This is a genomic window from Bacteroidia bacterium, from assembly GCA_033391075.1.
Lineage (GTDB): Bacteria > Bacteroidota > Bacteroidia > J057 > J057 > JAWPMV01.
Map to the genome: position 1 here is coordinate 3,689,220 of JAWPMV010000001.1, position 57,671 is coordinate 3,746,890.

Genomic DNA, 57,671 nt, shown 5'->3' on the forward strand with positions numbered 1-57,671 from the left:
GTTTTTCCGGTTCACGGATATATGAAAGAGTAGGATTTACAGACTCACTCTACCACTTCAAATCGGGACTATATATTTATGGAGCCAATCATGGGCAATTCAATACCTCATGGGGCGACAATGATCGGGGTGGCGTTTCTTTCACCCGTTTACTCAACCTCAAACAATTGATGCCCGCAGCCGAGCAGGAGCAAATTGCCAAGGTGTATATCAGTGCTTTTCTGGATGCCTCCCTAAAAGGAAAAACAGAATACCTTCCCCTATTTACAGATGCCCGATTGGGAGCTGATTTCCTCCCCAAAAATGTTTACCTGAATCAGTTTGAGGATACGGAGATGCAGTTTCTGACTAAGTTTGATGAGGACCTGGATTTGAAAAGCAGTCCTTATCGTCCAAATAGCTTTTCTGCTTCAGCATTGACGGTCTGGAAGGAGGCCAATATTAAGATGAAATACGGAGTAAAAGATACTCGGGCTGTTTATTTGGGATGGCATAGAGATGAGGAACCTACAGACACTGCTTTCTTTGATATGGAGGTAGCAGGAGCTGAGATCAAATTGGATTCCAGTAGTCAATTGGTTTTCAGCATGTCTCATGTAAAAGGATCTACAAATCCTAAATCCAAAGGGAAGTGGATCAATAATGAGGAAGAAAATGAATCTGAAGAGGAAGAAGATGAGGATGAGGATGAGGATGAGGATGAGGATGAGGATGAGGATGAGGATGAGGATGAAGATAAGGAGGAGGAGGAAGGGTCTAAAAAGGCAGAAGGAATTGACCTGAGCATCCAACTTACAGATACACAAGGCAGACATATTTCATTTCCTTTAAGTGATTTCAGCCCCTTGAATAAATTACTTAAAGTCAAAGTAATGAAAGATGATTTTATCTTCGGGGATCCTCAATCTGAAAGTATCTTTCAAAGCTATGTTTTTCCCCTGGAATCCTATCTTGAGAAGAACCCGACATTTGAAATCGAATCACTACAAAGCATAAGATTTGTATTTAATAAGACGGAAAAAGGATTGCTGATCCTGGATAATATTGGTTTCCGAAGCCCCTGGTAAAAGAATTTGATGAGCGTTATAGCAAAAAAAGGTTTAGGGTAATTATTTAAACCTAAAGAAGAAGCTTTTGCAATTTCAGGGCAAGCACGCATCCTTGATATCGAAGATGTGAGTAGTCCCGCTTATATCCTTAGCGAGGATCAATACCTCCTAAATTTGCCCTGCAGATTTAAAAATATCTTTTCTCATTATTTCCTTTTTACACTTGCTTCAAACATCAATACGCTTATCCGGATTTCAGGAAGATTTTGTCAATTCTGCATTTATGTATTTCTCTTCCTAAATTGCGGATATTTTAGAAAAACTACATGAAAAAATTATTACTACTAATTGGAGGAATATTCCTATTGCTTATTGCTGTCCTCCTATTCAATACCCTGATGGTATCCAGTTCTCAACCTCAATATGATGAGGTTCAGCCCATGGAAATTTCTAATAATGCCATCCTGAATTTTCAAAAAGCTATTCAATTCCCGACGATATCCTATACAGATCGCAGTCGCATGGATACAGCGGCATTTGAAAATTTTCTCGAGTATATTAAAGGAGCCTATCCCCTGTTTCATGAAAACTTGGAGCGCGAGCTTTTTAACTATACCCCCCTTTACACCTGGAAAGGGAGTGATCCCAATGCTCCTGCTTTAGTTATGATGGGACATTATGATGTGGTTCCAGTTGATTCAAATACCATAGATCAATGGGAAGCCGGGCCTTTTTCTGGTGAAATCAAAGATGGTAGTGTCTATGGAAGAGGAACGATGGATGACAAGATCAATGTAATTGCAGCACTGGAAGCTGTAGAAACCCTATTGGAAAAAGGCTATCAACCTCGCAATACTATATACCTCTCTTTTGGGCATGATGAAGAAATCGGAGGAGATGAAGGGGCCAAAAAAGTAGCAGAACATCTCAAAGCAAAGGGAGTTCCGATCAGTTTTGCTATAGACGAAGGAGGTTTTATCGCCAGTGAAGAGATAACTCAAACCAAAGGTCCTATCGCTATGGTTAATACCGGGGAGAAGGGCTATGTATCTTATCGACTAACGATCCATACAGATGGAGGACATTCTTCTGCTCCTCCAGAGGATAACACCATTGGCTCCCTGGCAAAAGCTATCACTGCTCTTGAGGCAAATCAGTTTCCTTACAGAATGCTTCCCGTGATGGAAGCGCAATTGGAAAAAATGGCACCAGCTATGGACGGTTTTTTCATGCGCATGGTGATGGCCAATCCCTGGTTGTTTGGCAGTTTTATGGCTGAATTTGCAAATGCGCATACAACCACCGCTCCCACCATTATCGAAGGAGGGGTGAAAGACAATGTTATTCCGACCCAGGCTTCTGTTGTGGTAAATTTCAGGATCATGCCGGGCGAAACAGGGGAAATGATTGAAAAACATATCGCTGAGACGGTAAATGACGAAAGGATTAGCATTGAAAAATATGATATACTCAATGAAGCTTCACCTGTATCCGATCATGAATCAGATAGTTATAAGTTGTTGGAAAGAACCATCATTGAGATGTTTCCGGAAGTGACCGTAACTCCCGGCCTTTTAGGTGGGGGAACTGATAGTAAACATTTCATCGGGGTGGCTGATCAGGTATACCGCTTCTACCCTACCCGCATTAATCCAGAATGTATGAGCTGTTTCCATGGAAACAATGAACACATCAGTGCCAATAATTATAAAGAGACCATCCAATTCAACATGCAATTGATCAAAAATTTCTGTGAATTGTAAAGCATGGATGTACAGGCATATCTAAACAGGATCGGGTATCAAGGAAAGCTTGAGCCCGATCTTGCGCTTTTACGCGAGCTTCAAAGTCATCACATATACAAGATTCCATTTGAGAATCTGGATATCCACTATGGAAGGAAAATACGCCTGGATAAAGACCAGATTTTCCAAAAGCTCATGGTCGAACATAGAGGGGGATTTTGTTATGAATTAAATGGCTTGTTTTACTTTCTACTAGAAGAATTGGGATACCGCTTAGTCAGGATTTCAGCACGTGTATATGGATCGAATGGAGAATTGGGACCAGAATATGATCATTTAGCAATCCTTTGTCAGCTAGCAGAAGGTCTCTTTTTGGTAGATGTCGGCTTTGGTGAATTTTCCCTTTATCCTCTGGCCTTTCAAACAGCAGAAGAAATTGAGGATCCCAGAGGTAGATATCGATTTGAGGTTTATGACGAAACACATTTTCTTCTTTCCAAAAAAGTAGACGAAATCTGGAAAGCTGAATACCTCTTTAGCCCGGAAGATAGAACTTATCAGGAATTTGAGAAAATGTGTGAGTTTCATCAGATCTCTGAACATTCCCCCTTCACCCAAAAAAGAGTATGCAGCCTGGCTATTCCTGATGGCAGAATCAGTTTACTCAATGATAGGCTGAAAATTCGCAAGGGAGAACAAACGAAGGAAATAGACATTCATGACGAAAAAGAAGTCAAAGTCTATCTGGATGAGTATTTCGGAATTCGCAGCGATTTCTGGTCAGAAGAATTTTCAAATAATTCCAGACCAAATTAATCGGCAGTCGTACAATAAAACTTAGTTAAACCAAGAGACTCCCTATGGCAAAATTTACAGATACCCTAACTGAAGCCCACCAAAAGTTTATCCAAAACCAAAAACTCTTTTTCACAGGAACTGCTGCACTTGAGGCTGATTCCCGTATCAATATTTCTCCCAAGGGCCTGGACTCCTTCAAAGTAATCTCAGCAAGCGAGGTAGCCTATATGGACCTGATCGGAAGTGGAAATGAGACTTCTGCTCACACCCTGCAAAACTCCCGGATAACCATCATGTTTTGTTCATTTGACAAGCGTCCCAATATCCTGAGAATTTATGGCAAAGGGAGAGCCGTTATTCCTGGCACAAAGGATTGGTCGAAGTATGCTGCCCATTTTGATCTGGCTAAAAACACCCGACAAATCATCGTAATCGATGTTGAATCAGTCCAAACTTCCTGCGGGTATGGTGTACCCGTTTATGAGTATAAAGGAGGTCGTGATCAGTTTGACAAATGGACCGAACACAAAGGAGAAGAAGGTATGAAAACCTATATTCTGGAAAAGAATATGAAAAGCATAGACGGATTGGAAACGGACTGGGCCAAATATGCTGTTGAGAAAAAATTAAATAATTAATTGACAAATCGTTTCTGGTTCAGATGATTCCAGCAGACAGTGTATGAAATATTTTATATATTGAATGTTGACTTAATATACTGTCTGGGAAACGCACATGAACGCCGAAGAAAAAATTCTCGCAACATTTCTTGATTTTTGGAATACCTGGGCTGCAAGAGCCAAAAAACGTGAGACTATTGAAGAACTTATCCCTTTCTTTTGTCCGGAGGTAAGTGCCATTGGTACCGGATTCCATGAAGTCGGGAAAGATCACAGCATGGTTATCAAGAATTTTGAAGATGACCTCAATGACTGGCAACACCCCATAGATCTGGAATTCTTTTTTACCAGGGTAAAAGTCTTGTCAGACACATCCGGGCTGGTTGAAGCCGAGGCCAATGTGTATTTGCGAATGCAAAATTCCCCTGACCTTCATTTCCATTTGAGGTTTACGACTATCTTTATTCTTAGTGAAGGTCAATGGAAATTGACCCATAATCATGTTTCAATTCCAGCCCAGGAACAAGATGTCGGTGAAGCTTATCCAATTGATGCCTTAAGAGCAAAAAACAATCGCCTGAAACAGCTGGTAGAAGAACAGACAGCTGAGCTTAAAAAAGCCAAAGAAAGATCTGAAGAACTCTTATATAATATCCTTCCTTCGGTTGTGGCTCAGGAACTCATGGAAACGGGAAAAACCGTTCCTTCAAGATTTGAAGAGGTGAGTATACTTTTTACCGATTTTAAGGAATTCACGAATATAGTTGCTACTATCCCGGCTCGAAAACTGGTAGAAGAATTGAATGAGATTTTTCATGAATTCGATGACATCATGGAAGAAGTCGGGGTCGAGAAAATCCAGACCATTGGAGATGGATATTTAGCAGCCTGTGGTCTTCCTAAAGAAGATCCGGATCATGCCTTGAAGTGTGTCATTGCGGCCCAGAAGATTTTGCTGTATCTGGATAAAAGGAATAAAAACAGTGCCATCAAATGGAAGGTCAGGATCGGTATTCATTCGGGTCCTATAACCGCCGGAGTGGTAGGAAAGAATAAAATCACCTATGACCTCTTTGGTGACACAGTCAATACAGCCAGTCGAATTGAGACAGCCGGGGAAGAAGGTCGAATCAATATCTCTGCTTATACCTATTATCTCATCAAGGACAAATTGCCTTGTGAGTATAGAGGCAAAATTAAAGCTAAGGGTAAAGGAGAACTGGACATGTATTTTGTCAGTAAGTAAGAGTAGCTCAAAAAGAAAGCCCGGGATTGCTCCCGGACTCGAGGGTACTAATACTAAGTACAATAAGGGTATCTTTAATGGAATCAGTCTTCTTCCTGATTTCCATCCTTTTGTCATTAAATCTTGCCTAATTGCCCTACTCTTTCAGGGCTTTAAAATTCTGTCTATAGATAAATCTTGTCAACTTTCTTTAAGAACATATTAGATAACTTATATAAGTTATATTTTGTTTAACATTTATACAAATTTATTAAACAAAACATATAGAAATTGTCTCCCATCTGTCCTTTTTATCCTACATATCTACCTGTTTTTAATTCAAAATGTATGAATTGAAAACGGTATCCTTTGAAATTGATATTTCGGCTTAATAATAAATTTTTTATGTGCCTTAATAGATTTTTCAGATATTGTATAGGAAGCACGCATATCACATCTAAATAACCATGAAGATCAAAAAGATAGCATCCTATATCTTTTTTTGTTACAGTCCTGATTTAGCCCAAAGAATTATCCTTCGGGGATGATCTTAGATATTAACACCTAATAGTGTCTGAACAATTTTTGTATTTACAACTTTATCTCACGAATCATGAAAAAAACTTTTACCTATTTACTGTCTTTTCTAATCCTATTAAGCTTTCAAAAGCATGCATTGGCTCAAGGAGGCAATGCACTGGATTTTGATGGAGTCGATGATGTAGTATCTATTAGCTCAATCACAGGGAGCCTTCATACGATCGAATTTTACCTCAATGCCAACACTACTCTGGATGGAACAGGAGCCATTTCTCTATTGTTCAACTTCAATTTAAATACTCAATGGATTGCTTTAAATGGTGTCACAGGTGCTTTAACGGATGAAACTATAAGTATCAGTAGCGGGGGTGGAAATTACAGTGCTACGGATACTGATATCAGCAGTGGATGGCATCATATTGCCATTGTAAGTGATGGTGCAACATACAACCAAATCTACATTGATGGCTTAGCTGCAAATATGATTGCCACCGGAGCAACAGTATTTAGCAATACTACTATTGATCTGGGAAGAAGGATCATTTCTCCACCAAACAGTCCCTTTAGTGGCCAAATCGAAGAATTACGACTTTGGACCGTGAGCAGAACACCGGGGGAGATCATGTCAACCTTAAATATGGAACTTACTGGTGCTGAGGCGAACCTAGCGACCTATTTTAACTTCAACCTGGGAACAGCAGGTGGAGATAATGGAAGTAGTTGTCCAGCCGCTCCTTGTATTATTAGTATTAATGATGTAAGTGGAAGTGGGGTAACTGGTACACTCGCCGGCTTTAGTCTAACAGGAGCAAACTCTAATTGGGTAGCCTCCAATGCTCCTCTACCCGTCGAATTCTTATCCTTCAAAGCACTTAATACGCCTACAGGTATTTCCCTGGATTGGGAAACGACTCAGGAAATCAATAACTCAGGTTTTGAGGTACAATTTTCAACTGACCTGAACAATTGGGAAAAACTGGGCTTTGTTGAAGGTAAAGGAGCTGTTACAGAGATCAATAGCTACAATTTCCTCCACAGCAATCCAAAGAAAGGACAGAACTATTACCGACTAAAGCAAATTGATATCAATGGAGCCTTTGATTTCTCAGAACTCGTTTCTGTTTATTCCAGTGGATTAGGTGTACTCAACATCTATCCTAATCCAAGTCAATCATTGATAAATATTGATGGGATTGATGTCGAAAATGTAAAATACCGGATCATAGATAATACAGGAAGAACGATCCGCCAATCCGAATTGGACAAAAATCAGATTGATATTAGCTCCCTGGCAAATGGCATGTATTTCCTAAGTCTCGATATAGCAGGAAAAAATATTGTCCAGCGAATCCTTAAATTCTAGGATATACGAATTGACAAATAATTCGAAATTCGAATAAAGGAATCCCGTAATCTATTCGGGATTCCTTTTTTTGGTACAAAGATTCTTGCAGCGAATGCAATCAACTTTTCGTTCGATTAAAAGAAGCACAGCTTTTTCATTCACCTAAAAACAAACACAATGAAAACCTACAAGATTTTTGCTTTTAGTCTATTGATATATTGCTTGGCCTGTGAAGAAGTTGACTTTTCAAAGGTTTGCAATGTAAGTGATCCCTCGACCGAATTAGACTGGTTGAAAGACATGATTGAAAATCGAGGAGATATCTATCAAAATGAAATAAGCTATTTTAGTTTCATTTTTGAGAATACTGTATATATCCAGGATTTGTATTGCGGAAACTCATTCATCTTGTGGAATTCTACCTATTTTGATTGCAAGGGAAAGGAGAAAAGTTTCAGCACAGAAGATCTCCAAAAAATCAATATGCAAGAGAAAGAACTTGTTTGGAAAGGTACAGATTGCGATTAGGTTTACGGTTTCCTGATTAGTTGTAATTTTTTAAGCTGCTTTTTGGAAAGATATGCATTGTAGAGATTTTAGTAGCTGAAAGGGAAAGATAAAAGAGATTATCCTTAACTTGTATTCATCTACTACAAATAAGTTTCGAAATGCTAGAAAAAGCTTTTCGCCTGGTATTTTTTACAGGGATAGTCTATCTCTTGTCCTCCTGCAATATTGGATCAAGCCCTGAGCATCAATTTGCTCAAGAACTTCCGCAAAAGCTAGATTTCAATTTCCATATAAAGCCCATTCTATCGGACCGATGTTACAGCTGTCACGGCCCGGATGAAAAAGCGCGAGAAGCCGATCTAAGATTAGACCGGGAGGAAGATGCATTTAACGCATTAAAGAATGATCCATCTACTTATCCCATTGTTGCCGGGAACGCTCATAAAAGCGCAATTTTCCAAAGGATAAGCAGTTCAGATCCTGAACTGCAAATGCCACCCCCAAGCTCAAAGCTCCACTTATCAGCTTATGAAATTGCCTTGATTGAGAAATGGATAGAACAAGGCGCAGAATGGAAAGATCATTGGGCCTTTATTCCACCCTCAAAAGGATCGCTTCCCATTTCTCAGAAAAACACATGGGCCCAAAATGAAATTGATCATTTCATCCTGAAAAAGTTGGAAGATTCAGGTCTCCAGCCCTCTCCAACAAGCGATAAAGCAAGTCTTCTGAGACGGCTTTCTTTTGACCTAAGGGGTCTTCCACCCAGTTTGGATGAACTGGATCAGTTTCTGGCAGATGAAAAACCAGCAGCGTTTGAGAATTGGATAGATAGGTTTCTGGAAGATCCTGCTTATGGAGAACGCATGGCAGCAGATTGGATGGATGTTGCCCGCTATGCAGACACGCATGGATATTTGGATGATACCCATCGAGAGGTCTGGCAATGGAGAGAATGGGTCATTAAGTCCTTTAATGAAAACCTCCCCTACGATCAATTCATTATTTGGCAAACGGCCGGAGACTTATTACCCAATCCAACGAAAGAACAAATTCTAGCAACCTGTTTTCAACGTCTACATCGGCAAAATCAGGAAGGAGGTGTATTGCCGGAAGAGTATCGGGTTGAGTATGTCGCAGACAGGGTTCAAACAACTTCCAAAGCTTTCCTCGGACTCACCATGGAATGCGCTCGCTGCCATGACCACAAATATGATCCGATTAGCCAGAAAGAATATTATAGTATGGCTGCTTTTTTCAATAGTACGTTTGAAACAGGCAGAGCGCCCATCGGATATGAATCCGGCCCTACGATGCTCCTGACAGATGATGAAGTTGATGCTCAAATAAAGAGCCTTAAAGGGGCGATTTCGAATAGCAAATCTATACTCCGGCAAAAAGAGCAGTCCCTGATTAAAGCTTTTGATGAATGGATGAAAAAAGAAAGGTTCAAAGCTGCTGCATCTTCCCGAAAAAACACAGCTCTATTGGCTCATTTTTCTTTTGACAAATCCACAGGAAACACTTACCCTAATATCATAAATCCCAGGAATTCGGCCATCATGATCAAAGGCAAAGCAGAGGATTATGCGGAGGAAGGTTTTAGAGGAAAAGCCATTCAATTCGATGAAGAAAATGCGGTATTATTTGGGAAAGAATTAGGACAATTTGATCGAACAGATCCCTTTAGTTTCAATCTGGCCATTTTTCCAGCTGAAGCCTATGAGGATGCCAGCATCTTTGACAATTGCGATCATAAATGGCATGCCTACAGAGGATATGAGCTCAGGATTAAAGAGGGAAAGCTTTTGTTCCGAATCAGTCATAACTATCCTCAAAATGCCCTGGAAATAATCTCAGAGCAAGCCCTTCCTGTAAATCAGTGGAGCCAGATCGCCATCAGTTATGATGGAAGTAGCAAAGCCGAGGGTATGCAGCTTTACCTGAATGGTGAAAAGATGCCAAGCAAAATCAACCTGAATCATTTATATAAGTCCAGCCTCCATACAGATAAAAATGATATGGTAGTCATGCCTTATTTTGGCCTGAACATGGGATGGCGGATGAATGATCCTAGTTTGCTGGACGGTAAACTGGATGAATTCAGCATTTATTCTCGTGAACTAAGTCCTTTGGAAATTGCAGACCTCCACCAAAGACGGAACATCAAAGATATTCTGCTATCAAACAGCCTTGAAGGAGAGGAATTGGATCTATTAAAAGACTACTATCTACTGAGTGTCAGAGATAGTCTGGAAGAAGAAAAAAGACTCAAAAAGTTAGAGCGGGAAGAGAACAAATTATTGAGTGAGATTTCTGAAATCATGGTATTGGGAGATCAGCAATCTCCCAGACCTACATTTGTTTTGAATCGGGGAGCTTACGATGATCCTCTGGAAGAAGTCTTTATGACTACTCCTGAGAAGATTCTGCCTTTCCCAGAAAAAGCAGAAAGAAACCGACTAGGTCTGGCGAAATGGCTGGTTTCTCCGGACAATCCTCTTACCGCACGAGTGATGGTAAATAGATTATGGCAAATGTGTTTTGGAGAAGGCCTGGTCCGTACGCCAGATGATTTTGGGAGCCAGGGAGCTCTCCCCAGTCATCCGGATTTGCTGGACTTTCTGGCAGTGAATTTTATTGAATCCGGCTATGATATAAAAGCCATGCTCAAATTTATACTGAGCTCTGCTACCTACCAGCAAAGCTCTGTTATAGATGAAGAATTACTAGAGAAAGATCCCGACAATATCTTATTGGCCAGAGCGCCCAGATATCGACTTTCTGCTGAAATGCTCCGTGATCAGGCATTGGCTGCCAGTGAACTTCTGGTACGAAAACCAGGTGGTGAAAGCATCAAACCCTATCAGCCCAAAGGTTTGTGGGCGGAAGCAGCCTTTCAGGCCTGGGCAAATTATCAGCAGGATACTGGAGAAGATCTCTATAAGCGAAGCTTGTATATTTATTGGAAGCGAAACACCCCGCATCCCTTTATGACCACCTTCGATATTCCGGATCGGGCAAGTTGTACAGTAAAGCGCCTGCGAACCAGTAGTCCGCTTCAGTCTTTGATGCTGCTCAATTACCCACAATTTCCAGAAGCAGCCAGAGCATTGGCAGAATGGACCATGAAAAAGGGAGGAGAAAACCTTGAGGAAAGACTTATTTATATCTACAGAAAACTGAGTAGTCATTTTCCGGATGAAACAAGCATGCAATTGATGAAGGAATTTTATGAATCTGAATATAAAAGGTTCCAAGAAGCAGAAGGGTCTGCCCAGGACTTTCTTTCTGTGGGAGAATACGAGCTACAAGCACAATCAGATCTTCCTCAATTGGCAAGCCTGGCATCTCTGAGTCTCAGTCTCTTAAATACGACCCCTGTTTATATGAAACAATAAGGAATATGGATCAGGATTTTCATAAAGAAATACAAAAACGGGATAGACGAAGCTTCCTCTCCACATCCACCCTGGGACTGGGAGCTCTGAGTCTTTCATTATTAGGGGGAGCTGGAACTTTGCTGGGCCAGACTTCTCAGGCAGAGACAAAAATACCAACAACTATAGGAGAGCTTCCCCATCATATCGCAAAGGCCAAGCGTGTTATTTTTCTCTTCCAGGCAGGAGGTCCCTCTCAAATGGATCTTTTCGACCACAAGCCCATCCTCAGTCAACGACATGGGGAAGAAATGCCCAAATCTATCCGAGGCAAGCAACGGGTTTCTGGTATGACTGCCTCTCAGGGTAAATTCCCCATTACTGCTTCCCATTTTTCCTTTCAACAATACGGAGAAAGTCGAGCCTGGATCAGCGAACTACTCCCCTACACGGCTCAAGTCGCTGATGATCTCTGTTTTGTAAAAAGTATGCATACCAATGCCATCAATCACACCCCTGGAGTAAGCTTCTTTCAAACAGGTTCTGAGCAAAGCGGAAGGCCCAGTTTTGGTTCCTGGGTAAGTTATGGACTGGGAAGTGATAATGAAGATTTGCCAGCCTTTGTAGTTCTACTTTCACGTGCTCAGCGGGTTCAAATCACCCTCAACTCCAGCTTATGGAGCAATGGATTTTTACCTACCTTCCATCAAGGGGTACAATTTCGGTCCGGGAAAGATCCTGTTTTATACCTCAATAATCCAGCTGGCATTGATCGGAGAAGCAGGCGAAAAGCACTTGACCTGATCAAAAGTTTAAATGAAAGAGAACAGGCAAAAAGTGGAGATCCGGAAATAGCAAGTCAGATCGCACAATATGAAATGGCCTATCGTATGCAGACCTCTGTTCCGGGTGTCGTTGATATTTCCAATGAACCCCAGTATATCCTGGATATGTACGGCAAGGATGCCCAAATCCCGGGAACCTATGCAGCCAATTGTTTGCTTGCCCGGAGATTGGCAGAACAAGGGGTGAAATTTATCCAATTGTACCACATGGGATGGGACCATCACTCTGATTTGCCTTCCCGATTGCAAGATACTTGTAGAGAGACCGATCAGGCTTCAGCTGCCCTGGTAAAAGACCTTAAACAAAGAGGCTTATGGGAAGATACCCTAATAGTTTGGGGAGGTGAATTTGGAAGAACGGCTTTTTCGCAAGGGACGGTTACGCCCGACAATTATGGTCGGGATCATCACCCTCGCTGCTTTACAGTCTGGCTTTCAGGGGGAGGAATTAAGCCGGGAATTTCCTATGGAGAAACCGATGACTTCAGCTACAATATTGTCAAAGATCCGGTTCATGTACATGACCTGCAGGCGACTCTTTTGCATCAATTGGGACTGGACCATGAACGACTTACTTTCAAACATCAGGGTCGAAGATATAGGCTTACAGATGTACATGGACAAATCGTAAAAGGGATTCTCAGTTAGCAAAGGATTAGAAGAAATCCCATCTTTAAACATGATTCAGAGTTTCTTCAATTGGAGCGGAGGAAAGGACTCCTCTTTTACCCTCTATAAAGTTTTACAAGCAGACAAATTTGAGGTAAAGGCCCTGCTCACCAATATCAGTGAAGAGTATGAACGCATCTCTATGCATGGGGTACGCAAAGAACTTCTTGTGGCGCAAGCTCAGCAATTAAATATTCCCCTTCACACCCTTTCCCTTCCAAAAGGAATCGATATGGAGGCTTATGGCAAACTTGTCAATAACAAGATTGCTGAATTTAAACGGGCAGGTATAGATACAGCCATATTCGGAGACATCTTTCTGGAGGACTTACGAAAGTATAGAGAGGATCAATTGGCGAAAGTCGGGATAAAAGCCGTCTTCCCGATCTGGAAAAAAGATACCCGGGAATTGGTGCAAGAGTTTATAGAGCTAGGATTTAAAGCCTATGTAGTTTGCTGCAATGCCCGACTGATGGGCAAAGAATTTGTAGGTTGCCTCATTGATGAAGACTTTTTAGCCAATCTTCCCAAAGAAGTCGATCCCTGTGGAGAGAATGGCGAGTTTCACAGCTATGTTTTTGATGGACCCATTTTTCAGGAGGAAATAAAAGTGAAAGTAGGTGAAAAGATCCTGCGGAGCTATCAGAAAGAGGAGGAAGAAACCAATTGGGATAGTGAGTATTGGTATTGTGATTTGTTGGCGGAATAGAAGACAATAAACATCCTACTTATTTGCAGTAGTTTAATAAAGATGACAGCTCTTGTGAATCGGACAATTAAAGTATCTCTTTCTTTTCAGTACCTGACTATTCTCTTCAAATGGGCTAAATGGAGCAAGAAACCTTAGCTTTTTCATTGAAACCTTTTCCAGTACCATTTCATCTAGGAAAATCAGGTGAATTGCCCTTAATTTCGCTTGGGATTATTCACTTTATTTGTGTTACAATAGTAGTACAGAGAGCAATATCTTTCTTTCTTCCATTTCCTCTTCACACTTATGGCACGATCTGAAAATGGGAAATCCGGTCCAAGGAAAATTAGTTTCTTCTTGGACACAAGCTTTAGCTTAACTATATCGGGAATGTAAAGATGTTGAAAAGGGCAAAAATCTGTATTCGATGTATCTTGAAAGAAGTAGGAACTATCTTCCGTATTGTAGACATAGTGCAAAGAGGAAAGTGAAAAGGTCATGGTATCATTTGCATACTCAATTTCACCGAGACACCTCCCAAGAAAAAACTCTTCTTCCGTATTAAACCAACGCATACAATAGGTTGAATCAGAATGAACGGCCAGATTGATGGTAACATCTTCTGCATAGCCCATATAGAAGTCCGTGTAAATAAACTGGGAAAATCCCATCAGCGGCAGAATGTCTATTAAGCAAAGCAGCAATATTCTCATAGTGATAAGATACAAAAGCAATAAAAAAATCAGCTGGCAATCGAAATCACCAGCTGAAATTTATTCTACATGACAAAGGATTTACCTCGTCAAATACATATTTCGTTCATTGTATGCCTTCACAAAGAAAGGGTCTTTCAAATCTTTGATGAAGTAGATCTTCTCACCGGTAGATTTCATCTCTGGCCCTAGGGCTTTATCTACATTCGGGAATTTGTGGAAAGAGAAGACCGGTACTTTGATCGCATAGCCTTTCAGTTTCGGTTGGAAATTGAAATCCTTGACCTTATGGGTGCCGAGCATTACTTTGGTCGCATAATTCACATAGGGAATTTCATGAGCTTTTGCGATGAAAGGTACAGTTCGTGAAGCCCTTGGATTAGCCTCAATGATAAATACTTTTTCATCTTTGACCGCGAATTGAATATTGATCAATCCTTTGATCTTCATGGCAACGGCCAGTTTATTGCTGATGGCTTTGATTTCTGTCAGGACTTTCTCGCTGAGGTCGAAAGGAGGCAGGACTGCCATAGAGTCTCCCGAGTGAATCCCTGCAGGTTCAATATGCTCCATCATTCCGATGATATGCACTTCTTCTCCATCACAAATTGCATCCACTTCTCCTTCTAAGCCTCCATCCAGGAAGTGGTCCACGAGAACTTTATTGCCCGGACTGCGACTCAGGATGCTGATTACATGCTTGGTAAGTTCATCATCATTGATCACGATCCGCATATCCTGTCCTCCCAATACATAAGAAGGTCTCACCAGTACCGGATACCCGACTCTATTTGCAATTTCGATGGCATCTTCTGCACTTTCCGCTACCCCAAAATCAGGATAAGGAATCTCCAGATCTTTCAATAGCTGAGAAAAGCGTCCTCTGTCCTCGGCCATGTCCATCATATCGAAGCTGGTACCGATGATCTTGATACCAAACCTGTGGAGCTTCTCAGCCAGTTTAAGCGCCGTTTGCCCACCCAACTGCACAATGACTCCTTCAGGCTTCTCATGCTCTATAATCTCAAATACATGCTCCCAGAAGACTGGCTCGAAATAGAGTTTGTCTGCTATATTAAAGTCTGTAGATACAGTTTCCGGATTACAATTGATCATGATGGTTTCATAACCCATCTCTTTGGCTGCCAGAACCCCATGCACACAGCAGTAATCAAATTCGATTCCCTGTCCGATTCGGTTAGGGCCCGCACCAAAAACTACTACTTTCTTTTTATCGCTAACGATGGATTCATTCTCCTCATCAAAGGTTGAATAGTAATAAGGAGTCTCCGCTTTAAATTCAGCCGCACAGGTATCTACCAGCTTATATACACGGGTAACTTTCAGTTGCTTACGCTTTTTGTAAACATCTGATTCCATACAACCGAGCAAATGGGCAATCTGGCGATCTGCATATCCATTTTTCTTGGCTTCCAGCATCACCTCGCGAGGAATATTTTTGATGGTATATCTGGAAACCTCTTTCTCCAGAATCACCAGGTATTCAATTTGTTTGAGGAACCAGGGATCGATTCGGGTTGCATCCAATATGTCCTTTAGGGGTACGCCCAGATGCATGGCATCCTTGATATGGAAGATCCTATCTGCAGAAGGATGCTTAAGGCTGTACATGATGTGCTCCAAATTCCTCAATTCCTTCCCATCTGCACCCATACCATTTCTATTGTTCTCCAGAGATTGACAGGCCTTTTGCAAAGCTTCATTGAAGCTCCTGCCGATGGCCATCACCTCTCCGACCGCTTTCATCCCTAATCCTAACTGAGGATCAGCTCCCTGGAATTTAGAGAAATTCCAGCGAGGGATTTTTACAATTACGTAGTCAAGGGTTGGTTCGAAGAAAGCCGAAGTATTTTTCGTGATCTGGTTGGGCAGCTCATCCAATCTGTACCCTACTGCCAATTTCGCAGCGATACGGGCGATGGGATATCCTGTCGCTTTGGAGGCAAGGGCTGAAGAGCGAGATACCCGAGGGTTGATCTCAATGATGATGATCTGATCAGTAATCGGATCAACCGAAAACTGCACATTACATCCTCCTCCAAATTCTCCCAACTCATCCAATACCCGGAAAGCCATATTTCTCATTTCCTGATAAATGGTATCAGGAAGGGTCATAGCAGGTGCAACGGTAATTGAGTCCCCGGTATGAATCCCCATGGGATCAAAGTTCTCAATCGTACAGATTACCAGTTTATTTCCAGCATAGTCCCTCATCACCTCTAACTCATACTCCTTCCATCCGAAAATACTTTGCTCCACCAGTACTTCATGAATAGGACTAGCCTGCATAGCACGAGTAAGGAGGGTATCAAAGTCTTTTTCTTCATTCACAAAGGCACCTCCATATCCTCCCATGGTATAAGAAGGTCTTAGTACCAAAGGAAAGCCGATCCTTTGCGCAATTTCTTTTCCTTTCAGAAATGAATTGGCGGTCTCTGCTTTACAAACGGGAATTCCCATTCGATTCATGGTTTGCCGGAAAAGCTCCCGGTCTTCCGCTTTTTCAATAGCGGCCATGTCAGCGCCTAGAATTTTCACATTGTATTTCTTCCACAATCCAGCTTTTTCACATTTCTCCGCAAGGTTTAGTGCCGTTTGTCCTCCCATGGTGGGAATAACGGCATCTATATCCTGCTTCTGGAGGATGTGCTCGATGGATTCAACTTCAAGAGGTAAAAGGTAAACGTCATCAGCGGTTACGGGGTCCGTCATGATCGTTGCCGGATTACTATTGATCAAAGCAACTCTTAAGCCCTCTTCTTTGAGTGCGAGAGAGGCTTGAGATCCAGAATAATCAAATTCACAGGCTTGTCCGATGATGATGGGTCCGCTACCAATAATGAGCACGGATTTGATGGATGGGTCTAATGGCATTGGAACAAATTTCGCGCAAAGTTAGCAGGTTTCAGGCTAAGTCAAAACAATGGAATTTTAAATCTTAGTTTTCTTGAGATTCCGTTGAAATATTGAGCTTTAATTCTTCAGCAGAATTAACTTTTCGGCCCTTAATTTCAAAGAGTCTGCATTGATCGTACATTTCTGCCCGATAAACTTCATACTTCTCTTTTATTGCTTCGACAAAATCGTCATGGCAAGCCATGACATATTCGCCAGTTTTCAAATTACTAACGCTATCTATCAGTCTGATATTGAATTTCTTAGCACGATTATAATAGGCAGCATAAAAAGAGGCATGCGGGATGCCCATAGGAGCCGCCAAATAGTAATCCTTCACCTCCAGTTTTCTGTCGACCTGCTCCATAATATAGGCGAATTTTTCCTCTGGATATAGCAATTTATACACATGGAATTCACTATTGATCCAGTAGTATGGGAAGGCAAAAAGGAGGAAGATTAAAATGTAATTAAAAGATTGAGAGAAGTAAGGAGAGCGAGCCATTAGTTCTCTTCCGGCTGACCAAAGCATATATAAGGCAGAAGCCGTGATCATTGCAAGTAAGGGATATAGGGCTGCATCGTACCATTCCAGCTTGGTTACGGAGAAACTAATGATCAGAAAAAAACTTGCCAGGGATAAGCTCGCCAACAGGCTCAAATCTCTTAATCTGGGGAAATTTCGGTTGAAAGCTACAGAGAATCCCAGCGGAAGGAAGAAATAAAAGGGATAGAAATTCCTCCCCGTAATTCTATGGAGATAATAATCCCATTTGTGATCATGTGCCTGAGATACATGAACATTTACAAATTGCCGAAATACTCGAAAATGCATGGTGCTGTGATGTACACTTGCAAATGAATTCAGAAGCAGATGATAAATCAGAATTGAGAGTCCCAGTGCAGCAAAAGCTATATAGGTAGATGGCCTTTTCAGGATACTAAGCAATTGCCCTTTTACTAATGCATAAGCAATGAATCCAAAGACAAAGAAGAAAGCCATCACGCTTTTTGTCAGATAGGCAAGTAAAAAACTCAGGCTTAGCAGGAATAAATGTCGATTTCTCTCTTTCTGGCTTTTTGCTTCCATATAGTGGTAGAAAGCAAATAATCCCATGCACATGATCACTGCCAATGGCGCGTCATGATCACCGGTTTTGCCAATATGGATCATGTGGTACCCTCTGCTACAAAGGAGGACCATACCTGCCAGCACTCCCCAGGAAATATTACCAAACTTCTTCAGTGAAAAATATGGGAAATAGAATAATAAGGTAAGCGTTCCCAAGGCTATAGGTAGGCGCATAGCCAATTCTACCATATTCGCTCCAAATATTTTATAAAAAAATACCTGAAGGAGGGTGATAAATGGAGGCTTATGATTGGGATGCCCCATGCCCTGAAAGGCATCAAAGTTTTTGAGATACTCTCCATCCTCGGCTATGGAAAGCATTCGCATCCCAAATAAAGATTCATCCCAACTGATTAGGGGAAAGAAATCCAGATGGTGGAGAACCTGCATATAAGCCAGAATTGCATAGATCGTTAGGATCACTCGATCCCGCCATTTCCGGTCGGTATACAGGTCTTTGAGCTTCATTTGATTAAAGGGGCCGCTCTACTCCCACTCTATAGTCGCAGGAGGTTTTGAACTAATATCATATACGACACGATTTACTCCTTTTACCTCATTGATAATGCGATTGGAGACATAAGCCAAAAATTCATAAGGCAAATGCGACCAGTCAGCAGTCATTCCATCTCGACTTCCTACAGCACGCAGCGCAACTACTTGTTCGTACGTTCTTTCATCTCCCATTACTCCTACAGAGGAAACAGGTAAAAGAACCGCAAATGCCTGCCAGACTTTGTCATATAAATCCTGTGCTCTGAGTTCACTGATAAATATATGATCCACTTCCTGCAAAAGGGATACTTTTTCTGGAGAGATATCGCCCAAAATTCGGATAGCCAAACCGGGTCCGGGGAAAGGATGCCTTCCAACAAATTCTTCGCTCAAGCCCAAGTCTCTTCCTACCTTTCTAACCTCATCCTTGAATAAATATCGCAGGGGTTCAACCACCTTCATATTCATTTTCTCTGGCAGACCTCCCACATTGTGGTGAGACTTGATTGTCGCAGATGGGCCTTTCACCGAAACACTTTCAATCACATCCGGATAAATGGTACCCTGAGCGAGAAAGTGAACATCTTTGAGTTTCTCCGCTTCCTGTTGGAAGACTTCTATAAATACGCGACCAATGGTTTTGCGCTTCTTCTCAGGATCGCTGATGCCTTCAAGTTCTCCCAGGAACTGATCTTTTGCATCCACCCCGATTACATTGAGCCCTAATTGCTCATATTGCTTGAGTACATCTTCAAATTCATTCTTCCGCAAAATCCCATTATCAACAAATACGCAATAGAGATCATCTCCAATCGCTCTGTGAATGAGGCTGGCAGCAACCGTCGAATCTACTCCTCCGGAAAGCCCGCAAATCACCTTCTGCCCTTGTAATTGCCCTTTTAGCTCAGCAACTGTGGATTCGATAAAAGCTGCAGGTGTCCAATTTCCTTCCAGGCCACATATCTCCTGCAGGAAGTTCTGAACAATCCTAAAACCTTGTTGAGAATGGGTTACTTCCGGGTGAAATTGGATGCAATACACGGGCAATTCCTCATGTTGAAAAGCAGCAACTTCGACAGAATCTGTGCTGCCTGTTATAAAGTATCCATCCGGCAGTTGGGTAATGGTATCCCCATGACTCATCCAAACCTGGCTTTGCACATCGACCATATCCAGCAATTGAGAACTCCGGCTATGCTCAAAAATGGCCCGGCCGTATTCTCTTTTAGAGGAATTGCTTACAATTCCCCCCTGATTTCTGGCGATCAACTGAGCGCCGTAGCAAATTCCCAGTACCGGCAGTTTTCCAATGATGGTATCCAGATCGAAATCCGGAGCATCTTCATCATTTACGGAACTTGGACCCCCGGAAAGAATTACTCCTTTTATATCGGGATCATTGGGGAAAGGACGGTTATAAGGGACGATTTCGCAATAGACATTTGCCTCGCGAACTCTTCGAGCAATCAGTTGGGTAAATTGCGAACCGAAATCAATGATCAGGACTTTCTCATTCATGCCGCGAAATTAGGACATTTCCGTTCTTTTTCCGAATCGGTTTTCTTCTTTCTTCGTTGTTTTATTTTCTGTTTTAATTGGGGCTTTTTTCCACCTTTTTAGAAAAGGTGGAGCCAAAATCGCAGAGCCCAAAACCAGCCGCACTCGCCGCCCCGGCTCCCGATGGGCTCTGCAAGGCCTGCTCACTTGGGTAGAGGGCAGGATTGATTAGGGAATTGACGCTAACACCCTAACACGCAAAAACACAAACACCTTTTATTTGCCTTATTTGCTAGATTCCTTTACTTCCTGTAATTTATGGACGAGTTTTTGGTAGTAATACTAAAAGATTCAATCAGTAAATAATACTGATGGTCGATTTTCGTTAGTTTTTAATTATTCCGAAAGTACATGTGTCTATTTTTCATATTTAGATTAATCACATGAAAAAAATCATTTTGTCAAGCGTTGCCTTTTTCTTGTTCCTTGGCAGTATTCAGGCACAGATCTATTACCAACCCCCCCGTGGCGAGGGTGCTCGCCGAACCATAGAACCCGGTAAAGGACAATTGTTCAACAAGAAATTCTACACCAATGATGTGTATTATTTTGTTCAATTTGCCGTTTACAGTCCTTCAAAAGACTGGAGAAATATCAAAGGACCCTCAAATATTGGGATTGTGTGGCTAATCTTTCACTATGATACCTATATCAAAGGAAGAGATATGCCCGGTGCTTATTACATCGTAAAGCCTTTTGAAAGTTCCTCCAAAGCCAAAGCTTATGCTGACCGCTATAAAAAGATGGGCTATGATTGCTTTTTCAATCCGGAATTGACCGGATCGAAATTTGAACTCCGGGCATCCACCCTGGAATAAAACAGACAGTAACACAAAAATACAGATCAGGAAGGACTGAACTATTTCAGCATCTTCCTGATCTTTAGTTTTAGATAGGCTGTGGACCAGCGTTCCCGCCAGCTTCCTGCACAGTGATGTGCCCCATAGATCTCCGGATCCTTGAGGTAGAATTCCGGTAATCGGTATTTTTTAGGGACTTCCATATGAAATGCCTTTCTCGAAGGACTTAGGATTCCCTGAAATTCTCCAGCTTCAAAAATCCGAGTTAAAAGCATCGGACCTGTAGCGTCTACGATTTGGGTAAAATCTTTGACCTGGGGGGGATTTTCAGTCAAATCATCGATGACGGCTTTCCAAAAAGGATGGCCGGGAACTGAAGCAAATACGGCATTTCCTATTCCATCATATGCATCTCCCATTGCTTTTTGCCGATTATAGGGCAATACCAGCTCTGCTTCTGTAAAATCGAAGGGCCGGATCATTTCATAATCCAAATCCAGATAAAGCCCTCCCATTTTATACATAATGAGATAGCGAAAGACATCTGCCCGCATAATATTGCGAGAGAAGCCCTGATAAATGGGATAAAAATCTGGATATTCCTTTGCTACATAATCCGCCGAACTCTCATCTGTCCATAAGATATACTCCCAATCCGGGTGTAGCTGCTGTACTTTTTCTTGAAAGGCCTTCCACTCTTTCGGGACTTGCTGGTTTTTCCAGCTTTGGTGAATGAGTTTTGGAATCTTCATATCTATTGACCGGCAGCTGCCTGGTCAATGAACCAATACAGCTCTCCTTTCTCTGGATGAATATAGGAAGCTGGATAACTTTCAAAGCTCCCTTTTTGCTCCACTATTTCGGAATATTTTTCAGCTTTTGAAACCCCAGTTGCTAAAAAGGCAATTCTTTCTCCTTCATTGATCACTCCTCCACTTAGAGAAATCCGTTTCTGGCCTGAGTCGGGATGAGTGGCAACGACACAAACATTGGGGTCTTCCAGCAATTCCATTTGATGGGGGAAAATAGAGGCCGTATGGCCATCTGTTCCCAGTCCTAGCATAATCAAATCAAAAACCGGCCAGCCATTTCGAATCGGCAGGAATTCCTGAATCGTCTTTCCATACCGGATAGCTTCAGTCGCAGGATCATTTTCCCCTCTTACCCGGTGTATATTTCCTTCGGGAATATCAATATGATCCAGGAGATGCTTGCGGGTCATTCCAAAATTGCTATCGGCATCATCTGGCGGAACGCATCTTTCGTCTCCCCACCAAAAATGCATAATATCCCAGGGGAACTTATTTGCATAATCTCTGGCTAGCAGATCGAATAAAAGACGAGGAGTACTCCCGCCTGAAAGGGCTATGTGAAAGTGCTCTTGTTCACTTTCAGCCATCCATTCAGCCAGATGCCTGGCGAATTGCTCGGCAACTCGCTCAGGATCGGCATATATTTTTTGAAATATCTTCATTACAATTCACAAAATTCACCATCATTGGTGAGATTCGCACAGGGATATCTCCAGTGCATTCCCTCACCATCAATCATATTATCTGCCACTTCGGGCCCCCAGGTTCCGGCAGGATATCCAAATACCGGAATGCTATCATCCTTTTCCCATGCATTGAGGATGGGATCAATGAATTCCCAGGCAGCTTCGACAGCATCTCCACGCGCATAAAGAGTAGAATCTCCCAGCATAGCATCGAGCAGGAGTCTTTCATATGCACTGGGTACATATTGGCCTCCCAAATCTTTGTACTGGAAATCCATATTTACTTTTTCCACCTCAAATCCCATACCCGGAACTTTCAGGCCAAACTTGAGCAAAATCCCTTCATCCGGTTGGATACGGATGATGAGCTGATTATGGCCATCAAAGCCCTGCAGACCTTCGAAAAGTCTGTGAGGGGTTCGCTTGAAGTGAATGACGATTTCAGCAACTCGAGTCGGTAATCTTTTTCCTGAACGGATGTAAAAAGGTACGCCTCCCCAACGCCAATTGTCGATGTAAAATTTCATCCCGACAAAGGTGGGAGTACGGGATTCTTCCGGAACGCCCTTTTCTTCCCGATAGCCTTTTACTTTCTCACCTTTCACGGTCGAAGCTGTGTATTGTCCACGAATGACAAAGTCAGCTACTTCCTCTTCCTTTATGGGCCGAAGAGATTGAAAGACTTTCAGGATTTCATTTCTGATAGAATTAGATTCGATCACAGAAGGTGGTTCCATTGCGGTCATTCCTACAATTTGAAGCAGGTGATTTTGAATCATATCCCGCATCGCACCCGAACCATCGTAATATCCTCCTCTATCCCCTACTCCGATACTTTCAGCAGAGGTGATCTCGACATGATGGATATATTTATTGTTCCAAAGGGGCTCAAAAATCCCATTTGAAAAACGAGTTACCAGGAGGTTTTGAACCGTTTCTTTCCCCAAATAGTGATCGATACGGTAGATCTGATGCTCTTTGAATCTTCGGAGAAGCTTTCTATTGAGCTCTTTGGCAGTCTTCAGATTGTAACCAAATGGTTTTTCTACAATCAATCTTCTAAATCCATCTTTCTCTTTGTTCAGTTTATGGGCGGCCAGATTATTGGCGATTACCTCATATAAACTGGGAGGAGTGGACATGTAAAAGATATAGTTTCCTCCCGTATTGCAGGAGGCATTGATTTCATCCAGTCTGCTATTCAATATGCCATAATCATCAACCGACTTGGTATCTATAGGTTGATAATACAGCATTTGTATGAAAGCTTCCAATCTTGTCTCATCATCCGTAGGCTTTTTGGCAAACTCTACAATTCCTTTCCTTACTTTTTCTCTGAAAGCCTCATCGCTAAATTTTGTCCGACTTACCCCTAAAACCGCAAAGCAATCCGGTAGTAAATTTTGAACATAGAGATCATAAAGAGCAGGTATGAGTTTCCTGTTTGTCAAGTCTCCGGAAGCACCGAAAATGACAACTATTTGATTCTGATCTGCTTTCATATGACTAGTCAGCTTTTTTTACTGCATGTCCTCCAAACTGATTTCTCAAAGCTGCTAACATTTTCATCGCAAATGATTCGTCCTGACGAGACTCAAAGCGTGTAAAGAGCGAAGAGGTAATTACATGAGCAGGCACATCGAAGTCAATAGCTGTTTGTACAGTCCAACGGCCTTCTCCACTATCATTTACATATCCTTTGATTTCTTCAAGCTTAGGATCATCCTTGAGGGCCAATCCAGCCAACTCAAGTAGCCAGCTTCGGATTACAGATCCATACATCCACATATCCGCAATTTTTGGAAGGTCGAGGGCCTGAGGCGCTTTTTCCAGGATTTCAAATCCTTCTGCATACGCTTGCATCATACCGTACTCGATTCCATTATGAACCATCTTTACCATATGACCTGTACCGCTTTCTCCACAGTGCAGCCATCCCTTTTCAGGTGCCAAAGTTCTGACAATAGGTTCTATATAATCAGCCGCTTCTTTTTCACCTCCATACATCAGGGCATAGCCTTCTGTAAGTCCCCATACTCCACCACTTACTCCACAATCGATCATATGAATGCCTTTTTCTTTCAAAGTGGCAGCACGTCTAACCGAATCTCTCCAAAATGAGTTCCCTCCTTCTATGATGATATCTCCTTCATTGAGCAAAGGTGCCAGACCCTCCAAAGTCATATCGACTGGCTTACCCGATGGAACCATGATCCAAATCACTTTTCTTTCGGGGAGTTGGGACAGCATATTTTCAAATCCACTGGCAGCAGCGGCTCCTTTAGAAACAGCTACCTCAATTGCTTCCTGAGAAAGATCATAGGCTACTACTTCATGCTCATTCAGCAAAAGACGGTGGACCATGTTTCCACCCATTTTTCCGAGTCCGATGAATCCAATTTTCATAAGATTTTGTGTTGAGAATTTTCTATTAAATGCTTCGCTAATGTCTTCGGGGCGAAGGTAAGGCGAAATAAGGAGAAGTTCTCATTTAAAGATGTAGAATAGAAGACAAAGCACTCCTATTCTGACAGCTCTCTATTTCGGCTACTAAATAAGTCAAAATGTAGAAATCTCGCACTACTTTTTATCGAAAGTTGGAGGACCACTTTCCCGAAGGAAGAGTAAGGCATCAAATCTTTGAGTTAATATATACTGGCTGAATCCATTTTGCTGAAAACCCCAGAGGCCCCAATTGAACATCCAGGAGTTTTCTTCGTTTTGGGTGAGACCTTCCAAATTGAGGAGAAAATAATCCTCCGCAGCAGTATTGAGCTGGTAATAACAGGGTAATTTGGGAATGCTTTTTATATATACAAAGGCGAAAAAAAACACCCTCCTGTTTAGGAGGGCGTCCGATTATTTTATGCTTGTATTACTTACAAAAATTTAAAATTCACTGCCAGGCTAGAGAATACCGGAACTTTTTGTCCCTTGATCTCTCCCGGGTTCCAGGCTGGCATAGAGCGGATCACCCTAAGGGCTTCCTCATCGCAGCCAAAGCCTATCCCTTTCATCACTTCCGGACTGGTAATGGCTCCATCAGGCTGAATAACAAAGCGAACATATACCGTACCTTCTGTTTTGTTCTTAACAGCTTGCCTTGGATAGCGAATTTGTTTGGAAAGAAATTGATAGAGTGCAGCTTCCCCGCCCGGAAATGAAGGCATAATGTCAGCGGCTACTACCGGCTCATTCACCTCCAATCTACTAGCGGTGGTTTGCACTTCTCTTTTCACCTTATCCATTTCCGGATCAAAAGCATTGCTGCTTACGGTCTCCAACTCCATATTTTCAGAGGGGATATTTGTGATCTGGGTCCGGGTGGTAGAGGGTGCAGAAATGATCCCTGCGATATAACGAAATTCATCTATACTTCTCAGGGTATCGATCTGACCATTCGCAGAATTCTTAACAATGATTCCATTGGGCTCTTCCTTCAACATTTTTGCAACCCCCTGCAAACTTAGATCAGCACTGGCATAGATAGGCTTCAAAGGTAGAGGATTTTTTCTCATGTTTAGGAAGATACCAAATCCTGTCAAGGCTAGCACCAAAACGGTACCTGTATAGATAAACAGTTTTTTACGTTTGGCTGCCTTTTCCTTACGTTCTTTCTCAAGAATGTAGGTCAATAATTTGGTATTCCCTTTGTTACTCATGTTTTATTAAAGCTGAAACTTTTCTCTAAAATCCTGATAAAATGCGTCTCCAAGTAGGCCTGCAAAGACTTCATGTGTTCTCTCCAACATTTGTTCTGCGCTTGCATCTTCCGAAGTAAAGCCTACTACTTTGATTTCCATATTCTTCTGTAGATTCCACTTTCTTTTGGAGATAACCAGAATATTGTCCTCACTTAGTTCTGCATGTCCGGTAGGCAATTCGCGGATTTCCTTGAATACCTGAAGGATAAATTTCAGATCTGTACTGCTAAGCTCATCAATATCCATTTTGTTGTCTAGCCCAGATTTCTTCACATAGCTCTTCAAAGAGTTTCTTTCGATATAAGGACGGAAGTAAAACAATCCTTCCTTAGCCTCTGTGATTTCGCTCATGTCCTGATAATAGCTCAATTCCTTCTTATGAAGTTTTTTGAATCGGGCCACCTTATCAGCATCTTCCAAATCAGCGGCTGACAATACTCGCACAGACTTCAATTCCTGATCCCCTACCATCATTACTTTCTTAGTAGAAAATTCATCATCTGGTAAGGTCCCTTTTATGCTAAAGAGATCGCTGAGAGAAATAGAAGCATCCAGATTTTTCTTGACCGGTGCGATATTCTCAGACATCTCTTCTTTCTCATTTATCTGCTCTTCCAGCTGCTCCTCAATTTGCTCTTCAATTTGCTCCTCCAGCTTCTCTTCTATCTTTTCTTTCACCTGAACTGCCTCAGGTTGTGTATTTCCGATATTGGCATGATTACCATTGCTGGAAACAGGCTCCTGGGTAAGTTCTTCCGGAAGCTTATCCAGAATGTCCATATTTTCAACTTCCAAAGAGAACATATCTTCAGAAATAGGTTTATCAACAATGGATTTCTCTATTTCAGGAACAATTTCTTCTTTACTCAGCTCTGCAGAAATATCCGTATCCAATACGTCTACTTTGGCAGGAGTATCCTGAATTTTGGCTTCAACTGACAATTCATTTTCTACCGAAGAAAGTTCATCCATGTTCAGATCCAGCTCAGACTCTGCATCAATATCAGACATATTGCTGATTTCCTCAGAACTCAGTGAAGCACTTTCTTCTTCATCTTTCGCCAAAACTTCATCCAGAGAAGCTAACAACTCTTCATCCGAATAATCACTTAAGTCAGTATCAAGTTTCTCCTCAAGCTCAATCTTTACTTCCTCATCTTTTTTTTCCTCTATTTCTTCTTTTACCTCTTCTTCTGTCGTGTCCAGATCATAAATAGAAAGATCTTCTGCCGGCTCGGAAGTATATGAAGTCTCGCTTTTGCCAGGCGTTGTGTACAAGCCTACCCCTTCCCCTTCTTTCTGCAATTCAATTTTGCTCAGCACCTCAGTAATGTTCCAGCTGATAACCATTTCAGGAATCCCCAAATTGGCACCACGCTCTTTGAACATTTTTTCGTAATCAGCTTGCTTGGAAGGATCCACACATGTTTTTGCGATTTCCTGAAGAAGGGAATCACGATCCTCTTTGACTTTCAGCTCAGCAGCAATTTTTGCTCTTTTCTCCGCTTCCAGTCTTTTTCTCTCTTCCTCTGCCAGACGGATTCTCTCTGCCTCCATGACCTGTTCCGTCCTATTGGCCAGGCCATTTACTATCACAGAAAATTCGTCCTTGCTATTTTCTAAATCCAGACCAATGACCTTATTGCTAATCTTAAGATCTTTATTGATATAATTTTTAAAGGCCTGGGTACGCAGGAAGCTTCCTATCAGAAGGATGTTTCCCACTTTATTTTTTTCTAACTCTTTGTTGCTGAATTTCTCAGCCAACTTGTCTTTATTGACCAGTAAGAGTTCTTCAAATTTTTCTGGCTTCAGGCTTACTTCTGCTTCCAATTGAACCGAGTCTGTAGTTTTGCTTACTACGTAGGTGTGCGTTGGATTAGGTTCTTCCAACTGGCGAGCCAGTTGTGCCTGTCCTTTGAAATCAACTGTCAGTCCTGCGACGGAGCATTCTGCCATCAATTCCGTCAATACCCGGTCATTTCCTGCCAGGGTACCAAAATCTTTATAAGAATGGAATTCAAAATGTTCGTCATTGAAGAGTGCAGCTTTTCCTAATTCTTTCAGATTAGGCGCTGGTGCATGCTCATCAATATTTTGATAACAAAGGTGAGTGTAATCATCCATGGATTCCAGGACCATCACATTTTTCTCTGTGACTTTGTCGCTATCCGGAAGCCCATGCATGAAAGAGACAACGATATTGTCTCCATGGATATATTCCAAATCCAGGGATTGGGAATTATTGATAGTATCAATGATTTTTTTCTTGTCTTCCTCGCTTTTCATGTCAACGGGAAAGGCAATGGCAGTAGGTATGGCTCCTGCGAGCTTCTTGCCATCTTTTTTGGCCTGGTCTTTATATGCCTGGCCAATAGCATCTAAATGAGTGGCTAATACTTCATGCGGAGAGGAAGGCTCATAATTGAAATGGCCTCTTCCTTTGATGTCCAGCAGTTGTGCTTTATCAGTCTTAATCCCCGCAAGTAGTTTTCTCTTAGTAAATATAATACAAAGCATAGGTAATAATCGGTGTAATGGGTTCTTGAAATAATGATTAAATAAGAACGTACCGCTACCCCAAGTAAGACGGTAATAATGAGAGTCAGTGGTAAAGGAGTGAAACACCTCAGCCTTCGGTGTATTCAAAACCTTCGACTAAAATACTGCAAGAATGGTGCTAAATACGGCAGGAGAGTATGAATGGCTAAAAAATAGTTTCGTATGGTAATAATCCTAGCTTCAATCTTTGCTAGGCGTTTTTGGGAGCAGTTTTCGGTAAAGGTCTAAAAGTGCCTTTTATGCAATATTGAGGCTATTTTACTTAGCTTCAAGGATATATAGAAGTAAGGAAAACAGAAATCAGGCCAGCGAGGGCCTATGTAAGATTTTTTAAAATAATTTTATTATTCGACTGTAATATCTCAAAAATCGTAACAAGTGTCTACTATTGAGAACAGCAGTCATTATCAGCTGCATTGTCAGGAAGGAAATTGCAGGAGGTATAAATTCACTACGGTATTGATTTCCCGGTATCTAATTTCGCTTTTATGTTTTTCGACTTTCAATCCGCTTCCCTCCAGCATTTTGAGGAATTCTCTGGCGATATGTCGGTTGGGTTCTGTGAGGATTAACTTAGTGTCTGGTTGCATGAGAATCTTGAATGCATGCATCAATGGTTCAAAAGCTCTTTCTTCGTAGGCAACATCTGCTGCCAGGATAACATCCGCTCCCTGTTCAGGCTTGACTTCCCGCCAATCCAGCTGCAGCAATTGAGCATCTTCCTCGAAATTCTTATTCCAATTATATTCCGCTAATTCTAAAGCAGCCGGGAGGTAATCTGAGAGGGTGACCTTTCCTCCTAAAGCATGAGCAACCATACCCGAAAGTCCTAGCCCACAACCGATCTCTAATACAGTCTTGCCTTTTACGAGTTCGGGCTTTGCAGAAAGATAGCGTCCCATGGCAATGGCAGATGGCCAGAGTTCCGCCCAATAGGGAATGCGCTCGTCCAATACGTCTTCGTGTTCTTCGCCTTTTTCGATGAGTTCGTCGAGGAGGGCATCGGTGTCGGCGATGCGGGAGATGGTCATATCTAGCTCTCCCATAGAGATTTTTTCTTCTATCAAGTTATAGCGTTGATCTATGGGGTTTAAGTCCGGTTTCATATGGCTCGGGGGCTTTTTTCGCCCCGCAAATATAGGCATTGATCCCTTGATATTCAGAGCTTCTCTGTCTTACGAGGCAACCCTTCCCCCCAAATAAACATTATCTATATAACGATTACGATTTACTACTCTACCCCACATGCACGCTTCTCCATGGACATCCCTGATATAACACTGGATTTCTGGACCATTCTTTTTCTGGTAGCCGGAGCTCAGGCCTGTTTCTTTTCTATCCTGATTCTACTATTGAATCAGGAGAAGGGTAAAGGCAGAATCTATCTGTCCGTTTTCCTTTTTCTTTTTGGCTACATGCTCATCTTTAATTTTTGCTACTGGACCAATTATTTATATCGCTTCCCGGCTTTACTCCATACCATCTCCCCGCTCAATTATGTCTTTGGTCCCTTGCTCTTGCTTTATTTCGACAAGCAAAGAAAAGAGCCCAAACTGCAAAAATTCTGGTACCTGCATTTTATTCCTGTCGTCCTGGTATTTTTGCATTTGTCTCCTTTTTACCTGGCCGATGGTTCCAGTAAACTCCTGATGATTTCCGGAGAAATGCCTTTTCCTAAAGGTCTGCTGTTTCGATATGTTGGGTATCTATACACTCCCCTTGTATTTGGGAGTTATATGATTGCGTATTTTTTCTGGAAGATCATGCTCCTGCTAAAAATTTATTCAGAAGACGGTCTTTCTGAAAAGTCTCCTGAATTGATTCTGATCAGGAAACGCTGGTTTTTGGTATTGCTTTCCCTCTACGCAGCTTTTATGTCTAGCTACCTGATTTATTATGTCATTTCGGGCAAAGAATTCTTCACCATTGCCTATGACTATGCGATTACAGCTGTCATGACTGTGTCTATCTACTCCCTGGCTTATTTGGGTATAAAAAGAAACTTCATCCTTTCTGGAGAGCTGCATAGAAAGGTTTTCACCAAAGATAAATATGCCAACTCCTCTCTTAGCCTGGGAGCCGCGGAGTCGATCGTCATGAAAACAGAAAATTATATGAAGGATGAAAAGCTTTTCCTACAGAATGATTTGAAACTCATAGACCTGGCAAATCGCCTGACAATTTCGCCTCATCATTTGTCTCAGGTTATCAATGAACATCACGGAAAAAGCTTTAATCAATATGTCAATGAATACCGGATCCGGGAGGCTCAGGCCTTACTTTCTAAACCGGAAAATCGAGAGGAACACATAATCCAGATCGCCTATCAGGTGGGATTTAATAATAAAAGTACCTTCAATCAGGCCTTTAAAAAGGTATTGGGTTTGACACCCAGCCAGTATCGAAAAGAGGTCTTTGCGGAAAGCCTGAATAATCCGTAAAGATTTATAATTCTGAACCTCTGAGAGCAGCTTTGCAGGCATATTCGTCTTTTCGGATATAAAATCAACCTCAAAGCTAAGATCTATGAATTTCAGATTTATCTATGTAATCCTCTTTTCTCTGTTCTTTCTCATTGCCTGTGAAGGTGAAAATCCTGAACCCACTCTGGGCCAGATTGATCTGGTAGAAGGGATAAAGGTGATCGATTTTGAGAACAATGGAAATGCTGGCGACCTGGTACTTTTATTTAGCATCCAAAATCCTGGGGATGTAGATCAGGTGCAGATATTTCTAAGAAAAGGTCCGGACCTGTCCAATTTAGACAGACAAGATGTAGATAATCCTAGTCCGGACCGTCTTTTTACAATAGAGCTTTCTGGTCCCAACTATGAGCTTCGCCTACCGGCAGATTTTTTAGACATAGAAGGGAATGTGATAGAGAAAGATACAGAATACAGCTTAGGATTTCTAATCAGTCAGGGAGGAGAAAAGCTATTGAATAAAGAATTTGAAAATTTTAACCTGGTGGAAGAGCATGTCTTAAACGGTGAATTTGTAGGAACCTGGGACGATAATCTTTACACGGCCTTTGGCATAAGTACAAATATCAGCCTTCGATTAGCGGGTGGACGAGCCTCAGGCATTTTTTACTATAGCAATAATTTCACCTCCTGCTGCGAAGGTGAAAATGACGGAAATATCTCTTTCAATCTCAAGGAAGATGGAACAATAGAAGACTTTATTTACAGACAGGATTTAGCAAACTTCAGAGGAGGAGCCTGTCCTGGAACCTATAATGGGGAAGGATTTGTTGAGAATTATACCACTCTGGTAATCAATTTCAGCGGGGATGATTGCGAAGGACCACACACGGGAGGACGTATCCGACTTGAGAAGCAACTGTAGCAATTAGGCTTATCATGGTTAGTTTAAATTGATGAACGTGTGTAGGAACTCCGGATGAAAACTCCTCCTTTTTTATTGTATTCATCTGGATTCAGGTGAAAAATGAGAGGCAAGCCAAGGCTTGTCTCTTTTTTGTTTTCGGGTATCTCAGGAAGCCTTTCGCGCTTGCCCCCATTTCCCTTAATGTGCGATTATCGGAAATGAGCACACAGGCCTTTGGATGAAAAGGCAGGGCGGGTCGTTTCCTTTTTTAAACCTGCCATGCGACATTGAGTCAGGTCTTATCAATAAGGCGTAAGTTGTGCCCTTTTTTGTTACTGGTCCAATCTTGCAAAATCAAGGATTTCCCTTTGTGACACGATCTCTCTTTTACTTTGATTCAGGAGTGTTCCATCCGCATCATGTATGAGCCAAAGTTTTTCAATAGGATCAAAAGAGATAGATACTTCTTTCCCTGCGTAGGGTCTTCCCATATGGAATTCCTTGCTCATAAATCTGATTCTCCCATTATGTCTTATTTTTCGCCTCCATACCCGCTCTGAAAGATATTGCTCTACCCTTTGAAAATCGAAACATTCATAGCTAAACACTCGAGTGTTAGTTTTCAATTCCGGGAACAATGATATTCTGGATTTATATCCCCTAGCTGATACCATATATACCTCTCTTTGTATTCTTCCCGCTTCATCAAGCGCTTTTTGAAAATCCTCTATTCGTGTATGAGTTTTGGGATGAGACCATCGAGCCAAGGTAGCCTGTAAATTTTCAACTGCTCCATTCTCTTGCGGGCTTGCGGGATTGTTTTGTATTACTTCTATCCCAAGCCCTATCCACCATAATATTGCAAGCGTGGGCGTATCTCTGTGCCGCATATTTATAAAGGGACGCCCATTATCTATTTTGATCTTCCTTGGCATTCCCCATCTCTCAAAATTCTTATTCATTTGTCCTATCGCTACTTTGGGAGCAATCTGCCTCATCGTTTTTCGGGGGAAAAAGCTTAGTGTCCAATTGAGAGATACTTGCTTCATCTACCGTATTGATCCAACTAACCTGCTCTCCATTGCCCATCTCAATCCGCTCTTTACCATCTATTTGCCAGGTATCATGAGCCTCAGTTGTCCAACTTGCCTTCCCTTTCTTGGGCCTACCTTTAGGCTGATTTAGACCCAATGACTTCCACCAACGCTGAATCGTGCGTTCATGAGGAATTCGCTCAGCAGGGAATTTCTCTTGCAAAACACTGCGAATGAAGAGTGCCCCTTCTTTTCCTTTACGACTGGATGTGATTAAAGCCCGCATATCTTTTGTATAGGCATGTTTGCTCCCACAAAGATGATAGTTATCTGAGAGGCCTGCTTTGCCTCGTCGCTTATAACGGTAGTAGATCTTTTTTACTCCACTTACAGAGTATCCATATTTAGAAGCTATTGCATCATAGCTCATGCCAGATGAGCGATCTGAGATAATACCTTCTCGTACCTTATAGGGGATTTTTTTTGCCATGAGTCAAGGGTTTGAGAAAAGATACAACTTCTGCCCTATTCCTAAAACACAACAACATGTCGCATGGCAAAACCAAAAAGGGAAACGGGGCCTGCGCGGAAGGGTTCAGGAAATCTCACAAATCGCCTCGGCAGCGATATAGGATTCGGTCCATGCTGCCTGAAAATTAAAGCCACCGGTCACAGCATCGATATTCAAAACCTCTCCTGCCAAATATAATCCGGGGAGAATTTTGCTTTCCATGGTCTTGAAGTGGACTTCTTTGGTATCCACTCCTCCACAGGTTACAAATTCATCTTTGAAGGTACTTTTCCCATCGACCTGAAATTTGCAAGCGGTGAGCATGTCCAAAAGATCGTTTAAGTCTTGTTTGCTAAGGCTGGCGTAGTTTTTTCCTTTGAGGGAAAGAAGCTCCAGCATTCTGTGCCAGAGTCTTTTGGGCATGGATATAGGGGAAAGGCTGGAAAGCATCTTTTTGCCCTGGGTATTTCTCATGGCTTGAATCTCTTGTTCGAGGAAACTCCTCCCCTTTCCGCTCCAGTCTACCTCAATCTCGAATTTATAATTCATTTGATGGAGATCCCTGGCAGCCCAGGCCGACAATTTCAAAATACCCGGCCCACTCAATCCCCAATGGGTAATTAACAGAGGGCCGCTTTCCCTGAATTTGCTTTGTAGAATTTTGACTCCTGCTTCCGGCATAGAAAGACCTGGAAGGTCTTTGAGTAAAGGATGCTTGATGTTGAAGGTAAAAAGAGAAGGAACAGGGGGAATAATTGTATGGCCCTTTTTTGCCATGAGGTCCCAAATTGCCGGAGTACTTCCCGTCGCCAACATAAGCCTGGAAGCACGATAGATATCTCCCTTCGATCTTAGCACCCAATCTTCTCCTTCTTTTACGAAGTCCTCTACAATTGCACTTGTCTTTATCTGCACCCCATGATCCCGACAGGCTTTCTGAAAACAATCGATAATAGTCTCTGAATTATCACTAACTGGAAAAACCCGACCATCTTCTTCTATTTTGGTTTCCACCCCTTTATCCTCTAACCAGGCCATCATATCTCCACACAAAAATCGGTGGAAGGGCCCCCTAAGTTCTTTATTTCCCCTTGGATAAAAAGCGGTCATTTCCCGAGGATCAAAACAGGCATGGGTAACATTGCAACGACCGCCTCCACTGATCCGGACTTTACTCAAAACCTTATTTGATTTCTCCAGAATCAGAATGCGCATGCCGGGATTTCTTTCTCCACATTGAATGGCAGTAAAAAATCCCGCGGCTCCTCCTCCTATAATAATCAGGTCGTATTTCATCATTGCGGCAAAGATACGTTTATCCCTTTTTTATCCTATTCTATCAAGATTCCCTTCATGCGAATATCTACATAGTCATGGATCATTTGCTCCAGACTTAATTGAGAGTTGTCTTGCTGACTGATCCATTCCATCACAAAATATTGATCCAGACTGAGCAATAAATTGACAGGCATTTTTCTGAAGGCCCCTACTTCCATCCCTTGCACATACAAGCTCTCCAATTCTTTCAGCACTCCTTTGAGATACATATCGACTTCCTCCCAAATCTCGGGAAAATCTGCTTTGATTTGGCCGATGAGGCTAAAGGATATATGCTTAACCCCTCCCGCAATCCATTCTATCAGGGTGTAGAGATCTTTGACGATATGTTCTGCCTCTTTTTTCCGGGAAAGTTGGTAGCCACCAAGATTCAAGATTAACAAGCGAACCGCAGCAGACAGGATTTCCTCTTTACTCACAAAATATTCGTAAAGAGTGGATTTACTTTTCTTGCCAATTTTTGCAAGCTCATCCATACTCATTTCCTTGAGATTCTTTTCCTGAATCAAAGGCAATAAGTCTTTCAACCAAGCCTGCATTTTGGGACTTAACTTCTTTCGCTCTTTATCTGTTGATTTTCTACCCATACTTGCGTTCAATCAGAAATCGAACTATATTAGCTAAAATAGTTCGAAAAATTACAAACATCATGAAAGATCTTAAATATTTGGGAGCTTATGTAGAGCCCGCATTATGTTTAATTGGATTGTTCTATGGCGGCTGGTTAGCATTTGCAGGAGTAGCTTATGCATTTATAGCCGTTCCCCTGCTAGAGCCGGTTTTGCCTGCTTCGACGAAAAACTTCAGCAAAGAGGAGAAATCCTCACGCTTATCCAATCAATTTTTTGATGTTTTATTATTCCTCAACATACCTATTGTCTATGGCATCATTGCATTATTTGCGATAAATACCTCACAAGGAGTTTATAATAATTTCGAATTATACGGACTAGTTCTTTCTATCGGAACTCTCCTAAGTAGCAATGGAATCAATGTAGCCCATGAAATTGGACATAGAAAAGGGAAATGGAACCACATTGCCTCTCAAATCCTTTTGCTCCCCAACCATTATATGCATTTCTTCATCGAGCATAATCGCGGACATCATAAGCGGGTAGCGACTTTAGAAGATCCGGCTACCTCTCGCTATAATGAAAATGTATATGCTTTCTGGATCAGATCTACCCGGGATAGTTATTTGAGTGCATGGCAGCTGGAATCGGATCGTTTAAAACAAAGAAAGCTCCCCTTTTGGAGTATAAAGAATAAGATGCTGGTCTTTACAGCTATGCAACTGGCCTATCTTTCTGCTCTCTGGATCTTCTTTGGATTTACGACTTTTATAGTATTGTTTCTTGCAGGGATAATAGGGTTCCTTTTATTAGAAACAGTCAATTATATCGAGCATTATGGGCTTTTGCGGAAAAAGCTTCCCTCCGGAAAATACGAGCGAGTATTATCCAAACACAGTTGGAATTCCAATCACGAATTGGGCCGAATTATGCTATATGAGTTGACCCGTCATTCAGATCATCACTATATGGCCAGCAAAAAATACCAGGTACTGGACCATCATGAGGATTCTCCTCAACTTCCGATGGGATATCCGGGTTCTATGCTGATGTCTCTGGTTCCGCCTTTATGGTTTCGGGTAATGAATCCAAAGCTGGAAGAATTCAAGGAACAGACACAGGCTGCTGAACTGGCTATTCATTAAGGGCCTGAAAAACCAGGCGATAAAAATCAGGATGTGATTGCCAGGTTTGACCGGTAACTACCCTACCATCACGCACAGCTTCATCTTTGCCAATAAAGGTTCCTCCACAAGAGGTAACTTCAAATTTGACGTGCTCGTAGCAGGTAACCTTTTTGTCCTTGACCAGGCCAGCAGTCGTCAATACCTGAATTCCATGGCAGATAGCAAAAATGAATTTTTCCTGTTCATTGAATGCCTGAACCAGGGCTACGACTTGAGGGTCATTCCGTAGAAATTCAGGGGCTCGACCACCGATGATCAGGATGGCTGTATAATCTTCTGCTTTTGCGTCGGCAATACTGATATCACTTTCCACATAATACCCTTTACGCTCTACATAAGTATCCCAACCAGGCTCAAAGTCATGGATGACCAAATTGAGTAACTTCTTTTTAGGGGCAGCAATCGTAGCCGTATATCCGGCTTCTTCAAAACGATGTTTGGCATAGAGGGTTTCATAACTTTCTCCCCCATCACCTGTGAGTATTAGTAGATTTTTCATAGAAATAAATTGAGGTCTTACTTAACAAGTCACTACTACACATCCCCTTACCAGGCCAGATTCTATTTTCTCATGTGCCGTAGCAATTTCTTCTAAGGGATAAGTATCTGCTACCCGATGAATCAGTCTATCTGCACTCAAGAGTGCCGTGATATCTTCCATCGCTTCTTCTTTGGCATGATCTGGCATGGCATAGACAATTACAAAGCGAATGCTAATGTCATTGTACATGAGCTGATAGAAGGGAATAGATGGATTCTTATCCTCCATAGATGCATAAGTAGCAATAGTTCCACTTATTTTTATGGAATCCAGGATAAAGGGAAGATTCAGGCCAAATTCCCCTTCAACTACTCTGTCTACTTTTTCTCCTTCATTCACCAACATAATTTCCTCGGGAGTACCTGCAAAAGGGTGTGAGATCACCTGATCTGCTCCTGCATCAAAACATGCCTTGCTGCTGGTCTCACTCCCCGCTGTGGCAATCACGGTTGCGCCATCAGCCTTTGCCAGCTGAATCGCATAATTACCCACTCTTCCTGCACCGCCGGTAACCAGTACCGTTTTTCCCTTTACAGAACCATCGGCAAATACACATCGGTGAGCAGTCATAGCAGGAATTCCCAGGCAAGCTCCTGTTTCAAAATCAATATTATCAGGCATCCAAACTGCTGTACTCTCCGGGATACACACATATTCTGCAGCTGTTCCATGAGAGCGGCCATACTGCGCATTGTAGGTCCATACCCTTTCCCCTACCCTTGCCATAGATACTCCTTGTCCAACTGCCTCTATGATACCAGAACCATCACTATGAGGAATAACCGGACCATTATCCAGTAAACCAGGAGCTGAACCAGCCCGTTTTTTTACATCGGAAGGATTCACGCCAGAAGCTTTTATGCGAACAAGCACTTCTCCCGGCCCGGGTTCGGGCTTTTCCCACTCGCCAATATGTATTACTTCTGATGCAGGGCCAAAGGCTTCAAAGGAGGCAGCTTTCATAAATTCGGGGATTTTGATTTGAGCTGAAATTACAGATTTTTAGAAAGAATCCTAGAGCCTCCTCTAAAAGATTATTTCCTATTTCTAAAGCTTTATGACCAATTTCCCGGCAGCCAAATTATTCTCCATGGTATAGTGTGCATCTCTCAATTTCTCAAAAGGGAAAACTTCATGAATATTAGGCAAATATGTGCCTGATGCAACCTTATCAACGATCGTTTGCATTACAGGAGTAGCATACTCTGTATGCAAGGTCTCGCTACTATAGAGGGTGAGCTTGACCGTTGAGGGCATCCAGGGGAAAAATTTGTAATCCCAGACATTTCCCCGAAAACCCACCATTCCTACTGTTCCCTTGGGAGCGGTTGATTTCAGACAATCCATGATCGTACTTTCTATTCCCACCAATTCTACAACACCCGCTACTCCTTCAGGAAGTATTTTCTTGATTTCTTTTTCTACAGAACCCTGGTCTATAAGAATTTGATCAACTCCAGCAGCTTGCAGTACTTTTCTTTTAGCTTCTTTTCGAGTAGTTGCAAAAACAGTACATCCCATATCACGAGCTATGGAGGCTGCTGCTAGCCCCACAGATGAAGTTCCCCCACGAATCAGTAAAGAAGTATTGGCTTTCAAGTCTATGGCTTCATGAATCACTCCCCAGGCGGTAAGATAGCTTTCTGGCAAGGCACCTAATATCTCCCAATCCAGATTTGACTCAAAGGGAAACACATTGCTTCGAGGGATCAGGGTCTTTTCCGCATAGCCACCATCATATAGTCTTCCCATATTTCCCATGGCCGCTGCGACCTTTTGTCCGGGCTTCAGGTCGGTATTCCCTCCATCAAGTACTACTCCTACACACTCTATTCCCAAGACTCGAGGCACTGTAACAGCTTCTCCCGAATGTCCTTGTCGTGTATATAATTCACTGCGGTTTAGCCCAAATGCTTTTATATCTATTAGCACCCAGCCTTCTCTGGCTTCTGGGTCAGGAACTTCTTTCATCTGAAGCACCTCAATCGGTCCATATTCTTCGATTACAAAGGCTTTCATAGGGTAAATCTGTATTTGATAAATATATAGTTACAGGAAGAACAGCACATAAGCTGGAGAAATTAATTGACCATTTGTTCAGCTTCGGGCTTTTTGAGAACCTTCTTCCCAAACCAGCGTACATCTGTTTAGTTCATTATACACAATCGCAGCTTATAGGCCTATTCTACCAGATTAATATTTCTATACGTTCTTATGAAAAAAGGTAGCATACTCCTTGTATTAGCATTTGCGATTTCCCCATTACTCCAGGCTCAAATTCCTCTCAAAGGCGGACTCCTTTTTGATGACGAAAGTTATTATAAGGTTCCATACGCCAAGGATTACCTTTCAACTTTAACGCAAACCAAACTAGCATCCTCGGTCTCTCTCAAGGCCTATGCTCCTGATCCTAAAGATCAAGGTTCTTATAATAATTGCGTGGGCTGGGCAAGTGCCTATGCGGCTCGCAGTATTATGGAAGCTCGAAAACAGGGCTGGACCGATCGAGGAAAAATCAACAAAAATGCCTTTGCTCCCGGCTTCATTTACAAACTCATTGCTCCCAAGCAATCCTGTTATGAGCCGACATCTATAGAGCATGCCCTGCAAGTGATGCAAAAGACAGGCGCAGCCAAATTTTCGGCAGTAGAACAAATCTGCCCTAAATCCCTGAGTAGAGTGGCCTATGCATCTGCCTCTCGTTACAAAATTGCCGATTACCAACGCCTGTTTTACTACAAAGAACCGGCACAGCAAAAAGTAATGGCCATCAAAAAATCTCTGGCTGATGGCTTACCAGTAATTGTTGGTATGCGTTGTACCCCCAGTTTTGAAAATGCGGACGGATATGATGTATGGAAAGTCAGAGAATCGCGAAATACCCGCAATTATTATGGTCATGCGATGTGTATAGTCGCTTTCGATGATCATAAATACGGAGGTGCTTTTCAAATCATGAATAGTTGGGGGAAACGCTGGGGCAATAAAGGCTTTATTTGGGTGAGGTACTCAGACTTTAGCAATTTTGTCAAATATGCCTTTATCATGCATCCCAAAAAGGCTACGGGTTCCTCCTATATGACGAAGAGCAATTAGTCAGGAAAATAAATTTTCTTTCCTAAAAAATCAGGGTAAAGGCCAATTGATGGACTACCCAAACGCCTAAAATCAGCAGGTAGGCTTGATATTTCTTTCCCTTTTTTCTGTCAAGAAGTATCAAAGCTGCCAATATTGAATAGATAACTCCATATTGAAGGTGTTGGGTGAAAGTCGGAGATAATCCGAATACGCCAGGTCCTATCCTTCCTATCGTTGGGCCAAGAAATACCAGGGCACTACCAATCATATAACGCATATGCTTGGAGCGCGTTTTTTTATGGTAAATGGCCAGGGAATAAAAGATAAGTAGAGATATACAATCACTCAGTGGAAAAAATAAGCCTTCAGGCTGATCTGAATTTAGGATTCGGATCATCTGAGGCAGAAAAGACAGAATCAGTAAGGGAAAAACCACATAAGAAGCTTTTCCAATTTTCTTGTGTAAATCATTCCTTCGGTTTCTTATCAGGATGGGTTGGACAATCAGCATCAATATCCAGATAGTTGCTATAAAAGCGTGTAAATGGATATAGGTATTGATGTTCTCTCCAAAAGAGGGAAATAAAGCAAAATAGGATTTGTAAAAAGCCAGGAAGCTCAGGGGGAGCAATAAAATCATGATAAATCCCAAATTTCTATAGGATTTTTCCATAGGAGTATCTTAGGTGTACGATATATCTAATAGGAGGAAAACTTTCCTCTTTGATTCCTTTTCGCCTGGCTTCCCATTCAGCTTAAAGATTTCCTTCCCTCAGCTTTTCCTACACATATCAGAATCAGGCGGCCAGCTCTTTCCGTGATTTTTTAAATATCCAATATCCAAACAGGGCACAAGCTCCAATAAATAATCCCAGCATGGTAAAATGAAACCAGGAAGGTTCCGCCCCTTCAAAATCCCCTTTCGCCCGCGCAACATAGGTCAGGATCATCACCAGACTAACATAATAGAAATAAGGAAGTTGAAATTTAAGCTTCAATTTATGTAGATAAAAAGGAGCGAGTACAATCATTAAATATCCCAAGGCACCTCCGGCTATTTTCACAGCTTCAAGGGGAATATTATTCAGATAAACATTGCTAGCCAGGAAGCCCCAATGAATCACATGCAAAACCGCAAAAGTAGTGAGCCAGTTTCTAAGTCTTTTATTTTCTTTGACCGGCTGAGGATAATCACGGGCAAACTGATAGAAGGTAAAGAGAAATACAAAAGCCGAAAGACGTCCAGAAAATCGGGCTGAATACCTAACTGTTTCTTCTAAAGATGGAGCCATCGCGTAAGAAATGGCAAAAATGGCAATTTCTGCAGCCACGCCCATCCATAGTAAGCTTCTTAGAGAGTAGTTCATTGGGTTTTCTTTTTCCAGGTCCTGAGTTCAAGCACCAATTTTAGCCTTACCTATAGCTTGCTTAGAGGGCTTTTTTCTACAATCAGGATATTAACGTTTATGTAAAATACGCAATTGTTTGTGATCTGCATAAAAGCAGCTATTGATCTTTTAGCAGGAGCCGGTGCTTAGCGGACTTTCAAGGCTTAATATATTTTTTTACTTTGAAGAGATATTTCTACCCCTACTCATGATTTGGCTTTTGGGCGTTATACTGCCTTTCCTCTTTTTATTGATCATTTATTTGCTGGGCCCAAAACCTGAAGCCCCTCAGTATGATCTCGACCTACCTAAGCTGCCTTCCCATTTATTTGAAATATCAGAAGAGATAGCTGCACGTGAGGCTGATATTGACAATATCCGCCCAGACAATGAAGCCCGTATCATTTGGTCAGACGTTCAGGCAGAGAAAACCGAATATGCTATTGTTTATCTACATGGATTTTCAGCCAGTTTAGGGGATGGCGATCCGGTTCATAAGGCATTTGCCGAATATTTTTCCTGCAACCTGTACCTGCCCCGATTGCATGCACATGGATTAACTAGCGAAGAACCTCTGCTCGATTTTCAACAGGAAGAGTTTCTGAAGTCGGCGGTAGAAGCTTTTGCAGTGGGAAAAAGGATCGGTGAAAAAGTGATTTTGATGGGGACTTCTACCGGTGCAAGCATCGCCCTTTATTTGGCCGCTCATTTCCCTGATATTCATGGCTTGATCCTGCTCTCTCCCAATGTGGAACTTTTCGACAAAAAAACCTGGTTATTGAGTCGCCCCTGGGGATTGCAAATTGCTCGTATGGTTTTGCGGGATAAGTATAGAAGAAGTGAAACCAAAGAGGATAAGCAAAGTCCATATTGGGACAATTTTTACCGATTAGAAGCGGCCGTACAATTAAAAAGTATGATCGAGCACACCATGTCCGCCAAAATATTTAAAGGAGTAAAACAGCCCTGTTTCGTAGGATATTACTATAAAAATGAGGAAGAACAGGATAAAACTGTATCTGTTCCGCATATCCTGAGCATGTATGAATCTTTGGGAACTGATCCGGAATGGAAAAGGCTTCGAAATTTTCCGGAAGCCGGAGATCACTGTATAGCCTCCTCTATTTGGTCTGCCTCCTGGGAGGAGGTTCGGGATGAAAGTATAAGCTTTGCGGAAGAAATTCTGGGAATGGAAAGAGAGAAATAATTGCTTAAAAGTCAATTTATTTTTTCACTTTGAAAGTCGTATATTTAATCAATGAACACTGATAAATACATCCGAAGCATAGATGAACTCTTGCGCCAAATGGCCCAACTGGAGAAAAACCTCCAGGATGCTGAAGGTGAGTATAAATTCTTTATCCAGCGTTCCCTCAAAAACAAGAATAAACGCTTTGAACACCTCATTCCCTATAAGTTCAGGCTACAGCTCAAAAACATCTGTCGTGATGCTGGTGTTATCGGACAATTTGATTGAGTTGGATTAATTCTTCTTTTTAGCCTACATTTGGACTTCATTTAACAAAACACCCAAGGTGAAAGTACTCGGTATTGACGTTGGAGGTTCTGGTATTAAAGGTAATATCGTTGACCTCAAAACGGGAGAAATCCTGGCAGAAAGACATCGCATTGACACGCCTCAGCCCGCCACTCCCAAGGCAGTTGCCAAAACAGTAGGAAAACTCGTGAAACATTTTGATTGGAAGGGACCCATTGGTTGTGGATTTCCTGCTGCAAGCCAGAATGGAGTTGCCCGAACCGCAGCAAATATTGACAAAAGCTGGATAGGACAAAATATCGAGAAGCTTTTTGCCGAAGAAACCGGATGTCCGGTAAAGGTTGTCAATGATGCCGATGCAGCAGGATTGGCAGAAGCTATTTTCGGTGCAGGTAAAGGAAAAGCTGGGGTTACTATGCTCCTTACTGTAGGTACTGGAATTGGTAGTGCAATTATCCTCGATGGTGTTTTGGTTCCAAATACTGAATTGGGACATCTTCACTTCAAAGGAGATATAGCCGAAAAATATTGTTCAGATGCCGCTCGCAAACGCCTCGACCTGAGTTGGGATGATTGGGGCAAGCGTTTCAACAAATACCTGCATCATATCAATCGCCTCTTTTATCCTGATAGAATTATCATTGGAGGCGGTGCAAGCAAACGCTTTCATAAATTCGATGAACAGATCGATGCGCCGGTCAAGGTAATGCCAGCTACCCTCCTGAATAATGCAGGAATTATAGGGGCAGCACTAGCCGCCCGAGCTCTCAAAAAATCCTAGGTTAATTTTCCAAAGCAGCAAAAGGATCGCTTCCCCCACTTAGTTCAGCAGGGCTATCGGCTGTTTTAATCTGATCAAGAACCAGCGTAATTAAGCCTTCATGAGTGGTGGAAAGTTTGGCCAGTGAGTGTTCCTGCCATCCTTCCCAACTAACTTTCAATCCGCCAATTGGAGCGATAGAAACCCACATACTATAGGCAGTAGGGATTCCGCTATCATCTAGTTCCCACAGGTATTGATCTCCCGGAGTAGCTCCTCCTGTCGAGTACTTTACCAATAAGCTTTCCGATCCATCTTCTTCTTTTACCAGGTATCTGCTGGTACCCGGATCTTTCACCTTACAAGGCGCATTGAGCCAATAGGCATCATTTACCCACATTTTCCAGGCTGCATCTACGGCTTCAGCTGCCGCTTCTCCTGTCAACTCTTCTCCATCCTTATAGGCTTTTCCGGATTGTTCATTGATATCGACCAAAGCTCGCATGCCATCCCCCCACTCAACCTGGGCGAAATGGCGGTCTTTATCCCAAAGATGCTGATTCATTCCTGCAAAACTCCAGCTTACAGCTCCGATGCTATCCCAGGCTGCACAATTAACAGCTGTCATCATTTTTTCGGCCAGGGCTTCAGCTTCCGGTCCTTCTTCACCAGCAGGCACTTCTTTATCCATTGCCCAAATACCAATCACCGCAATGGCGAGCAAAGCCGCAATTGCGATTGCAATCCATTTAAAAATCTTCTTGATCATATGATAATTCTTGTAGTAGCTCTCTGGGCTTAATAAGTAATCACTCCTGAACCTATCAATTCTTCACCTTTATACCAGGCTGCAAATTGTCCAGGGGTAATTCCCCTTTGCAGTTCCTCAAATTCTATATACAAACCTTCTTCCTCTCGATAAAGTTTTGCCTTTTGTAAAGGTTGACGATATCGAATCCGAACATCCAGCTCCAGGCTTTCCCCTGCGCTTAGTTCAAGGTCTTCTCTTAACCAGTGTATATCTTCTTTTTGAATAAAAAGGGCCTGTTTGTTTAGTCCGGGATGCTCAGCTCCCATACCTGTGTAGATAATATTTTCTTCTACATCCGTAGCGATCACGAATAAAGGTTCGGCTTTCCCTCCTACATTCAATCCTCTTCTTTGACCAATGGTAAAATAATGAGCTCCCTGATGTTCTCCGACCTCTTGTCCATCAGAAGCTTGATAGACATAAGGAGTAGAAATTCTCTTCAAGTAGGCATGACGATTTTCCTCGGCCTGACTCAGTACTCTTTCTTTATACAAATCGGCATGGGCATCGATTTCTACAATTTTGCCTTTCCTGGGCTTGAGTTGTTGTTGGAGGAATTCCGGAAGTCGGACTTTTCCTATAAAGCAGAGGCCTTGAGAATCCTTTTTCCCGGCAGTAACCAAATCCAGAGATTCAGCAATTTCACGTACTTCTGGCTTGCTTAAATGTCCGATGGGAAATAAAGCATGACTCAATTGCTTCTGGGTAAGTTGGCAAAGAAAATAGGACTGGTCCTTGTTTCCATCTTTGCCTGCCAGCAATTGATATACGGTCTCTCCTTCCTTTTCGAAAGATTCCTTTCTGCAATAATGACCCGTAGCTACAAAGTCCGCTTTTAGTTGCAGGGCTCTTTCTAAAAAGATGTCAAACTTGATTTCGCGATTACAGAGCACATCTGGATTGGGTGTACGCCCGGCTTCATACTCTGCAAACATATAATCTACGATGCGTTCGCGATAGGGCTCACTCAAATCAATGGTCTGAAAAGGAATACCTAGTTTTTGAGCCACACTCAGGGCATCATTGCTATCCTCTATCCAGGGACATTCATCACTGATAATCACAGAGTCATCATGCCAATTTTTCATAAAAAGGCCGATAACTTCATGCCCATCCTGTTGTAACAGATGAGCTGCTACACTGGAATCCACTCCTCCTGATAGACCAATTACAATTCTCGCCATTTCGATTATATCTCTGGCAAAGATACGACTATCGGAGCAAAACGTTTTGATAAAATCTCCTCCGGCTTTTAGGATCTTCCAAAGAAATCAGATAATAACCGGGAGGGAGGCTTTGCCGGTAAATTCTGATCCCATTTCCATAATCTTCCTGAGATACTCCCAGGGCCTGTCCATTGATATTGTATAGACCAATTTCAAGTTCTCTCTGACTAAAGCGATCCCATTCAACCTGGATGTATTCAGTAGCAGGATTAGGAAATACTTTTAGGTGTAATTCTTCTGCTAGAGAAGGTTCAATAGCTGTGGTATTGCTATAATAATCACATACCCATCCATATAAAATAGAAGAGGAGAAACTAAACAAAGAATCCATATAAAGGGCTGGTGTATTACTAAAGCCAGTCAGAAAAGGTGTATGTCCAGCTCCCTCCCAGGTCAGAAAGGGATTTTCAATTCCTTCATTCTCCATCCTGATTTTCATGCTTGCACTTCCATCTACCGGTAAATTTGCGTTAAAGAGAACTACTGCCCCACTCTCATACGGAACGATAGCATCATTATTCCCATGCATACTCAGCATAGGAACCTCATCCGCATTGATCCAGACGGAATCTCCTATGGCTCCGCAATAATTGATGATGCCTGCTACTTCGGAGGAATATCCCAGATTTCCACTCAAGCCTTCTACCCCACCGACTCCTGTAGTATCCATTTCAGGCGGAAACTCACTCAGGTCTCTCAAATATCCCAAATGAATGCCCGTAATTCCACCAGCAGAAACGCCTCCTGCATAGATCAAATCCGTATTTACTCGGAAGGTATTGCCATTTTCAGCGATATCCTTCCTAAAGTAGCGAACACTGGCCCGCATATCGTGAGTAGCTTTAAGTACAGCTCCGTAGAAGTTGGCATTGGAAGGATTGGTTATAAGACTTGTCGTAACACGATAGTCTATGGAGGCTACCACATAGCCCATTTTTGCAAAAGTAGTCCCCAATTCCTGCATGTAGCCATCATCCCGGTTTCCAAATACAAAGGATCCCCCGAAGGCCAATACTAATAAAGGTCGCTCGGACATCGTATCTCCTTTGGGCTCATATACATCCATCAATAGGGCTCGACCATTCATACCGTACTCAATTCCGGTACTCACCTCAACAGAGTCAAATACTTCGATAAGAAAACGACTGGAATCACAGCTAAACTGAGCGCTGAGTGTTGAAGGGAAAATAAAAAATAGGGGGGAAAGAATAATTGAGAATAGAATTCTTTGCATAAGCGGCTATAAGTTGAGTACACTCCTGCTATCCTGAGAAGTGCATCTACAAATATACCCAATAAATTGGTAGAACTTTGTCCGTATCTATACCAAAATTGATCCCTATTGACAGCCTAGATCCTGCTGAGATTGGGTGTCATTATTTGGAAAACACAGGCCTGATAGCGTTTGTGCAGGCACATATCGACTCAAATTTGGATCATAGAGCGCCTCAGAAATGAATTCAGTGATGGCATCTATATCTGATTCCATCAAACCCAAAGGCCCAAAATCTATAGCCAATTGTTGAGCCGGCACAGCAGGATTTTCTGCTACTCCCGAGTTTTTATAGGAAACCACATCCCTCAGTCGAGTTAGACTACCTCCATGCCCGTAGAATTTGGAATCCTTTAGATTGTATAGTTGAGGAACTTTAAATTTGTAATTATCCTGAGGATTGTTCGTGAATCCTCCTCTTCCCAGACGGGTAGCTTCATCAACTCCATCACCATAGGTACCTGCTTCGGGCAGATCATTCATTCCCAGGGCATAAAACTCCATAGAATTCAGGGCAGGCCCCTTATGGCAGCTGACACAATTTGCTTGACCGAAAAAGAGTAAAGCTCCTTCTTTTTGCTTGCTGCTCATGGCTTCCAAATCACCTGCCAACCACTGCTGGAAAGGAGATTGATTTGCCATAATGGTTCTTTCATAAGCAGCCATTGCAAGTCCGGCAGTTATTTTTGTATATCTTCTGTACTCATCCTCCAGGGGAAAAGCTGCGTCGAATAAAGCTTTGTAGTTTTTTTGCTCAATGAAGCTGCTATCTACTTCCATTCGGTGAACACTCATACCTGCAATCGCCTGAGTCTCTATTCCATGATAGCCTAGAAAATTAGCTTCTTTCGGAGTGTTAAACTCCCAACTTTGCTCTGTCCCAATATTATCTCCTGTCGCCCCAAACTGACCATTCCAGAGCATCAATTCCTGCCAACTCAGATTTAGTGCCGCCGGAGACCTGATGGGTTGAACGTCCAATTCCAGGCTGCTATATCCCTGCATAGGAACTCTTCCTTCCCCTTTCGTCCCAAAACCATATCCTCCTTCACCGATTCCCTGAATCACACCTGCCTGGAAACCTGCAGCCACATGATGGCAGCTGGCACAAGAATAGGTATATTCTCCCTGAACCTTCAGCGGATTAGAACCCAGTCCCGTTTCATGAAATAATAGTTTTCCCAGTTCAATCTTTTCTGGAGTAATGGGATTACGAGGGTCTTGAGGGATAAGTGCCGTAAGACCATCCTCTGGAAGTTGAAATGCCCGAATTCCTTCCTGCCCTCCTGCAATCAATAATTGCGCAATCAATTTAGAATCCAAATCATCTCCTCCGGTACCGGGCCCATCTGGTTCACAAGCGGTAAAAAGAAAAGAAAAAGAAAGGATAAAAATCCCCAGGTAACGCATATTCATTTCCGAAAAATTAGGTAGCTCTTATCTAAGCCCAAGTATTTTAATTTATCGGACAAATCCAGTGCCAATCAAAGACCAGAGTAGCTTTCTCTTCGTAAAAGCCCAAGAGAAAAGAAAACTTTTCCAAGATTTGAGTATAATTCCTTTAAATGGAGAAAATATGGCTTAGCTGAAAAACTGGACATACAGCCAGGAATAGACTCCCAGAAACTTGAAAGCAGAGGCTATTACAATCAGAATCAACAGCCGATGAATCCAGACATTGGCATTGGGGATCTGAGAGATCCATTTTACCCCGAGATAAGCACCTATTGATTGAAAAACAGCCATAGATATTCCATATCCAAAATGAATCTGATTCATCCTGAGGAAGATGTAGATGGCCGGAATATTAAACAGGAACACAACCACTAATTTTATTCCATTGGATGCTTTTAAACTGTATCCGGAAAGCAAAACCAGACCTGCCAATAGAAAAATCCCAACTCCTGCCTGTATAAAGCCTCCATATATTCCAATGAGAAAGAAAGCCAGGATATTTAAAGGTCTTTTATGTTTCTGCACATCAGCCGTTGTTTCTCTGATCCATCTTTTGGGATTGATCAAGAGCACGATCAACATAAAAACCATCAAACCGCCGATGCTGTAATTCATCATCTGCTCATCAAGACTTACAGCTATACGAGCTCCCAGCGCTGCTCCCAAAACGATAGGTACGGCTATCCAAACGATTCCTTTCAGATGGAGTTCCCCTTGTTTTTGAAAAGCACGAACACCCGTTGCACTTTGAAAAAGGGCTCCTATACGATTGGTACCATTGGCTACATCAGCTGGCAAGCCGCATATAAAAATGAAAATAGGAAGGGTGATAAGTGATCCACTGCCTGCCAGGGTATTTATAACGCCTGTCAACAGACCTGCAAAAGCGAAAATGAACCATTGTATAAGAGAGAGATCCGTCTGAAAAAGCTCGGACATAGGGCAAAGAATTGGTCTTCAAAGGTACATTTCTATTTATGAGCAGCAAATATTCTCTTCAATATTCTCCGAAATTGTGAAAATAGCGGTCTCCTGCGTAGATTCGCTGCCTGAATTACAAAGCAAACAAAGGCCATGATTGTCATGAAATTTGGAGGAACCTCAGTCGGGTCTCCTGAAAGAATTGAGCAAGTCTATCAAATTGTTAGTCCTTTGCTGGAAAAGAAGCCAATCGTAGTGGTATCAGCTGTTGGAGGGGTCACTGACCTCTTGATAGAAGCTGGTCAGAATGCCCTGGCAGGTTCTCTGGACATCAGCAAGATAAAAGCCAAGCATGAGACCGTAATTGCGGGTCTTGGACTGGATGAACATATCATCGATGATATGCATCGGGAACTGGAATCTCTGCTTATGGGGATCATGATGATCAGAGAGATCAGCCCCAGAACCTCGGATTACCTGGTATCCTTTGGAGAAAGGGTTTCCTGCCAATTGGTTGCCGCGCATTTCAGAAATAAGGGAGTAAAGGCAAAGCATCACTTTGCATATGATCTGGGAATGTATACCGATAATAATTTCCAGAATGCACTTCCTTTACCGAGGGCCTTCGAAGCGCTTGGGAAAAATATTCATGCCCTTGATCACCTCCCCATCGTAACCGGATTTATTGGCCATAATGATAAAGCTGAAATTACTACACTTGGAAGAGGAGGGAGTGATTATACAGCTGCCATTATTGGTGCGGCTGTAGGTGCAGAGGAAATTCAGATTTGGACAGATGTAAATGGGATTTTAAGCACAGATCCTCGCATTGTACAATCTGCACATAATCTACCCGTTGTTTCTTTTAAAGAGGCTGCAGAACTTGCCTATTTCGGAGCCAAAGTCCTGCACCCAAAAACCATTCGCCCTGCAATGGATAGAGACATAGCGGTAGTTGTTAAAAATACGGCGAATCCCCAACATGCGGGAACACGTATCCTCTCGGATTCTCCTACCAGTACGACTACGGTTAAAGCTATTTCTGTCAAAAAGAACGTTTCCCTGATCAATATTTATAGCCTTCGCATGCTGGATGCTTTTGGTTTCCTGGCAAAGATCTTTGATATCTTCTCCAGAAATCAGGTCGTTGTAGATATGGTTTCTACTTCAGAAGTATCTGTGACAGTTACTGTGGATGCAGGTCAAAATATCCAGGCAGTTGTTGATGAATTATCTGAATTTGCTCAGGTTCGGGTGGATAAAGATCTTTCTATCATTTGTCTGGTGGGAGAAGGTATGAGAAAAGGCGTAGGAGTCGCTGGTAAAGTCTTTGATGTGATGGCAAAAGAAAATATTCCCATCGAAATGATCTCTCAGGGAGCCTCTGATATCAATTTGGGCTTTGTGGTAGGGCAGATACATGCCTCAAAGGCCGTAGAACGCCTGCACGCGGTTCTTTTCGGAGAATAAAGCTATTCTATCATATAGAATTCTGCTTATCTTAAAACCATTCTTAGGGAAAGCTGGTTTTAATAGGGAATTGACTGATTATGACTCTTTTTCTCCAAATATCCATTTTTGTTGGTACCTGTATTGCCATGGAAGGCTGGGCCTGGATCATGCATAAATACATTTTGCATGGCCCCTTATGGTTTCTGCATAAATCTCATCATAGTGTAAACCCCGGATGGTTTGAGTGGAATGATTTGGTATCTCTATTCTATGGAGTCGCAGCAGCTGTCTTAATCATCTTAGGTATCCAGAATCAAAACTGGATGTTGCCTGTTGGAGTCGGGATTACTTTTTATGGAGTGTTCTATTTCATCTTTCACGATGTGATCATACACAGGAGAATAAAGGTGAAATACAATTTCAAAAACTCCTACATCAATCGCCTGATCAGAGCGCACAAAATCCATCACAAGACCTTAACGAGAAAAGGAAGTGAGGCTTTCGGCTTTCTATATGCCCTTCCCAAATTTGAAGTAAAACGCATGAGGAAGACAAAAACCCGCTAGATATCCCTTTTCAGTTTTTCCCGAAGTTCGGCAGCATCTTTTCGCGCAAGCAAGATATCTTTTGCGCTTTTCCCTTTCCTGTTCTTAGCCTCGAGATCGGCTCCATTATCAAGGAGGAAGTTGATGCTTTCGACAAGCTTGTCCTTTTTCCTGATGGAAGATCGAAAAGCGCTAAAAAGAGGCGTCTCTTCCTGAAAGTCTCTGCTTTCGATATTTGCTCCATTATTCAGCAATACTTCGATGACCTTGGCAAAGCCTGCCTTAGCAGCAGTATGTAAGGCTGTTTTTCCTTTTGAATTTACGGCCTCTATATCAGCACCCGCATCTATGAGCTCCTGGATTTCTTCCGGATGTTCGCCATTGTCTCCCCTACTCGTATAAACGATCGGAGGCCAACCCATTTTATTTGGGCGATTGATATCTATTTCAAATCCCAAAGCCTTCAAACGTTCATACTCCTCCTTTTTCAAGGGATCCGAGATAATCAGTTCTTTGGGATCAGCTCCATATTTTACCAGCATTTCTATCAAATCCCAATTCTCCTTCCAATAGGCAAATTTCAACAACCAATGACTAAAGGGAGCGATTAGCACCCCTCTTTCTCCCATCTCATGCAGTATGTTTTGATTTTCTCCAGCCACCACATAAAAAATCAGGGCTGTTTTTTCCTCTGTCCAGGCAAGTGGATGAATACGATCCAAAACTTCCGGATTGTTATTCAGTTTTTTCAGAAAAGCTTTTTCATCCCCCAAAAAAGCCGCACTGTAAATGTCGTAGCTCGCACCATATTTTAGCAGAATTTCTTCCATAGCCCGATTTCCTTTAGACTTAGCCAAACATAAAGGGCTGATTTCAACCAATTGCTCACTAAAATGACACCCAGGCGCTTCGATTTCAGCTCCGCGATCCAACAAATACTGTACACTTCCGATTTTGCCATGATTCACAGCTTCCCAAAGCATACTCCTCCCATGCGAGCCTCGAAATTTGAGCCAATGAGGTCTTTGCCTGAGGATTTCTTCTACCATTAGCAGATCTCCTTTGCCTGCAAAATGGGCTCCTACTTTCAGGAAATTGTCATGCGTTTCCTCCAGTAGTCGCTCAACTTTATGGCTTATGTCCTTCATTTTATGTTGAATTTCCGGAGTACAGCTGTGGACAAATAGGACTTATCCAGAGGTTATCCACACACTTATCCACAATATAGCCCAAAAGCCTTCCGGATGTAGTTCAGCGGAAAGAGCAAAGCAGGCTATACATTATAACTTATAGCAGTTCTGTAGCCAGATTGGCCAATTCCGATCTTTCTCCTTTCTCAAGCGTCATATGGGCAAATAATCTTTGCCCCTTTAGCTTATCAATCACATAAGAGAGCCCATTACTTTGAGCATCCAGATAAGGAGTGTCTATTTGCTTGATATCTCCAGCAAAAATCAATTTGGTATTTTCTCCAGCCCGGGTGATGATCGTCTTAATTTCGTGAGGTGTGAGGTTTTGGGCTTCATCAATGATGAAGAATACTTTTGACAGACTCCTACCCCGAATGTAGGTGAGCGGGGTGATTACAATCTTCTCATTTTCGACCATCCCTTCGATCTGCTTATAGCGTTTTTCAGAAGGAGAAAATTGATTCTTGATAAACTTCAGGTTGTCCCAAAGGGGTTCCATATAAGGATTGAGTTTGGAGGTAATATCTCCCGGCAAGTAGCCAATGTCTTTATTACTCAGAGGAACAACCGGCCTGGCAATCAGGATTTGTCGAAAATTCTGCTTTTGCTCCAGGGCTCCCGCCAAGGCCAAGAGGGTTTTCCCTGTTCCGGCAACTCCTTGCAACGTGACAAGTTTTATCTCCGGGTTGAGGATTGCATGCAAAGCAAAGGTTTGCTCAGCATTTTTGGGTTTGATCCCAAAAGCAGTTTGCTTTTCTACCCGATCCAGGCTTTTATTCTCGGGATTGTAAACAGTCAGGGTAGACTGAGTTCCATTTTTCAGGATAAAGTAATGGTTATCGAAAGGTTTCTCATCCAATACCTTGTCCACATCTATGCTTCCTTTCTCAAAAATCTTATTGATGGTATCTGCAGAAACATGTTCCTGAAGGGCATTGCCTGTATACAGGTTCTTTACATCTTTTATCTTACCCGTTTCATAATCTTCAGCAGGCAAATTGAGCGCCTTGGCTTTTAGCCTCAGATTTATGTCTTTGGTGACCAGAATTACTTTACAATCCGGTTCTTCTTCTTTGAGAGAAAGTGCCGAATTGAGGATTTTGTGATCTGGCTTCTTTTCATCAAAAATAACCTCCGCATCTACCTGTCTTTCTGCTTTTGGCATTATGACGCGAAAGCGGCCTTTATATTCTCCTTCTATAGGAACCCAGTCCTGCAAGGTGAATTTTCCGGAAAATCTATCGATAAATCTGATAAATGCCCGAGCCTCAAAGTTTTTGGAAGAATTGCCCTGTTTAAAATTGTCGAGTTCTTCTAATACGGTAATGGGAATGGCGATATCATTCTCTTCAAAATTGTTGATCGCATTATTATCATGGAGAATGACGGAGGTATCTAGTACGTAAATTTTACGCTTCTTGCTTGATTCTGGCATATAGCTATTAATCCTTCAGGTCAGAGGGATGATCACCCCACCAAACAAAATTACAGGAATTTATTTTCTAATCCTCACCAGTTTCTGAAAAAAGCTACAGGAAAATCCCGAGATGAAATCCTCTTTTCGGCCATGAACATCTGGCAAAAATTTTCGTATATTAATTTTATGTTAACAAAAGATTATCTTAATTTTACAATATGCGGGTAATTATAACCTTAATGTTAACCTTCCTGGCTCTATCTATTTCTCTGGGAATGCCTCAGGTAAAACCTGCCTCTGTTGAAGCTTATGTAGATGATAGCTATTTGGTGAATGCGGATGCTATGCGGAGAGACAATTCAAAAGCGTATATGCAGGTATATAAACATGCGCTGGATGAATTGAGAGAGGAGAAGCCGGAGAAATATAAAGAAGTAAAAAAGAAATACCAGGCTGCAAAGCATCTCTATCGTAAATACAAGTATCTAGCGGTAGAGACGGAAAAGAAAATAGAAATGATCAAGCAGCATAGTCAGGATCTTCTCAGTTGGCTAAATGAAATGCAGGAAGTCTCTGAGGGGAAAGTTTATGCTTATATCGGTTCAAAGGTACGATTCTCCTCTTACGAAAGCCTGGGGGACACCCATATTCGCTATGTAGATCACAAGGGAGATGCTATGCTTGCTGTACAATTGGAAGCTGAGAGAGGTTTGCTCCTCCTTCCCCCTCAACCTAATGCTGTAAAGATTACCCTGGCTACTGATGCGAGTCTACCAGACTGCAAACATGAATTGGGGCATTACGCATATATCATTATCGAGCCTGCCAACTACTATGAATTTCTCCTGGGTTCTTCTGAAAAACAGGATGGAGATGGCCATCTCCACCAGGACCCATCCGGAGTGATGGCAGAGCTTTTCGAACTCCAATTTTAACATTCCTTGATTCCTGCATGCAGCAGTATTACTTTTCTTCCCGTTTTGAAGGAAAGTATCACTGCTCCCCATGGAAAAATATTACATCCGCTATTTCATCATTCTAACTTTCTTACTACAAACTGTTGCTTTTGCGCAGGAAGAAGAAGGCTTTAAACACGCGATCAGGGCTACCATAGCTCCTCAGGCTTCCTTTTTTAGTCCGTATGAGGATAACTTTACCGAAGGAAATGCTCGATACCAAGGCTTCAGCTTTGGAGTAGAAGGATCCAAATGGGTCAGTCCAAATGTACAATTGAGTTTGGGCTATTATTTTTCTCAGCAGGTAGGTAATACAGATGATTTCTTTTGCCTGCGTATAGGTCCCAATCCCTGCCCACAAAGAAGAGCCAAGATCAATATCATGAAGATCCCCTTTACGGCTGGGATCAAGATCCACGAAGCAAAAAATTATCAGACAAAATTCAATCTGGGCCCTCAAATCCAAATCAATTTTACAGAGTCTCGCAGAGGAAGACCGGATTACAAACCGATAAGCCTGGGGATAGTAGGCGAATGGTCTCACTATTTTGTTCTGGGTAAGCACCTCGATTTTGTGGGAAGCCTTAGATATGACCAGTCCATAACAAATGTTGATGAAAATTCCCTGAGCAATCGTTATAGCGCCGTAGGTTTACATCTGGGACTCAACTACAATCTTTAAACCTAAACCAAGATGAATAAATTCCTACTATACATTTTCTCTGCACTCCTCTTATTTCCAGCAGCTATGAGCGCTCAGGATGCTCCTGCATTTTCACTAAGACTGAGTATTCAACCACAAGTTTCTGCCCTGAATCCTTATGATGCAGGCTTTATCTCAAGCTCCGAGCGAGTTATTCCCAGCCTGGCATTTGGTATAGAAGCCAGCAAAAGTATCAATAAAAAGCTGGAACTCAGTGTTGGTTATTTTTATTCTAATCAGGCAGGAAATTTCAGCCTGGTTGAATGTAGCCCCAGTGCCGAATTTGTGGCCGGAAATCGCGCTGTTTTCGATCCTATTGTAGATCGCGTAGGTCCTAGCTGTCCCCTTCCCAGGCACAATATCAATCTTATAAAAATACCTGTTAGTCTTGGATGGAAAGTAATCCGAAAGGATAACTATATGGGCCGACTGGGATTCGGGCCCCAGATACAGTTTCTATTGACCCCACCAAATTATGGGCTCTATGATTACAAAGGCCTGAGCGCTGCCTTTATGTTGGAATGGGCCAACTACTTTAAGGTTTCAAATAATATCTCTCTGGTAGCAGGAATTCGGGCAGACAGAAGCCTTAGTGCTATAGATCACAATTATGACACTCCTTCATTGGGAAACACCTTAGGAATTAGCCTGGGAATAGAATATAGCCATTGGAAGCAAAAAAAATAATTTTTTACAGATAGCCCTTTTTTTGCAAGAAAGAGAATCTCTCTTGATTCTCTTTCTTTAGTTTATCCATCAAATCATTTCAGATAAAAAAAATACTTTTCCACAGCAGAAGGCTAATTAACAGAAAATTAGTACTTTAGCCTTGTACTTATAATTCCGGGAAGTCAATACTGTTAGAATTATTGACACAAAAATGCTTATGAACAAAGGTCAAGAGCTAAACTTCCCCCCCATTTCCCCCGAGACTCATCATACTTGCAATTCCCGTCGTGAAGGCGACTGGATCATTTTCACTTGTCCCAAGTGTCCGAGATATATTCGGAAATTCAATTGGAAGACAAGGAAAATGGTCGTTATCGGTGATGATGATATGAGCATCAAACACATGGGTACCCATTTGCCTGTAGGCGTAAGTCCCAGCTTAAGCACGCCGAACTAGCGGTAAAAAGGGTACGCATTTATTATTCTACATAAGCAAGTCCACTCAGATCGTAGGAGGCTTGCTGAATTAAGTCATTATTTTCTCTCTTGTAGAGATTGATACTGGCATTAACCCTATTGGGTCCTTTAGGCATATGTAAGCCAGGGATCAAGATTTCGATATGACTATCTTCGAGGATTTTTCCCTCATATTTTCCCAGCATGACTATTTGGTCTCGAGCTCTCATGGAAGTTGAAAATAATCTTGCCTTCCATTGATATTCTTCTGATCCAATATCTATCGTATCAGAATTCAGGGGAATGCTAAGGATCGTTGTTTTTCTCCGATTCAATAGGTTTGATACTTTTCTTTTCTTACCCGCCTCGACCTGAAATTCTAACTTTCCTTGTACAATGGGAGTCTTTTTCCTCTTTTTCTCGGCCTTCTTTTGTTCTGGCTTTGATTGTTGAGACTTTGCCTTAGCAGACTCGCGAACAATTGGTTCCGGAAGTAAATGGGCAAGCTGGTTATAAAGAAATTCCTGTATAAGATTCTCGTCTATTCCTGAGAAGTTTTTTCGCTG

General features: G+C 42.1%; 53 protein-coding genes (2 of these 53 cut by a window edge). 24 read left to right on the forward strand and 29 right to left on the reverse strand.

Going from position 1 to position 57,671, the window contains the following annotated elements; all coding sequences use genetic code 11:
• The 10 genes from R8P61_14735 to R8P61_14780 form a co-directional block, all read left to right on the forward strand.
• Positions 1-1,067 carry the final stretch of a hypothetical protein gene (locus R8P61_14735; protein MDW3648323.1) on the forward strand. The gene continues 1,306 nt to the left of window position 1, outside the view, so 1,067 of the gene's 2,373 nt are visible here — the last part of the coding sequence; its start codon lies beyond the left edge, outside the window; its stop codon occupies positions 1,065-1,067.
• Between the two features lie 308 nt (positions 1,068-1,375).
• Positions 1,376-2,812, forward strand: a complete 1,437-nt coding sequence (locus R8P61_14740; protein ID MDW3648324.1) for a M20 family peptidase — start codon at positions 1,376-1,378, stop codon at positions 2,810-2,812.
• A 3-nt stretch (positions 2,813-2,815) separates the two neighbouring features.
• On the forward strand, positions 2,816-3,610 hold the full coding sequence (locus R8P61_14745) for an arylamine N-acetyltransferase (GenBank protein MDW3648325.1): 795 nt from the start codon (positions 2,816-2,818) through the stop codon (positions 3,608-3,610).
• 44 nt (positions 3,611-3,654) lie between these two features.
• Positions 3,655-4,230 carry a pyridoxamine 5'-phosphate oxidase family protein gene (locus tag R8P61_14750; protein ID MDW3648326.1) on the forward strand — a complete coding sequence of 192 codons (576 nt, stop codon included), beginning with the start codon at positions 3,655-3,657 and terminating at the stop codon, positions 4,228-4,230.
• A 97-nt stretch (positions 4,231-4,327) separates the two neighbouring features.
• Entirely contained in the window at positions 4,328-5,458 is a 1,131-nt protein-coding gene (locus R8P61_14755) for an adenylate/guanylate cyclase domain-containing protein (protein ID MDW3648327.1), read from the forward strand.
• A 592-nt stretch (positions 5,459-6,050) separates the two neighbouring features.
• Positions 6,051-7,340, forward strand: a complete 1,290-nt coding sequence (locus tag R8P61_14760; protein ID MDW3648328.1) for a T9SS type A sorting domain-containing protein — start codon at positions 6,051-6,053, stop codon at positions 7,338-7,340.
• Positions 7,341-7,499: 159 nt separating this feature from the next.
• Positions 7,500-7,850 (forward strand): hypothetical protein, encoded by a 351-nt coding sequence (locus R8P61_14765; GenBank protein ID MDW3648329.1) that lies wholly within the window; start codon positions 7,500-7,502, stop codon positions 7,848-7,850.
• A 140-nt stretch (positions 7,851-7,990) separates the two neighbouring features.
• Positions 7,991-11,233 (forward strand): DUF1553 domain-containing protein, encoded by a 3,243-nt coding sequence (locus R8P61_14770; GenBank protein MDW3648330.1) that lies wholly within the window; start codon positions 7,991-7,993, stop codon positions 11,231-11,233.
• Positions 11,234-11,238: 5 nt separating this feature from the next.
• Positions 11,239-12,705: a DUF1501 domain-containing protein gene (locus R8P61_14775; GenBank protein MDW3648331.1), complete on the forward strand. Its 1,467-nt coding sequence runs from the start codon at positions 11,239-11,241 to the stop codon at positions 12,703-12,705.
• 31 nt (positions 12,706-12,736) lie between these two features.
• Positions 12,737-13,435 carry a diphthine--ammonia ligase gene (locus R8P61_14780; GenBank protein MDW3648332.1) on the forward strand — a complete coding sequence of 233 codons (699 nt, stop codon included), beginning with the start codon at positions 12,737-12,739 and terminating at the stop codon, positions 13,433-13,435.
• Positions 13,436-13,632: 197 nt separating this feature from the next.
• Here R8P61_14780 and R8P61_14785 read toward each other — a convergent pair whose 3' ends face one another.
• The 4 genes from R8P61_14785 to guaA all read right to left on the reverse strand — a co-directional run bounded on the left by R8P61_14785 (position 13,633) and on the right by guaA (position 20,191).
• Positions 13,633-14,130 carry a hypothetical protein gene (locus R8P61_14785; protein MDW3648333.1) on the reverse strand — a complete coding sequence of 166 codons (498 nt, stop codon included), beginning with the start codon at positions 14,128-14,130 and terminating at the stop codon, positions 13,633-13,635.
• Positions 14,131-14,211: 81 nt separating this feature from the next.
• The gene (carB, locus tag R8P61_14790) at positions 14,212-17,025 is read right to left on the reverse strand and encodes a carbamoyl-phosphate synthase large subunit (protein ID MDW3648334.1); all 2,814 of its coding nucleotides are present in this window, start codon (positions 17,023-17,025) and stop codon (positions 14,212-14,214) included.
• Between the two features lie 64 nt (positions 17,026-17,089).
• A complete protein-coding gene (locus R8P61_14795; protein MDW3648335.1) occupies positions 17,090-18,646 on the reverse strand; it encodes a glycosyltransferase family 39 protein in 1,557 nt (518 codons plus the stop codon).
• Between the two features lie 18 nt (positions 18,647-18,664).
• The gene (gene guaA / locus R8P61_14800; GenBank protein ID MDW3648336.1) at positions 18,665-20,191 is read right to left on the reverse strand and encodes a glutamine-hydrolyzing GMP synthase; all 1,527 of its coding nucleotides are present in this window, start codon (positions 20,189-20,191) and stop codon (positions 18,665-18,667) included.
• Between the two features lie 422 nt (positions 20,192-20,613).
• Here guaA and R8P61_14805 point away from each other — a divergent pair, with 422 nt between their 5' ends.
• Positions 20,614-21,048 (forward strand): hypothetical protein, encoded by a 435-nt coding sequence (locus tag R8P61_14805; GenBank protein MDW3648337.1) that lies wholly within the window; start codon positions 20,614-20,616, stop codon positions 21,046-21,048.
• A gap of 41 nt (positions 21,049-21,089) precedes the next feature.
• On the opposite strand, the gene R8P61_14810 is transcribed toward R8P61_14805, so the two are convergent.
• The 8 genes from R8P61_14810 to R8P61_14845 all read right to left on the reverse strand — a co-directional run bounded on the left by R8P61_14810 (position 21,090) and on the right by R8P61_14845 (position 29,900).
• Positions 21,090-21,782 (reverse strand): glycosyltransferase, encoded by a 693-nt coding sequence (locus tag R8P61_14810; protein ID MDW3648338.1) that lies wholly within the window; start codon positions 21,780-21,782, stop codon positions 21,090-21,092.
• A 2-nt stretch (positions 21,783-21,784) separates the two neighbouring features.
• Entirely contained in the window at positions 21,785-22,504 is a 720-nt protein-coding gene (pgl, locus tag R8P61_14815; GenBank protein ID MDW3648339.1) for a 6-phosphogluconolactonase, read from the reverse strand.
• Positions 22,504-24,030, reverse strand: coding sequence for a glucose-6-phosphate dehydrogenase (gene zwf / locus R8P61_14820; protein ID MDW3648340.1), 1,527 nt, complete (start codon positions 24,028-24,030; stop codon positions 22,504-22,506). The genes pgl and zwf overlap by 1 nt, the downstream gene beginning before the upstream one ends.
• A 4-nt stretch (positions 24,031-24,034) precedes the next feature.
• Positions 24,035-24,934 (reverse strand): decarboxylating 6-phosphogluconate dehydrogenase, encoded by a 900-nt coding sequence (gnd, locus tag R8P61_14825; GenBank protein ID MDW3648341.1) that lies wholly within the window; start codon positions 24,932-24,934, stop codon positions 24,035-24,037.
• A 174-nt stretch (positions 24,935-25,108) separates the two neighbouring features.
• Entirely contained in the window at positions 25,109-25,363 is a 255-nt protein-coding gene (locus R8P61_14830; GenBank protein MDW3648342.1) for a hypothetical protein, read from the reverse strand.
• A 44-nt stretch (positions 25,364-25,407) separates the two neighbouring features.
• On the reverse strand, positions 25,408-26,190 hold the full coding sequence (locus R8P61_14835) for an energy transducer TonB (protein ID MDW3648343.1): 783 nt from the start codon (positions 26,188-26,190) through the stop codon (positions 25,408-25,410).
• A gap of 6 nt (positions 26,191-26,196) precedes the next feature.
• Positions 26,197-28,752 (reverse strand): hypothetical protein, encoded by a 2,556-nt coding sequence (locus R8P61_14840; GenBank protein ID MDW3648344.1) that lies wholly within the window; start codon positions 28,750-28,752, stop codon positions 26,197-26,199.
• A gap of 461 nt (positions 28,753-29,213) precedes the next feature.
• On the reverse strand, positions 29,214-29,900 hold the full coding sequence (locus R8P61_14845; GenBank protein ID MDW3648345.1) for a methyltransferase domain-containing protein: 687 nt from the start codon (positions 29,898-29,900) through the stop codon (positions 29,214-29,216).
• A gap of 153 nt (positions 29,901-30,053) precedes the next feature.
• Between R8P61_14845 and R8P61_14850 the strand changes: the two genes are divergently transcribed.
• Complete coding sequence (locus R8P61_14850; protein ID MDW3648346.1) at positions 30,054-31,235, forward strand: AraC family transcriptional regulator; 1,182 nt, start codon at positions 30,054-30,056, stop codon at positions 31,233-31,235.
• An 85-nt stretch (positions 31,236-31,320) separates the two neighbouring features.
• A complete protein-coding gene (locus tag R8P61_14855; GenBank protein ID MDW3648347.1) occupies positions 31,321-32,142 on the forward strand; it encodes a hypothetical protein in 822 nt (273 codons plus the stop codon).
• Positions 32,143-32,456: 314 nt separating this feature from the next.
• On the opposite strand, the gene R8P61_14860 is transcribed toward R8P61_14855, so the two are convergent.
• The 4 genes from R8P61_14860 to R8P61_14875 all read right to left on the reverse strand — a co-directional run bounded on the left by R8P61_14860 (position 32,457) and on the right by R8P61_14875 (position 35,594).
• Complete coding sequence (locus R8P61_14860) at positions 32,457-33,122, reverse strand: hypothetical protein (GenBank protein MDW3648348.1); 666 nt, start codon at positions 33,120-33,122, stop codon at positions 32,457-32,459.
• Positions 33,079-33,648, reverse strand: a complete 570-nt coding sequence (locus tag R8P61_14865) for a hypothetical protein (protein ID MDW3648349.1) — start codon at positions 33,646-33,648, stop codon at positions 33,079-33,081. Before R8P61_14865 ends, R8P61_14860 begins: the two co-directional genes overlap by 44 nt.
• A 105-nt stretch (positions 33,649-33,753) precedes the next feature.
• Positions 33,754-34,968 (reverse strand): NAD(P)/FAD-dependent oxidoreductase, encoded by a 1,215-nt coding sequence (locus R8P61_14870; GenBank protein MDW3648350.1) that lies wholly within the window; start codon positions 34,966-34,968, stop codon positions 33,754-33,756.
• 32 nt (positions 34,969-35,000) lie between these two features.
• Entirely contained in the window at positions 35,001-35,594 is a 594-nt protein-coding gene (locus tag R8P61_14875) for a TetR/AcrR family transcriptional regulator (protein MDW3648351.1), read from the reverse strand.
• Between the two features lie 62 nt (positions 35,595-35,656).
• Here R8P61_14875 and R8P61_14880 point away from each other — a divergent pair, with 62 nt between their 5' ends.
• Entirely contained in the window at positions 35,657-36,724 is a 1,068-nt protein-coding gene (locus R8P61_14880; protein ID MDW3648352.1) for an alkane 1-monooxygenase, read from the forward strand.
• Here R8P61_14880 and R8P61_14885 read toward each other — a convergent pair.
• From R8P61_14885 to R8P61_14895, 3 genes are all read right to left on the reverse strand, one after another.
• The gene (locus tag R8P61_14885; protein MDW3648353.1) at positions 36,714-37,265 is read right to left on the reverse strand and encodes a DJ-1/PfpI family protein; all 552 of its coding nucleotides are present in this window, start codon (positions 37,263-37,265) and stop codon (positions 36,714-36,716) included. The two genes, R8P61_14880 and R8P61_14885, sit on opposite strands and share 11 nt — an antisense overlap.
• 21 nt (positions 37,266-37,286) lie before the next feature.
• Complete coding sequence (locus R8P61_14890) at positions 37,287-38,270, reverse strand: NADPH:quinone reductase (protein ID MDW3648354.1); 984 nt, start codon at positions 38,268-38,270, stop codon at positions 37,287-37,289.
• 84 nt (positions 38,271-38,354) lie between these two features.
• Entirely contained in the window at positions 38,355-39,326 is a 972-nt protein-coding gene (locus tag R8P61_14895; GenBank protein MDW3648355.1) for a zinc-binding dehydrogenase, read from the reverse strand.
• A gap of 195 nt (positions 39,327-39,521) precedes the next feature.
• On the opposite strand from R8P61_14895, the gene R8P61_14900 reads away from it, so the two are divergent.
• Positions 39,522-40,403, forward strand: a complete 882-nt coding sequence (locus R8P61_14900; GenBank protein MDW3648356.1) for a C1 family peptidase — start codon at positions 39,522-39,524, stop codon at positions 40,401-40,403.
• A 22-nt stretch (positions 40,404-40,425) separates the two neighbouring features.
• Here the strand turns inward: R8P61_14900 and R8P61_14905 are convergent, their stop codons facing one another.
• The gene (locus R8P61_14905) at positions 40,426-41,058 is read right to left on the reverse strand and encodes a hypothetical protein (GenBank protein MDW3648357.1); all 633 of its coding nucleotides are present in this window, start codon (positions 41,056-41,058) and stop codon (positions 40,426-40,428) included.
• Between the two features lie 124 nt (positions 41,059-41,182).
• Positions 41,183-41,752, reverse strand: a complete 570-nt coding sequence (locus R8P61_14910; GenBank protein ID MDW3648358.1) for a hypothetical protein — start codon at positions 41,750-41,752, stop codon at positions 41,183-41,185.
• Positions 41,753-41,981: 229 nt separating this feature from the next.
• Here R8P61_14910 and R8P61_14915 point away from each other — a divergent pair, with 229 nt between their 5' ends.
• From R8P61_14915 to R8P61_14925, 3 genes are read left to right on the forward strand one after another with little or no spacing between them, the layout of a single operon-like run.
• Positions 41,982-42,980 (forward strand): alpha/beta hydrolase, encoded by a 999-nt coding sequence (locus R8P61_14915; GenBank protein ID MDW3648359.1) that lies wholly within the window; start codon positions 41,982-41,984, stop codon positions 42,978-42,980.
• A 51-nt stretch (positions 42,981-43,031) separates the two neighbouring features.
• The gene (locus R8P61_14920; GenBank protein MDW3648360.1) at positions 43,032-43,250 is read left to right on the forward strand and encodes a hypothetical protein; all 219 of its coding nucleotides are present in this window, start codon (positions 43,032-43,034) and stop codon (positions 43,248-43,250) included.
• Positions 43,251-43,308: 58 nt separating this feature from the next.
• The gene (locus tag R8P61_14925) at positions 43,309-44,052 is read left to right on the forward strand and encodes an ROK family protein (protein ID MDW3648361.1); all 744 of its coding nucleotides are present in this window, start codon (positions 43,309-43,311) and stop codon (positions 44,050-44,052) included.
• Position 44,053: 1 nt separating this feature from the next.
• Here R8P61_14925 and R8P61_14930 read toward each other — a convergent pair whose 3' ends face one another.
• The 5 genes from R8P61_14930 to R8P61_14950 all read right to left on the reverse strand — a co-directional run bounded on the left by R8P61_14930 (position 44,054) and on the right by R8P61_14950 (position 49,735).
• Entirely contained in the window at positions 44,054-44,800 is a 747-nt protein-coding gene (locus tag R8P61_14930; GenBank protein ID MDW3648362.1) for a hypothetical protein, read from the reverse strand.
• Positions 44,801-44,829: 29 nt separating this feature from the next.
• Entirely contained in the window at positions 44,830-46,026 is a 1,197-nt protein-coding gene (mnmA, locus tag R8P61_14935; GenBank protein ID MDW3648363.1) for a tRNA 2-thiouridine(34) synthase MnmA, read from the reverse strand.
• A gap of 28 nt (positions 46,027-46,054) precedes the next feature.
• Positions 46,055-47,302 carry a T9SS type A sorting domain-containing protein gene (locus tag R8P61_14940; GenBank protein ID MDW3648364.1) on the reverse strand — a complete coding sequence of 416 codons (1,248 nt, stop codon included), beginning with the start codon at positions 47,300-47,302 and terminating at the stop codon, positions 46,055-46,057.
• 105 nt (positions 47,303-47,407) lie between these two features.
• Complete coding sequence (locus R8P61_14945; protein ID MDW3648365.1) at positions 47,408-48,757, reverse strand: cytochrome c peroxidase; 1,350 nt, start codon at positions 48,755-48,757, stop codon at positions 47,408-47,410.
• A 165-nt stretch (positions 48,758-48,922) separates the two neighbouring features.
• Positions 48,923-49,735 (reverse strand): sulfite exporter TauE/SafE family protein, encoded by an 813-nt coding sequence (locus R8P61_14950; protein ID MDW3648366.1) that lies wholly within the window; start codon positions 49,733-49,735, stop codon positions 48,923-48,925.
• Positions 49,736-49,870: 135 nt separating this feature from the next.
• Between R8P61_14950 and R8P61_14955 the strand changes: the two genes are divergently transcribed.
• Both R8P61_14955 and R8P61_14960 read left to right on the forward strand, forming a co-directional pair.
• A complete protein-coding gene (locus R8P61_14955; GenBank protein MDW3648367.1) occupies positions 49,871-51,187 on the forward strand; it encodes an aspartate kinase in 1,317 nt (438 codons plus the stop codon).
• 80 nt (positions 51,188-51,267) lie between these two features.
• Positions 51,268-51,735, forward strand: a complete 468-nt coding sequence (locus R8P61_14960; protein ID MDW3648368.1) for a sterol desaturase family protein — start codon at positions 51,268-51,270, stop codon at positions 51,733-51,735.
• Here the strand turns inward: R8P61_14960 and R8P61_14965 are convergent.
• Both R8P61_14965 and R8P61_14970 read right to left on the reverse strand, forming a co-directional pair.
• Positions 51,732-52,862 carry an ankyrin repeat domain-containing protein gene (locus R8P61_14965; protein MDW3648369.1) on the reverse strand — a complete coding sequence of 377 codons (1,131 nt, stop codon included), beginning with the start codon at positions 52,860-52,862 and terminating at the stop codon, positions 51,732-51,734. The genes R8P61_14960 and R8P61_14965 overlap by 4 nt on opposite strands.
• Positions 52,863-53,001: 139 nt before the next feature.
• Positions 53,002-54,339, reverse strand: coding sequence for a PhoH family protein (locus R8P61_14970; GenBank protein MDW3648370.1), 1,338 nt, complete (start codon positions 54,337-54,339; stop codon positions 53,002-53,004).
• Positions 54,340-54,560: 221 nt separating this feature from the next.
• Between R8P61_14970 and R8P61_14975 the strand changes: the two genes are divergently transcribed.
• From R8P61_14975 to R8P61_14990, 4 genes are all read left to right on the forward strand, one after another.
• The gene (locus R8P61_14975) at positions 54,561-55,256 is read left to right on the forward strand and encodes a hypothetical protein (protein ID MDW3648371.1); all 696 of its coding nucleotides are present in this window, start codon (positions 54,561-54,563) and stop codon (positions 55,254-55,256) included.
• A gap of 70 nt (positions 55,257-55,326) precedes the next feature.
• Positions 55,327-55,959: an outer membrane beta-barrel protein gene (locus R8P61_14980; GenBank protein MDW3648372.1), complete on the forward strand. Its 633-nt coding sequence runs from the start codon at positions 55,327-55,329 to the stop codon at positions 55,957-55,959.
• Between the two features lie 12 nt (positions 55,960-55,971).
• Positions 55,972-56,667 carry a hypothetical protein gene (locus R8P61_14985; GenBank protein ID MDW3648373.1) on the forward strand — a complete coding sequence of 232 codons (696 nt, stop codon included), beginning with the start codon at positions 55,972-55,974 and terminating at the stop codon, positions 56,665-56,667.
• Positions 56,668-56,866: 199 nt separating this feature from the next.
• Entirely contained in the window at positions 56,867-57,106 is a 240-nt protein-coding gene (locus R8P61_14990; GenBank protein ID MDW3648374.1) for a hypothetical protein, read from the forward strand.
• Between the two features lie 22 nt (positions 57,107-57,128).
• On the opposite strand, the gene R8P61_14995 is transcribed toward R8P61_14990, so the two are convergent.
• Positions 57,129-57,671, reverse strand: the 3' portion of a protein-coding gene (locus R8P61_14995; GenBank protein MDW3648375.1) for a hypothetical protein. Its footprint extends 471 nt past the window's final position; 543 of the gene's 1,014 nt are visible here — the last part of the coding sequence; its start codon lies off the right edge, out of view; its stop codon occupies positions 57,129-57,131.

Excerpts from the sequence above, each read along its gene's own strand:
- R8P61_14910 (MDW3648358.1), bottom strand. The coding sequence starts at position 41,752 with ATGAACTACTCTCTAAGAAGCTTACTATGGATGGGCGTGGCTGCAGAA.
- R8P61_14750 (MDW3648326.1), top strand. The coding sequence starts at position 3,655 with ATGGCAAAATTTACAGATACCCTAACTGAAGCCCACCAAAAGTTTATC.
- R8P61_14760 (MDW3648328.1), top strand. The coding sequence starts at position 6,051 with ATGAAAAAAACTTTTACCTATTTACTGTCTTTTCTAATCCTATTAAGC.
- R8P61_14860 (MDW3648348.1), bottom strand. The coding sequence starts at position 33,122 with ATGAGGCAGATTGCTCCCAAAGTAGCGATAGGACAAATGAATAAGAAT.
- guaA (MDW3648336.1), bottom strand. The coding sequence starts at position 20,191 with ATGAATGAGAAAGTCCTGATCATTGATTTCGGTTCGCAATTTACCCAA.
- R8P61_14875 (MDW3648351.1), bottom strand. The coding sequence starts at position 35,594 with ATGGGTAGAAAATCAACAGATAAAGAGCGAAAGAAGTTAAGTCCCAAA.
- R8P61_14990 (MDW3648374.1), top strand. The coding sequence starts at position 56,867 with ATGAACAAAGGTCAAGAGCTAAACTTCCCCCCCATTTCCCCCGAGACT.
- R8P61_14865 (MDW3648349.1), bottom strand. The coding sequence starts at position 33,648 with ATGGCAAAAAAAATCCCCTATAAGGTACGAGAAGGTATTATCTCAGAT.
- pgl (MDW3648339.1), bottom strand. The coding sequence starts at position 22,504 with ATGAAGATATTTCAAAAAATATATGCCGATCCTGAGCGAGTTGCCGAG.
- R8P61_14805 (MDW3648337.1), top strand. The coding sequence starts at position 20,614 with ATGAAAAAAATCATTTTGTCAAGCGTTGCCTTTTTCTTGTTCCTTGGC.
- R8P61_14895 (MDW3648355.1), bottom strand. The coding sequence starts at position 39,326 with ATGAAAGCCTTTGTAATCGAAGAATATGGACCGATTGAGGTGCTTCAG.
- R8P61_14785 (MDW3648333.1), bottom strand. The coding sequence starts at position 14,130 with ATGAGAATATTGCTGCTTTGCTTAATAGACATTCTGCCGCTGATGGGA.
- gnd (MDW3648341.1), bottom strand. The coding sequence starts at position 24,934 with ATGAAAATTGGATTCATCGGACTCGGAAAAATGGGTGGAAACATGGTC.
- R8P61_14960 (MDW3648368.1), top strand. The coding sequence starts at position 51,268 with ATGACTCTTTTTCTCCAAATATCCATTTTTGTTGGTACCTGTATTGCC.
- R8P61_14795 (MDW3648335.1), bottom strand. The coding sequence starts at position 18,646 with ATGAAGCTCAAAGACCTGTATACCGACCGGAAATGGCGGGATCGAGTG.
- R8P61_14985 (MDW3648373.1), top strand. The coding sequence starts at position 55,972 with ATGAATAAATTCCTACTATACATTTTCTCTGCACTCCTCTTATTTCCA.
- R8P61_14770 (MDW3648330.1), top strand. The coding sequence starts at position 7,991 with ATGCTAGAAAAAGCTTTTCGCCTGGTATTTTTTACAGGGATAGTCTAT.
- R8P61_14915 (MDW3648359.1), top strand. The coding sequence starts at position 41,982 with ATGATTTGGCTTTTGGGCGTTATACTGCCTTTCCTCTTTTTATTGATC.
- R8P61_14900 (MDW3648356.1), top strand. The coding sequence starts at position 39,522 with ATGAAAAAAGGTAGCATACTCCTTGTATTAGCATTTGCGATTTCCCCA.
- R8P61_14745 (MDW3648325.1), top strand. The coding sequence starts at position 2,816 with ATGGATGTACAGGCATATCTAAACAGGATCGGGTATCAAGGAAAGCTT.
- R8P61_14835 (MDW3648343.1), bottom strand. The coding sequence starts at position 26,190 with ATGAGTAACAAAGGGAATACCAAATTATTGACCTACATTCTTGAGAAA.
- R8P61_14855 (MDW3648347.1), top strand. The coding sequence starts at position 31,321 with ATGAATTTCAGATTTATCTATGTAATCCTCTTTTCTCTGTTCTTTCTC.
- R8P61_14940 (MDW3648364.1), bottom strand. The coding sequence starts at position 47,302 with ATGCAAAGAATTCTATTCTCAATTATTCTTTCCCCCCTATTTTTTATT.
- R8P61_14945 (MDW3648365.1), bottom strand. The coding sequence starts at position 48,757 with ATGAATATGCGTTACCTGGGGATTTTTATCCTTTCTTTTTCTTTTCTT.
- R8P61_14950 (MDW3648366.1), bottom strand. The coding sequence starts at position 49,735 with ATGTCCGAGCTTTTTCAGACGGATCTCTCTCTTATACAATGGTTCATT.
- R8P61_14980 (MDW3648372.1), top strand. The coding sequence starts at position 55,327 with ATGGAAAAATATTACATCCGCTATTTCATCATTCTAACTTTCTTACTA.
- R8P61_14885 (MDW3648353.1), bottom strand. The coding sequence starts at position 37,265 with ATGAAAAATCTACTAATACTCACAGGTGATGGGGGAGAAAGTTATGAA.
- R8P61_14870 (MDW3648350.1), bottom strand. The coding sequence starts at position 34,968 with ATGATGAAATACGACCTGATTATTATAGGAGGAGGAGCCGCGGGATTT.
- R8P61_14840 (MDW3648344.1), bottom strand. The coding sequence starts at position 28,752 with ATGCTTTGTATTATATTTACTAAGAGAAAACTACTTGCGGGGATTAAG.
- R8P61_14810 (MDW3648338.1), bottom strand. The coding sequence starts at position 21,782 with ATGAAGATTCCAAAACTCATTCACCAAAGCTGGAAAAACCAGCAAGTC.
- carB (MDW3648334.1), bottom strand. The coding sequence starts at position 17,025 with ATGCCATTAGACCCATCCATCAAATCCGTGCTCATTATTGGTAGCGGA.
- R8P61_14930 (MDW3648362.1), bottom strand. The coding sequence starts at position 44,800 with ATGATCAAGAAGATTTTTAAATGGATTGCAATCGCAATTGCGGCTTTG.
- R8P61_14880 (MDW3648352.1), top strand. The coding sequence starts at position 35,657 with ATGAAAGATCTTAAATATTTGGGAGCTTATGTAGAGCCCGCATTATGT.
- R8P61_14765 (MDW3648329.1), top strand. The coding sequence starts at position 7,500 with ATGAAAACCTACAAGATTTTTGCTTTTAGTCTATTGATATATTGCTTG.
- R8P61_14920 (MDW3648360.1), top strand. The coding sequence starts at position 43,032 with ATGAACACTGATAAATACATCCGAAGCATAGATGAACTCTTGCGCCAA.
- R8P61_14965 (MDW3648369.1), bottom strand. The coding sequence starts at position 52,862 with ATGAAGGACATAAGCCATAAAGTTGAGCGACTACTGGAGGAAACGCAT.
- R8P61_14975 (MDW3648371.1), top strand. The coding sequence starts at position 54,561 with ATGTTAACCTTCCTGGCTCTATCTATTTCTCTGGGAATGCCTCAGGTA.
- R8P61_14740 (MDW3648324.1), top strand. The coding sequence starts at position 1,376 with ATGAAAAAATTATTACTACTAATTGGAGGAATATTCCTATTGCTTATT.
- R8P61_14955 (MDW3648367.1), top strand. The coding sequence starts at position 49,871 with ATGATTGTCATGAAATTTGGAGGAACCTCAGTCGGGTCTCCTGAAAGA.
- R8P61_14970 (MDW3648370.1), bottom strand. The coding sequence starts at position 54,339 with ATGCCAGAATCAAGCAAGAAGCGTAAAATTTACGTACTAGATACCTCC.
- R8P61_14905 (MDW3648357.1), bottom strand. The coding sequence starts at position 41,058 with ATGGAAAAATCCTATAGAAATTTGGGATTTATCATGATTTTATTGCTC.
- R8P61_14850 (MDW3648346.1), top strand. The coding sequence starts at position 30,054 with ATGGACATCCCTGATATAACACTGGATTTCTGGACCATTCTTTTTCTG.
- R8P61_14775 (MDW3648331.1), top strand. The coding sequence starts at position 11,239 with ATGGATCAGGATTTTCATAAAGAAATACAAAAACGGGATAGACGAAGC.
- R8P61_14755 (MDW3648327.1), top strand. The coding sequence starts at position 4,328 with ATGAACGCCGAAGAAAAAATTCTCGCAACATTTCTTGATTTTTGGAAT.
- R8P61_14780 (MDW3648332.1), top strand. The coding sequence starts at position 12,737 with ATGATTCAGAGTTTCTTCAATTGGAGCGGAGGAAAGGACTCCTCTTTT.
- mnmA (MDW3648363.1), bottom strand. The coding sequence starts at position 46,026 with ATGGCGAGAATTGTAATTGGTCTATCAGGAGGAGTGGATTCCAGTGTA.
- R8P61_14845 (MDW3648345.1), bottom strand. The coding sequence starts at position 29,900 with ATGAAACCGGACTTAAACCCCATAGATCAACGCTATAACTTGATAGAA.
- zwf (MDW3648340.1), bottom strand. The coding sequence starts at position 24,030 with ATGAAAGCAGATCAGAATCAAATAGTTGTCATTTTCGGTGCTTCCGGA.
- R8P61_14890 (MDW3648354.1), bottom strand. The coding sequence starts at position 38,270 with ATGAAAGCTGCCTCCTTTGAAGCCTTTGGCCCTGCATCAGAAGTAATA.